Origin of the sequence: Pseudothauera lacus (assembly GCF_003034845.1) — a bacterium.
In the GTDB taxonomy this organism is placed as follows: domain Bacteria; phylum Pseudomonadota; class Gammaproteobacteria; order Burkholderiales; family Rhodocyclaceae; genus Pseudothauera; species Pseudothauera lacus.
This window is the reverse complement of sequence record NZ_PZKC01000001.1, coordinates 381500-439170: the sequence shown is the minus strand read 5'-3', so window position 1 is coordinate 439170 and position 57671 is coordinate 381500. Positions and strand designations below refer to the sequence as shown.

Genomic DNA, 57671 nt, shown 5'->3' with positions numbered 1-57671 from the left:
CGTCCTTGTCCCAGGCCGAGATGTTCACCAGATCGTCGGCGTCGCCAATGATCGCGTTCCTGCGCGGCAGGTGATCGAGCACGCCGGGCACGACTTCCGGCGCGAGCACCAGACGCTTGCCATCGCGCTCGATCACCACCGCTTCACCGGTGGCGAGCACGCGGTCGGCGATCTGGAAGATGTTTTGCCTGAGCGCAGTCAGGGTGATCTGTTCCATGAAAACCTCGCTGAACGAAGCATGTACGCACTTCATTCTAGTGCGTACATGCAGGCGTTCAAACCCCTTGCTTCAGACTCGCCGCGATGAAGTCGTCCAGGTCGCCGTCGAGCACGCCCTGGGTGTTGCCGACTTCGTAACTGGTGCGCAGGTCCTTGATGCGCGACTGGTCGAGCACGTAGCTGCGGATCTGGTGGCCCCAGCCGATGTCGCTCTTGCTGTCTTCCAGCTTCTGCTGCTCGGACTGGCGCTTGCGCAGTTCGGCCTCGTACAGACGCGCCTTCAGCATGGACATGGCCTCGGCCTTGTTCTTGTGCTGCGAACGGTCGTTCTGGCACTGCACGACGATGCCGCTGGGCTCGTGGGTGATGCGCACCGCGGAGTCGGTCTTGTTGATGTGCTGACCACCGGCGCCGGAGGCGCGGTAAGTGTCGATGCGCAGGTCCGCCGGGTTGATCTCCACTTCGATCGACTCGTCCACCTCCGGATATACGAACACCGAGGTGAAGCTGGTGTGGCGGCGGGCGTTGGAGTCGAACGGGCTCTTGCGCACCAGGCGGTGGATGCCGGTTTCGGTGCGCAGGAAGCCGTAGGCGTAATCTCCATTGACCTTGATGGTGGCGCCCTTGATGCCGGCCACTTCGCCTTCGGACTCTTCCAGCAGTTCGGTGGCAAAGCCCTTGCGTTCGCAGTAGCGCAGATACATGCGCAGCAGCATCCCGGCCCAGTCCTGCGCCTCGGTGCCGCCGGCGCCGGCCTGGATCTCGATGAAGCAGGCGTTGGGGTCCATCGGGTTGGAGAACATGCGGCGGAATTCGAGCTTGTGCACGCTCGCTTCCAGCTCGCCCAGATCGGCCTCGACCGCCACCAGGGTGTCCTCGTCGTCCTCGGCCTCGGCCAGGTCGTAGAGATCCTTCAGGTCGGTGGACTGCTGGTCGATGTGCTGCAGGGTCAGCACCACGTCTTCCAGCGTGCGCTTCTCCTTGCCGAGCTCCTGCGCGCGCTCGGCGTTGTTCCACACCGCCGGATCTTCCAGCGCGCGGTTTACCTCTTCGAGCTTCGATGCCTTGGCATCGTAGTCAAAGATACCTCCGCAGTTCGCGGCCGCGCGCGGCGAGGTCGGCCAGTTTTTCGGCAATGGCGTTGAGGCGTTCGGCTTCCATGGTGCTGCTCCGGGCGAATTTCGGAAAACCGGGGATTATACCGGGGATGGACGGTGCGCTCGCGGATTGGAGATCAGGCGGGTCTGGCACATGGCGCGGAAGCGGATCACTGGCCGGTTCTTGGTCGAACCGGAAAGCCGTATCGCGGCCAAGGCTGCTCCTACACGGGCACGGCGCTGGCGCAGGCGCGGCCTTGGCCGCGATGCGTTCAGGCTCAAACCGCCTCGAAATGCTCCAGCATCAACTGCACGCTGGACACGCCGTTGTACTCGTTGATGCCCAGGCGGAAGGCGGCGCGCAGGTCGGGCGGGGCGCCGTCGGCGTGGTTGAAGCGGATGGCTTCATAGCGCGTGCTGCCCTTGGTGAGCTGCAGCTTGAGGTGGCGTTCCTTGAGCAGGCGCTGGTTTTCGACGCGGAAGACGTCTTCGAAGAGCGGCGCCGGGAAGCCCTGGCCCCAGATGTCCTGTTCGATCAGGCGGGCGCCCTCCAGGCTCATCCAGCCGGATTCGAGTGCGCCGTCGGTGTCCATGCGGCGGGTGAGGTCGGCGGGGTCGACCAGGCTGCTCACCACCTCGTCGAACACCTGGCGGAAGCGGTCGTAGTCCGCCTCGCGGATCGCCAGGCCGGCGGCCATGGCGTGACCGCCGAAGCGCAGGATGAGGTCGGGCTCGCGCTTGCTCACCAGATCCAGCGCGTCGCGCAGGTGGAGGCCGGGAATCGAGCGCCCGGAGCCCTTGATCTCGCCGTCCATGCCGGGGGCGAAGGCGATGGTGGGGCGGTGCAGGCGCTCCTTGATGCGCCCGGCGACGATGCCGATCACGCCCTGGTGCCAGTCCGGCTGGTAGAGGCTGATGCTGGCCGATTCGGCGGCGTCGAAATCTTCGAGGCGGGCCAGTGCGTCGTCCTGCATGCCGGCTTCGATGCTGCGCCGTTCGCGGTTGAGGCGGTCGAGTTCCTGGGCGATGTTGAGCGCACGGCCGGCGTCGTCGGTGATCAGGCATTCGATGCCCAGACTCATGTCGGAGAGCCGCCCGGCGGCGTTCAGGCGCGGGCCGATGAGGAAGCCGAGGTCGGTGCTGGCGGCGCGCGCCGGGTCGCGCCCGGCGGCGGCGAAGAGCGCGCGCACGCCCGGCTGCAGGCGTCCGGCGCGCATGCGCTGCAGACCCTGCGAGACCAGGATGCGGTTGTTGTGGTCGAGCTGCACCACGTCGGCCACGGTGCCGAGCGCGACCAGATCGAGCAGGTTGGCGAGGTTGGGTTCGGCCTGGCCGGCGAAGGCGCCGCGCTCGCGCAGTTCGGCGCGCAGCGCGAGCATGACGTAGAACATCACCCCGACCCCGGCCAGTGCCTTGCTGGGAAAGTCGCAGCCGGGCTGGTTGGGGTTCACGATCACGTCGGCTTCGGGCAGCACCTCGCCGGGCAGGTGGTGGTCGGTGATCAGCGTGGCCATGCCGTGGGCGCGCGCCGCGGCGACGCCTTCGACGCTGGCGATGCCGTTGTCCACGGTGATCAGCAGGTCCGGCTCCATGCGCGCGGCGAGTTCGACCATCGCCGGGGTGAGGCCGTAGCCCATGGTGATGCGGTCGGGCACCAGGTAATGCACGTCGGCGCCAAAGGCGCGCAGTGCGCGCACGCCCACCGCGCAGGCGGTGGCGCCGTCGCAGTCGTAGTCGGCGACGATGACCATGCGCGCGCCGGCCTCGATGGCGTCGGCGAGCAGTTGCGCGGCTTCATGGGTGCCACTGAGCGCGGCCGGCGGCAGCAGGGCGCCCAGCGAATAGTCGAGATCGGCGCGGCTGGCGACGCCGCGTGCGGCATAGAGGCGGGCAAGCAGGGGATGGATGCCGGCGTCGATGAGCCCCTGCACGGTGCGTGCGGGGACAGGGCGTGGGGTGATTCGGGTCATGCCTCGTGGGTCAGGATGTGTTCGAGCGGGCGCGGCCGGCGCCAGATCTTCAGCAGGTCGAGCGGCCGGATGGTGAGGTCGAGCGTAGCACGGTCGCCGGCGGCGGTGATGTGCAGGCTGGACAATTGCCGCTTCTTGAGTGCCGCGAGCAGCGGCTGCAGGCACTTGGCGTCGAGTTTGCGCAGGCCGTCGTGCCAGCCGTGGACATCGACGCGCAGCGCCGGGCGCAGCAGGCGGGTGTCTACGATCAGGGTGGCGCGGCTGGGCGTACGGCTGCTCAGCCCTTCGCAGCGCATGCCGGCCAGACGCCCGCAGCCGAGGGCGAGGCGGTCGTCGGTGCGCAGTACCGGCGCCGGAGCGTGCAGGGTCTCGGGCAGGGTGCCGCTGCCCCAGAACCACAGGCTGTTGACGAGAGGTTTGCCGGCGGCTTCGCGGGCCTGATTGACCGGGTGGTTGTGCATCAGCACCTGGGCTTCGTTGATCAGCCGGCGCCAGCGTGCGGCCTCCTCGCCGCTGGGCAGGAAGCCTTCGACAGGGCGGCCGAGCACTGCCCCAAGGGGCGCCAGATCGACCTGCGGGCGGCTCTTGAGGCGCAGGTACCAGCGCCGTGCGGAGCGCGCCTCGAAGCGCACGAAGTCCTTTTCGATGGCGAGAAAATGGTTGTTGAGGGCCTCCAGCAGAGCGGCGGCCTCGGTCGCCGACAGCCCGCTGTCGTCGGCGTCGTCGAGCAGCAGGTGTTCGCGATTGAAGCGCAGGGTCACCGGGTCGGCACACAGCCAGCAGCCATCCACGGCCGCTTCGTCGCGTTCGCCGAGGCGGCGCAGGGCGGCGACGGGAATGTCGTCGGCCGGCAGGCCGAAGCACTCGGCAAGTACCTTTTCGTGGCTGCTGCCCGCGTGCCAGTCCAGCCGTCCCTGGCGCAGCAGGGTTTCCAGTGCCGGCAGGGCGGGGCGGTCGGCGAGCTTGCGGGTCGGTGACAGCAGGCCGGGGAGCAGGACTCTTGCGTGCATGACATCGGGGTTGTGGTGAAGGTCTGCGAGTCTAGCATGCCGCCTTGAGTACCGCGGCGGGCAGGGCGCGATTGGAGAGGGTACTGGCAAAGTGTCAGTGATATGACGATAATTGCGCACCTAGTCCATTGGCATCGCTTCATGTCATCCATCTACCGGCTCAAGCCGGCCTTTCAGGCGCTGCTGCGTCCGCTCGTGCGCCGCCTCGCCGTGGCGGGCGTTACCGCCAACGCGGTGACTGTCGCGGCGCTGCTGATCTCCGTCGTGCTCGGCGTCGTGCTGTTCGCCTTCCCGCAGCCGCTGCTGTTCCTGCTGCTGCCGCTGTGGATGTTCCTGCGCATGGCCTTCAATGCCGTCGATGGCATGCTGGCGCGGGAGTTCGGCCAGCAGTCGGTGCTCGGCGCCTACCTCAACGAACTCGCCGATGTCGTCTCTGATGCCGCGCTGTATCTGCCCTTTGCGCTCATTGCGCCATTTGGCTGGCAATGGGTCGGGCTGGTGATCCTGCTTGCGGTGGTCTCGGAGATGGCCGGCGCGCTGGGGCCGATGGTGGGCGCCTCGCGGCGTTACGACGGCCCCATGGGCAAGAGCGACCGCGCCTTCGTCTTCGGCGCCCTCGGCCTGTGGCTGGGGATCGCGGGCAGCCTGCCGGCCTGGCTCGAATGGCTGATGCCGGCGCTGGCACTGGCCATTGCAGTAAACATATTCAACCGCGTGCGCAACGGCGTGCGCGAGGTCAGCACCTCCGCCAGCAAGGAGTAGAGGCATGCATCGTCATTGTGAACAGCACTATTTCGCCACCCACGACGGTCAACAACTGTTCTACCGGCGCTGGCCCGCGGTCGAGCCACGGCGCGGTTGCGTGGTGATGTTCCATCGCGGGCACGAGCACTCCGGGCGCATGGCCCATCTGGTCGACGAGCTTGATCTGGCGGCCTTCGACTTCTATGCCTGGGATGCCCGCGGCCATGGCCTGTCGCCGGGGGCGCGGGGCGATTCGCCCAGCCTTGGCACCTCGGTGCGCGACGTGCAGACCTTTGTCGAACACATCGAACGCCAGTGGGGCATCCCGCGCGAGGACATGGCCGTGCTCGCGCAGAGCGTGGGGGCGGTGCTGATCTCCACCTGGGCGCACGACTACGCGCCCCGCGTGCGTTGCCTGGTGCTTGCCTCGCCGGCTTTCAAGGTCAAGCTCTACGTGCCCTTTGCGCGCGCTGGCCTGGCGCTGATGCGGCGCTGGCGCGGCAATTTCTTCGTCAACAGCTACGTCAAGGCCAAGTTCCTTACCCACGATGCCGAGCGCCAGGCCTCCTACGACAGCGACCCGCTGATCGCGCGCGCCATCTCGGTGAACATCCTGCTGGCGCTCTACGAGGCCGGCGAGCGTGTGGTTGCCGACGCGCAGGCGATCACCCTGCCGACGCAGTTGCTGATCTCCGGGGCCGACTGGGTGGTGCACAAGAAGCCCCAGCGCGACTTCTTTGCCCGCCTTGGCGCGCGCGACAAGGAGGTGCACGAACTCCCCGGTTTCTATCACGACACCCTGGGCGAGCGTGACCGTGCCGTCGCACTGGAGAAGGTGCGTGGCTTTGTGCTGCGCCAGTTCGAGCGCGCCGGCGAGCGCGTCGATCTGCGCGATGCCCACCGTGCCGGCGCCACCTGGGAGGAGGCGCAGGCGCTGGCCGCACCCTTGGCCGCGCTGTCGCCGCGGGGTATGTACTGGTCGTTCTACCGCTTCGGCCTGAAGCTGGGTGGCCTGGTGTCCGCCGGCGTTCGCCTCGGCCATCAGACCGGTTTCGATTCCGGCAGCACCCTGGACTACGTCTATCGCGACACCGCCACCGGATCGGGGCCGCTGGGCCGCATGGTGGACCGCCAGTATCTCGATGCGGTCGGCTGGCGCGGCATCCGCCAGCGCAAGCTGCACGTCGAGGAGTTGCTGCGCCATGCCCTGGAGCGGCTGCAGGGCGAGGGCAGGGCGCTGCACCTGGTCGATGTTGCCGCCGGCCACGGGCGCTACGTGCTCGACGGCGTCGCACGCTCGGGCCATCAGCCGGACAGTATCGTGCTGCGCGACTTCAGCGACATCAACGTGCGCGACGGCGCCGCGCTGATCAGCAGCCGCGGGCTGGACGGCATCGCCCGTTTCGAGAAAGGCGATGCCTTCGATGCCGGGCAGCTTGCGGCCTTGTCGCCGCGGCCGACGCTGGGCATCGTCTCCGGGCTGTACGAGCTCTTCGCCGACAACGACATGGTGGCCCGTTCGCTGGCGGGGCTGGCCGCCGCGGTCGAGGAGGGCGGCTATCTGATCTATACCGGCCAGCCCTGGCACCCGCAGCTCGAGATGATCGCCCGCGCGCTGACCAGCCATCGCGGCGGCGAGGCCTGGGTGATGCGCCGGCGTACCCAGGCGGAGATGGATCAGCTGGTCGAGGAAGCTGGCTTCGAAAAGCTCGACCAGCGCATTGACGAGTGGGGCATCTTCACCGTTTCTCTGGCACGGCGCCGGCCTGCATGAGCGCGCTGCCCGGAGTGGCGATCAGCTTCCCGGCCGACTGCGCCGAGCGCAGCGGCCCGGTGCTGTGGTGGCGCAGCGTCTGCTGGCTGCTGCTGCTCGCCCCCTTCTTCTTTCTCAGCTATGGCTACGCCAACGCGCTTGCCGCCAGCCGCGAGGTGAGCACGGCGGTGGTGTTTGCCTGGGAGCGGCACATGCCGTTCTGGGCATGGACCATCGTGCCCTACTGGTCCATCGATCTGCTCTACGGTCTGTCCTTCCTGTTCTGCCGCGACCGCCAGACCGTTGACCGGCACGCCCTGCGCCTGCTCAGCGCGCAGGTGCTGGCGGTGGCCTGCTTCATCGCCTTTCCCTTGCGTTTCTCCTTCGAACGACCCGCAACCGAAGGCGTGTTCGGCACTCTTTTCGACCTGCTGACTGGCTTCGACCTGCCCTACAACCAGGCTCCTTCGCTGCACATTGCGCTGCTGGTGGTGATCTGGCTGCGCTTTGCACTGGGCACGCGGGGGGTGGTGCGCGTCGTCGTCCATCTCTGGGCGGCGCTGATCGCCCTGTCGGTGCTGACGACCTACCAGCACCACTTCATCGATGTGCCCACCGGTGCGCTCGCCGGGCTGTTGTGCGTTTGGCTGTGGCCGGACCGCGGCCCCTCGCCGCTGCGCGGCTGGCGCTGGCCGTGCCCGCCGCAGCGTGTGCGGCTGGCCGGCCTGTATTGTGCCGGCGCGCTGCTCGTGGCCTTGCCGGCGGCGGTGTTCGGTGGTGCGGCGCTGTGGTTGCTGTGGCCGGCCGTCGCCCTCGGGATGGTGGCGCTGATCTACCTGGGCCCGGGCGCCCGCGGATTCCAGAAGCACGACGGCCGCATGGGGCTGGCCGCGCGCTGGCTGCTGGCACCCTATACCCTGGGCGCCTGGCTCAACTCGCGGTGGTGGACGCGCGCCTGCCGTCGCGCCGACCGGGTTGCCGACGAGGTCTGGCTGGGCCGCATGCCGTCGGCGGCGGACATGGGCGAGGGCCGTTTTGCGGCCTTGCTCGACCTCACCGCAGAGCTGCCCGCGCCACGCCCCCATGGCGCCTACGCCGGTTTGCCCTGGCTGGATCTGATTGTCCCGGATGCCGGGGCGCTGCGCGAAGCCGCCGAACGCATCGAGGCCCTGCGTGGCCATGGGCCGGTGCTGGTCTGTTGCGCGCTGGGCTACTCGCGCAGCGCCAGCGCGGTAGCGGCGTGGTTGCTGCTCAGTGGCCGGGCGGCGGATGTGGGCCAGGCGGTGGCGCAAGTCGCGCGAGCGCGGCCGGGTGTGGTGCTCGGTGCCGGGCACCGCGCCGCCCTGGGCGCCTTGCTGGCCGCGGGCGGGGCATTGCGGTGAGCGCAGAGGCTCAGGTGGATGACGCCGCCGTGCGTGCAGCGCTTTGTGCCGATCTGCTCGAATTGGGGCGCCCCCTCGATGCGTGGTTGCGGGTGTCGATGGCCCTGGCGCTGGCGGCGCTGATCTTCGGTGTGGGGCATCGGGGCTTCTTGCTGGTCAGTCTGCCCGCCGCTGCCGTCGCGTTCTACTACGGTCTGCGCGTACGTTTCGATGCGGTTGTGTTCGGGCGCTGGGCGCGCGACTGGCGGGGTGGCGATGATGTGCAGGTAGCCGGTACGCTATCCGCCTTCGACGCGGCGCGGGGAAGCCGCGCCGCGCCGCGAAGCGTGGCGCAACGCTGTGCCGGGGCGCGCGCGCTGCTCGTCCGCCAGGCTGTTGCGGTGGCGGTGCACAGCGTGCTGGTGCTCGCCGCGGCACTGATGCAATGAGGATGTGTTGATGCTGAATGCTGTCATCGGCGCTGCGCTGTGCAGCTTCGCCAAGCTGATCACCGGCGTGCGCCCGGTGTGGCAGGCGCAACCACCTGAAGGGCAGTGCGTGTTCTTCGCCAATCATCGCAGTCACGGCGATTTCCTGCTCATCTGGGCGGCTCTGCCGGCGGTGCGGCGCGTGCATACGCGCCCGGTGGCCGGCGCCGACTACTGGCTGCGCGGCGCCTTGCGGCGCTATGTGGCGCAGGACGTCTTCCGTGCCGTGCTCATCGAGCGCAACGGGCGTGCCGCGAGCAGCGATCCGGTGGGGCAGATGGCCGCGGCGCTGAGCGGGGGCGATTCCTTGATCGTCTTTCCGGAAGGTACGCGCAATCTTGGCGACGGTCTGCTGCCGTTCAAGAGCGGCATCTACCACCTTGCCGCGGCAAACCCGCAGGTGGAGTTCGTCCCGGTGTGGATCGAGAACCTCGGCCGCGTGATGCCCAAGGGCGCACTGATACCGGTGCCGCTGCTGTGCACGCTGAGTTTCGGCCCCGCACTGCGCCTCGCCGACGGCGAAGGCAAACGCGAATTCCTCGACCGTGCGCAGGCGGCGCTTGCTGCGCTGGCGCCACCGGAGGGTTGATCATGAGTACCCTGGAACATACCCTGACGCTGGTCTTCGGCGGCATCTTCGCGGTGCTGGCGCTGGCCAGCACGATCGGTGCGGTGCTCAAGTGGCGGCTTGCCGGCGGTGCGCCGCACGGCGTCATCGACAATCTCAACGCCCGGCTCAAGGCGTGGTGGGTGATGATCCTGCTCATCGGCGCGGCGATCTGGGTCGGCGACGGCGGGGTGATCGCGCTGTTCGCCTTCATCTCCTTCCAGTGCCTGCGCGAGTTCGTCTCGCTCACCCACACCCGCCGCGGCGATCATCGTGTGCTGATCTGGAGCTTCTTCGTCTTCCTGCCGCTGCAGTACTACCTCATCGCCATCTCGTGGTACGGGCTGTTCTCCATCCTCATTCCGGTTTACGCCTTTCTGCTGCTGCCGATCTCCGCGGCGCTGGGGGCCGATACCATGCGCTTTCTCGAACGCGCGGCGAAGGTGCAGTGGGGCCTGATGATCTGCGTCTATTGCCTGTCCCATGTTCCTGCGTTGCTGATCCTCGACATTCCCGGCTATGCCGGCAGCAATGCACTGCTGATCGTCTTCCTCATCCTTACCGTGCAGTCCAGCGACGTCTTCCAGTACGTCTGGGGCAAGCTCTTCGGCAAGCGCCTGCTGGCGCCGGCGATTTCGCCGTCGAAGACGCTCGAGGGGTTGGTCGGCGGCGTGCTCAGCGCCACCCTGGTGGGGGCGGCGATGTGGTGGATCACCCCGTTCACGCCGCTGCAGGCGGCGGCGATTGCGCTGGTCATCAATGTGCTGGGTTTCTTCGGCGGTTTCGTGCTGTCGGCGATCAAGCGCGACCGCGGCGTCAAGGACTGGGGCAGCATGATCGAGGGCCACGGCGGCATGCTCGACCGCGTCGATTCGCTCAGCTTCTCCGCCCCCATCCTCTTCCACATCGTGCGCTACTGGTGGGTGCCCTGAGGCAGCACCCGCCACGCCGTCGGGCGCTGCCTCAGGGGCGCAGGTAGGCGTGCCCCTCGCGGACCTGCAGGCGTGATACCTCGGCAACGCCGCTGTCGACGATGCTTGCTTCCATGACCAGACGGCCGGCCTCGATGCTGCGGCTGCGCAGGGTGTTGTTGCAGACGCGGAAGTGCACGCCGCGGTTGGCCAGTTCGCCGACCGCGCCGGCAAAGGGACGGCCCTGGGCGTCTTCGGCGCCGTCGATGAGAAAGTCGATGCCGGGGCCGTGGGTGACGACGACGATGCGTGCCTGGGGGTCGGCGTTGAGGTGGTTGCGGATGTTGCCGATGGCGCGGCTGGCTTGCTGGACGCCTTCGCCGATGTGGTAGACCACCCTGATCGGCTCTTCGGCGGCGAACGCGGGGGTGCCGGCGGTCGTGGCGGTGGTCAGGGCGAGGGCAAGGAAGAGGCGGCGGGAGAGGGCAGGGGACATGATCGTGCTCCGGGGACGATGGGAGGGGATGCTGCAGGCATCGACGGTGGCTCAGCATATCGGCACTACCGCGACTGCGCTATTGCGGTGAACACGCCTGCTTACGCATCGGGGTGATGCGGCGCACCCCTTCTGGCGCGCGCTTGCGGCACAATGCGGGTCTTGTTTACCGAGGGTGCTGGCCCCCGATGCGATACGAAATCCTCGTTGGTGTCCGATATACGCGCTCGCGCCGTCGCGCGCAGGGGCGCAACCGCTTCATTTCCTTCATCTCTGCGGCCTCCATGCTGGGCACTGCGCTGGGGGTGATGGCGCTGATCGTGGTGCTGTCGGTGATGAACGGCTTCCAGGAGGAGTTGCGCACGCGCATTCTCGGCGTCGCCTCGCACGTGCAGGTGAGCACCTTCGACGGCGAACTGCCCGCATGGCAGCGGGTCGCCGGCCAGGCCGCGCAGCACCCCGACGTGGTTGCCGCAGCGCCCTACGTGCAGGAGCAGGGCATGCTCTCCTTCGACCAGGTCGTGCGTGGCACGCTGGTGCGCGGGGTGCTGCCCGCGGACGAGGAGCGCGTTGCCGACTTTGCCCGCTACATGCGCGCCGGCAGTCTCGATGCACTGGTCGGCGGGCGCTTCGGCATCGTGCTGGGGCGCGATCTGGCGCTGGCGCTGCGCGTGCATCTGGGCGACAAGGTGACCCTGATCGCCCCCCAGGGGCTGGTGACGCCGGCGGCGGTGCTGCCGCGGGTGCGCCAGTTCGAGGTCGTCGGCATCTTCGAGGCCGGCATGTACGAATACGATTCCGGGCTGGCGCTGATCCATCTGCGTGACGCCCAGGTGCTGTACCGCCTCGATGACGCGGTGAGCGGCGTGCGCCTGAAGCTCCACGATCTCTTCGCCGCACCGCGGGTGGCGCGCGAACTGCCGGGCTACATCGACGAACGCGTGATGGTCAGCGACTGGACGCGCAGCCACGCCAATTTCTTCCGCGCGGTGGCGCTGGAGAAGACCATGATGACCATCATCCTCTTCCTCATCGTCGCCGTGGCGGCCTTCAACATCGTCTCCACGCTGGTCATGGCGGTGCAGGAGAAGCAGGCCGACATTGCCATCCTGCGCACCCTCGGCGCCAGTCCGGGGTCGATCATGGCGGTGTTCGTGCTGCAGGGGGCGATCATAGGCCTGGTCGGGCTGGCCGGCGGTACGGTGGCCGGGCTGCTGCTGGCGAGCAACCTCGATGTGGTCATCCCCTTCCTCGAAACGCTCACCGGTGCGACGCTGTGGAACAAGGAGATCTACTACATCAGCGAACTGCCCTCGAAGGTGCTGGCCAGCGACGTGCTGACCATCGTTTCGGTGTCCTTCGTGCTCACCCTGGTGGCCACGCTGTATCCGAGCTGGCGGGCGTCGCGGGTCAATCCGGCGGAGGCGCTGCGTTATGAGTGAGAGGGAGGCGGAGGTGGCGACGGACGTGCCGGTGCTGGCGTGCGCCGGGCTGGTGAAGAGTTTCCGCGAGGGCGAGGACGCCGTGGAGGTGCTGCGCGGCGTTGATCTGGCGGTGGCGCGCGGCGAGCGCATCGCCATCGTCGGCGCCTCGGGTTCGGGCAAGAGCACCCTGCTGCATCTGCTCGGCGGCCTCGATGTGCCGGCAGCCGGCACGGTCAGCCTGCAGGGGCGCGACTTCTCGCGCATGTCGGATGCCGAGCGCGGACGCGCGCGCAATCGCGCCCTCGGCTTCGTATATCAGTTCCACCACCTGCTGGCGGAGTTCTCCGCGCTGGAAAACGTCGCCATGCCGCTCTACATCCGCCGCATGGCGCGCGCCGAGGCCGATGAGCGTGCTGCGGCGATGCTGCGCGAGGTCGGCCTCGGGCATCGCCTCGACCACGCTCCGGGAGAGCTCTCCGGCGGCGAGCGCCAGCGCGCGGCGATTGCCCGCGCCCTGGTCACCGAGCCGGCCTGCGTGCTCGCCGACGAGCCCACCGGCAACCTCGACCGGCGTACCGCGGAGGCGGTCTTCGACCTCATGCTGTCGCTCAACGAACGGCTGGCGACGAGCTTCATCATCGTCACCCACGACGAGTCCCTGGCGGCGCGTGCACAGCGCACGCTGCGCCTGCAGGACGGCCGTTTCGGCTGAGCGCAGGGCGCTGTTGTGGTTATCCGCAACGTTTCGCGCTAAAGAATATGGGCTAAAGTTCGTTGAAAGGGGGGGACTCACCCCTTCAGACATCAACCAGAGCCGGCGCCTGCGTGGGGTGCGGAGCGAAACCGGCCGGGCGAGGAGAACTTCATGTCGTTCATCTTTTCTCCGGCAGCGATGCTGCTGGACAGGCTGCGCTTTCGCTGGAAATTCGTGCTGCTCGGGCTGATCTCGGCGGCGACCATCGCGTACCTGCTGACTGCCCTGGTGCTGGCCCTGCGTACCGACATCAGGGTGGTGGACAGCGAACTGCACGGCCTGCAGGCCGTCGTGCCGCTGCTGCGGGTGGTGGAGGCGGCGCAACTGCGTCGCGGTCTGGCCACCGGGGCGCTCAACAATACCGATGCCGCCATGCAGAGCCGCCTGCCTGATGCCACGGCGAAGCTCGAACAGGCGTGGGCGGAAGCCGAGCGTGCCTTGCAGCAGGCCGCTGGCGCACTCGGCGGCGAGACGCGCTGGCAGGAGCGCTGGGGTGAGGCAGCGCAGATGTGGGCAACGCTGCAGGCGCCCAATCCCAGTGCCTCGCCACAATGGGTGTTCGATGGCCACACCGTGGTTGTCAACAACGTCGTCCAGGTGCTGCACGACGTCGCCGAGGAGAGCCGCCTCGCGCTCGACCCGGAGGCCGCCTCGCAGTACCTGATCTCGCTGGTCACCCACACCGTGCCCGATGCCACCGAGCGCATCGGACGCCTGCGCGGGCAGGGTGCCTCCATCCTCGCTTCGCGCTACCTCAGCTCGGGGCAGCGTCTGCGCCTGTCGCTGCAGATCGGCGAGCTCGATCACGCCATGCTGGCCGCGGAGGAAATCCTCGAACGTGCCGCGCATGCCAACCCGGAGCGCCAGGAGGCGCTCGACGATCTCAAGGTGGAACTGGCGCTGGCGGTCGAGTCGATCCGCGGACGGGTCATCGACGACATTCTCGACGAACGTTTCGAACTCGCCCCGGTGGAGTTCTTCGATGCCGGTACGCGGGCCCTCGATGTGGCCTTCCAGCAGTCCGCCGAGGTGATCGTGCCGACCATCGAGGCCCTCCTCAAGGAGCGCCGTGCGGGGCTGGTGCGGACCTTCACCGTGGTGGTGGCGATTTCTGTGCTGGCGGTGGCCTTGCTGGCCTACTTTCTCGGTGCGCTCTACATCGCCGTGGCGCGCTCGGTGGCGGAGCTGGGGGCCGGCGCCGGGCGTTTGGGCGAAGGTGATCTGAGCACCCGCATTCACCTGTCGTCGAACGACGAGCTGCGGGATGCCGCCGAGCGTTTCAACGCCATGGCCGAGGCGATGGCCGCAGTGATGCAGCGTGTGCGCCGCAGCGCCGACGAGGTCGGCGAGGCGGCCGCAGCGATGGCCACGGCGTCGTCCGAAGTCAGCCGCAGCTCCGCACATCAGAGCGAAGCGGCGGCGAGCATGGCCGCGGCGGTGGAGGAGATGACCGTCGGCATTGACGAGATCGGCCGCCATGCCGGTGAGGCGGAGAACATCTCCAGCCGTTCGGGCGAGATCTCCGACAATGGCGCGCAGGTGGTGCAGCGCACCGCTGCGGAGATGGAGTTGATTGCCCGTGAGGTCGGTGCCACCGCGACCACCATCGAGACCCTGGGACGCAAGTCGGAGGAGATCTCCAGCATCGTCAATGTGATCCGCGAGATTGCCGATCAGACCAACTTGCTTGCTCTCAACGCTGCCATCGAGGCGGCGCGTGCCGGCGAGACCGGGCGCGGCTTTGCCGTGGTGGCCGATGAGGTGCGCAAGCTCGCCGAGCGCACCAGCGGCGCCACGCAGGAGATTTCGACCATGGTCGACGCCATTCAGCACGGTACCGACGAGGCGGTGAAGTCGATGAACCGTGGAGTGGAGCGCGTCCGCGACGGGGTGGAGCTGACCCGCCGCGCGGGTGAGGCGATGGACGAGATCCGCAACGGGGCACAAGGCGTGGTGCAGTCGGTGAGCGACATCTCCAGTGCGTTGCGCGAGCAGAGCGCGGCAAGCAACGACATCTCGCGCAACGTCGAGCAGATCGCGCAGATGGCCGAAGAGAACAACGCCACGGTGGCCGAGGCGGAGGGTACCGCCCAGCACCTGGAGGCGCTGGCCCGTACCCTGCGCGCCGAAGTCGGCCACTTCCGGCTCTGAGAGGGGACGGATGGCCCTGAGGAACGCGGTCCAACTCATCGCCTATCCGGACCGCATCGGCGGCGGGCTGGCCGATCTGGCAGCTTTCATCGACCACCACCTCGGCGATGCGGTGGGCGGCGTGCATGTGCTGCCGCCCTTTCCGTCGAACGCCGATGGTGGTTTCTCGCCGCTCACCCACCAGGCCATCGATCCCGCATTCGGCAGCTGGGCGGATCTGGAAGGGCTGGCGCAGCGCTACGACGTCTGTCTCGACCTGGTGCTCAACCACCTCGCCGACGATGCGCCGGAGTTCCGCGACTACCTCCTGCACGGTCCGGAATCGCCCTCCGCGGGGCTGTTCGTCGATGTCGATGCGCTCGGCGAGATCGGCCCCGACGATCTGGCAAAGATCCATATCCGCAAGGAAAAGGAGCCCTTCCGTGAAGTGCTCTTCGCCGACGGCAGGCGCGGGCGGGTGTGGTGCACCTTCACCGAGCGTCAGATCGACCTCGATTACCGCAGCCCGCAGACCTACCGCCTGATGGCGGACAACATCGCCTGTCTGGCCGCACGCGGGGTGAAGCTGTTGCGCCTGGACGCCTTCGGCTACACCACCAAGCAGATCGGCACCAGCTGCTTTCTGGTCGAGCCCGAGGTGTGGCGCATCCTCGAGTGGTTCCGTACCACTGCCGCGGCGCATGGTGTGGACATCCTCCCGGAGGTGCACGACCATCCCAGCTGGCAGTACGCCATCGCCCGGCGCGGCATGTGGTGCTACGGCTTCGCGCTGCCGCCGTTGCTGCTGTATTCGCTGTTCGACGCCAACAGCCACTACCTCAAGGCCTGGCTGCGCATGTGCCCGCACAACCAGGTCACCGTGCTCGACACTCATGACGGCATCTGCATCCCCGACGTCGAGGACATCCTGCCGCGCTATCACATCGAGGCGGTGATCAACAATGTCTCCGAGCGCAGCGCCGACCCCATCCTGCGCCGGCTGGCCGCCAACGTGCATAGCGTGGGGGCGATCTACCAGCTCACCTGTACCTTCTTCGATGCCCTGCAGCGCAACGAGGATGCCTACATCGCCGCGCGCGCGGTGCAGTTCTTCGCTCCCGGCATTCCGCAGGTTTATTACGTCGGCCTGCTCGCTGGCGGCAACGACGCAGAACTGCCGGCACAGAGCGGCGAGGCGCGCGACATCAACCGCCACCGCTACACGCTTGCCGAAGCGGAAGAGGCAGTGAGCGCTGCCGTGGTGCAGCGCCTGCTGGCGCTGATGCGGCTGCGCTCCACGCATCCGGCCTTCGGCGGCAGCTTCGAACTGCACTACTCCAACGATTCCAGCGTGGACATGGGCTGGCGCGAGGGCGAGCACTACTGCCGCCTGTTCGTGGATCTCAACTTCCGCACCGCCACAGTGACCTGCAGCGACGCGCTGGCCGGCGAGCGCTGCTACCGCCTCTGAGCACGCCGCCGCCAGGCGCGGATCAGCCATAGCCGCCACAGCCCCTTGACGGCCAGATAGCCGCCCAGTGACAGCCCGCCGGCGAGCAGCAGCAGCCCTACCGCCAGCGGTCGCCCCAGGCCCACCACCCAATCGGCGAGGGCGCCGATCCATGCTCCCAGCCCCAGCCCCGCCATTTCCGGCGGATGGGTGAAGGCGTCCACGCTGCCGCCTACGGCGAAGGTGCCGAGGGCATAGGCGAGCAGATACAGCGGCACGATGGTGAACGGGTTGGTGTACAGCGTGGTGAGCAGGGCGAGGGGCAGATTGACCCGCAGCACGGTGCAGGCGATGGCTGCGCCGAGCATCTGCAGGGGGCCGGGGATGAGGCCGCAGAACAGCCCCACGGCCACCGCGCCGGCCGCGGAGTGGCGATTCAGGTGCCACAACCGCGGGTGCAGCAGCGAGCCGGCAAACGGGCGTAGCCAGCGATTGCCGCGAATGCTTTGACGGTCGGGGAGCCAGGCCTGCAGCTTCTTGCGCATCGATGGACGGAGAGCGGTGCCTCAGGCCTGCGCACGCAGCGGCGCGCACAGCGGCAGATGCACGGTGAAGCGGGCGCCTGCGCCGGGTGTGCTGTGGACCTCGATGCGGCCGCCGAGGAGATCGCTGACCAGGGTGTAGGTGATGTGCAGGCCGAGCCCCGAGCCGCCTTTGCCGAGGCGGGTGGTGAAGAAGGGGTCGAAGATGCGTTTGAGGTTCTCGGCCGGCACGCCGCAGCCGTCGTCGCTGACGCTCACCGCCAGCCAGTCCTCCGCCGCCAGTTCGGCGGTGAGCGTGATGGTGCCGTGGTCGCGACCTTCGAAGGCATGGATGAGGGCATTGTTGATGAGGTTCATCAGTACCTGGCCGAGCGGTCCCGGGTAGCTGTCGAGCCGGAAGCCTTCGGGGACCTCGTCGACAAGCCGGAAGGGCGTGCGCCGGATGGTCGGCTTCATCGCCAGGGTGATTTCCTGCACCACTTCGCGCAGATCGAAGACGCGGCGCTGATAGCTGGTCTGGTCGACGGCAAGCTGCTTGAAACTGCCGATCAGCTCGGCGGCGCGGGCGAGATTGCGTTCGATGATGGAACCTGCCTCATTGACGCTGGCGAGGAAATCCTCGAAGGCGCTGCGGGTGAGCCCCGCGGCGGTGCGCTCCTTGAAGCGGCGCTGTTCGTCGAGCAGGGTGGTCGACACCGTCACCGCGTTGCCGATCGGGGTGTTGAGCTCATGGGCGACGCCAGCGACCAGCGCGCCGAGCGAGGCCAGTTTCTCGCTGTGCAGCAGTTCGCCCTGGGTGCGGCGCAGGTTGTCGAGCGCGCTCGCGAGCTCGCTGGTGCGTTCGGCGACGCGGGCTTCGAGGGTGGTGTTGAGTTCGAGGACCTCGCGCTCGCGCTGCTTGCGCACGCTGATGTCGCGGACGACCCCGATCACCAACTGTTCGTCGTTCTCCTCGAAGCTGCTGAGCGCCACCTCGGCATCGAAGGGCGTGCCGTCTCCACGCCAGTGCAGCCATTCGAAGCGCTGCGGTTGACCTTGCAGTGCCGCTGCGAGGTAGGCGACGGAGCGTTGTGCGGAAGAACTGCCGTCGCCCTGCAGCGGTGGCGACAGTACCTCCGGCGTACTGCCGGTGATGCCTTCGCGGGGGCGCCCGAACATCGCCACGGTCGCATCGTTGCAGTCGATGATGCGGCCGTCGCGGACGAGGAACATGGCATCGTTGGAGTGCCGCACCATGTAGGCCAGCCGGCGTACGCGCTGGGCGGCCTGGTCGCGCTCGATGGCCGCCGAGATCCAGCGCGCGAGCAGTTCGACGAAGTACTTCTCGCCGGCGCTGAACGGCGTTGTGCGTGCTGCGTGCGCGGCCAGGCCGAGGCAGCCATGGAGTTCGCCGCCGACTTCGAGACGGGTGCCGATGTAGCTTTCCAGCCCGAGAGTCCGGTAGCACGGATGGTCGCGGAAGGGCGAGGCGCCCATGGCCTCGACTGCCAGCAGGCCGCCGGCGCTCACCGCCAGGTCACAGTAGCTGGTCGCCAGGTCGAGCTCGGTGCCGATGTCCAGCGCGCCGTCGGGGGGGGCGTGGATGGCGGTGACGCGGCAGCGCTGGGCCTCGATGCGGCAGACCACGGCCATCTCCAGGCTGAGGAAGTCGGCCCCCAGGCGCAGGGCGATGGCGAGTTGCTCGGCGAGGGTGAGGGCGCTGCGCGCGGCGATGTCGTTGAGGACCGAGAACGCCTGCACTTGGCGCTCGACCTCCATGGCGGCTTCCTTCTGGGCGGTGATGTCGAGGATGAAGCCGTCCAGATAGGCCGGACGGCCCAGTCCGTCACGCACGGTGGTGCCGTATTCCACCACCCAACGGATGCCGCCGTCGCGGTGGAGGATGCGGTACTCGAGCTCCCAGCGGCCGTTGCCTGCTGCTGCCTGCTGCATGACTGCCGCAATCCGGGCGTGGTCCGCGGGGTGGACCAGACTGGCCATTGAGCGGGCGGCGTTGTCGATGAACTCAGCGGTGGGGTAGCCGGCATGATGCCCGTCCTTGCTGCTCATGAACAGCGCCGTCCAGTGGTCGTCGTAGAGACAGCGGAACACCGTGCCGGGGAAGTTCTCGATCAGTGTGCGCAGCTTGCCCTCGCTGTCCTGCAAGGCGCGTTCGGCGGTGCGGCGCTCGGCGTTCTCGCGGCGCAGGGCGTCGACCACCCTGCGGCGCTGGCGCAGGCTGTAGCTCAACCACATGATCAGCGCCAGCAGGATCACGATGAAGGTCGACAGGGCGGCCATGAAGACGCGCGTGCGCTGCGCGAGATGGGCCTCGGCCTGCTTGCGGTCGCTGATGTCGAAGACCGCGAACACCACTCCCGCGGAGATGTCGTCGGGGCGCAGCGGGGTGGCGATCAGGGTGACGTCGACGAGGCTGCCGTCGCGGCGGCGCCATTGTGTCTCCAGCGGCACGAGATCGCCATCCGGCCGCATCTCGTACTTGCTGCGCACGACGCGCTCGAAGGCCTCGTCGGAGGGATAGAGCATGCGGATGTTGCGCCCCAGCAATTCGTCGCGCGAATAGCCGAGCATGTGCGTGATGTAGGCGTTGACCGCCTGGATGACGTGGTAGCGCTCGACACCGACGCCGCTCGGCGCCCCCTGGACGATGCGCGGAAGGAGGGCGAGTACTTCGGGGTCGTCGCTGATGTCGTCGACGGCGGCGTGGGTGCTTCCCGCCGCGAGGAACATGACGGCACAGCCGAGGAGGATGCGCAGGGCAGGCAGCAGCTGCATGGTTCAGTATCCCATGTCGACCATGTGCAGAAAGGTGGCGACGTAGTCGTTGCCTGCATAGGCGTTGATGCGCGCGTGGGCCAGGCGTGCGGCGGGGAGGAAGTCCTCGGCAGGCGGCCGGGTGACCTGCATGCCGGCGGCCTGCATCTGTTCCAGCAGGCTCTCCTCCTCGGCACGGATCGCCGCGCGCATCGTCTGCCCCGCACGCCGGCTCTCTTCACGCAGCATTGCGCGCTCGGCCGGGGTGAGGCGGGCCCAGGTCCGCGTGCTGATGACATGGACCATCGAACTGTAGACGTGACGGGTGAGGGCGAGGTGGCGCTGGACTTCGTAGAGACGGTTGTGGTGGATCACCGAGAGGGGGTTTTCCTGGCCGTCCACCTCGCCCGCGGCGAGCGCTGCGTAGAGGCGTGGGAAGGAAATGGTGACGACCTCCGCGCCGAGGGATTCGACGGTGGCCTGGAGCTGGATCTCCGGCGGGGTGCGGATGCGCAGGCCGGCGAGGTCGCTGGCGTGTTCGATGCGACGGCGGTTGTTGGTGAGATGGCGGAAGCCCCATTCCCAGTTAGCCAGATAGACCAGTCCGTGAGCTTCGAGGTCGCTGCCTGCCCAGTTCATGAAGGGACCATCGAGTACCGCGTGGGCGTGGTCGTGGTCGCGGAAGATGAAGGGCAGCATCACCACGGCGAACTTGCGCGAGTACTTGTCGAGGATGCCCTGGGTGGGCAGGCTCATGTCGATCATCCCGGCGATGTTCTGCTCGAGCAGTTCGGGCGGGTTGCCGAGCTGGTTGTCCGGGAAGACCTCGACGCGGATGCGCCCCGCCGAGCGCTCTTCGACGGCGGCGGCGAACTGCATGGCCGCGGTGTGGGCGGGGTGGTCGGCGCTGGCGTAGTGCCCGAGGCGCAGGACGACCGTTTCCGGTGCGGGCGTGCGCATGGTGGTGGCGAGGGCGATGAGCCCGAGCACTGCCAGCGCGCCGGCAAGGACGCCGCGGCGGCGCATGCTGTTGAACGGGGAGGGCAGGGGCATGGTCGTTCAGCGGTGGCGGAAACGCCCGTCGACCGCGTCCGCAAGCAGGCGGCCGAAGTCCTCCTCGGCCAGCGGGCGGGCGAACAGGTAGCCCTGGCCTTCCTCACAGCCGGCATCGAGCAGGGCCTGGCGCTGCTCCTCGCTTTCGATGCCCTCGGCGATGGTATGCAAGCGCAGCTGCGCGGCCAGCTTGATGATGGTGCGGGTGATGCCGAAAGGCTCGTGGGTGTCGTTGCCGTCGCTGATGAAGCTGCGATCGATCTTCAGGCGGTCGAGGCGCAGGCGCTGCAGAATGCTCAGCGAGGAGTAGCCGGTGCCGAAGTCGTCCATGGCCACCGAAATGCCCTGGGCACGCAGTTCGCCGAGCTTGTCCACGATGCGGCTGGTGTTCTCGGCAGCGACCGATTCGGTGAGCTCGATCTCCATCTGGTACCCGGCAACGCCGGTTTCGGCGAGCATGCGCAGCACGCCGGCGACGAAATCGGGTTCGCTGAACTGCACGTGGGAGACGTTGATGGCGACGCGGAAGCGTTCGTCGACCGTGCCCTTGAGGCCGGCACGCCACTTCAGCGCGGTGCGCATCACCCACTCGCCGATGGCCACCATCAGCCCGGACTGCTCGGCCAGCGGAATGAAGCGGTCGGGGGGAATGAAAGTGCCGTCCTCGGTGCGCCAGCGCAGCAGGCTTTCGGCGCCGACGATGCGCCCGTCGCGCAGGTCGACCAGGGGCTGGTAGTGCAGGAACAGACGGTCGGCCGAGAAGGATTCGCGCAGGCGGCTGAGCATGTGCATGCGGTCACGGGCGGCCGCGGCGATCACCGGTTCGAAATACAGCGCCTTGCCGCGCTGGAAGCTCTTCGCCTGCTTGAGCGCGGCGCCGGCATTGCGCAGGATCTCGACCGCCGGCTGGGCCGCATCGTCGATGCGCACCAGACCGCTGGTGGCCGACAGGCGCAGCGGCTCGCCGGACTGGCAGACGAAGGGGGTGGCGAAGACGGCGCCGATGTTGACCGGGGTGATGTCCGCCGCCGGCCCGTGGAGGCCGAACAGATCGCCGCCCAGGCGGGCTACCCGGGTGCTGGCGGGGAAGGATTCGCGCAGGCGGCGAGCCACCACCTGCAGCACGGCATCGCCGAAGCTGTCATCGAGAATGCTGTTGATGTCGGAAAAGCCGTCCAGGTCGACCAGCGCAACGGTGTCCTGCTCTGCCTCCCGGGCGGCGATGGAGGCGATGAAGGCGTTGCGGTTGGGCAGTTCGACCAGGGCGTCGGCATAGGCCAGGTCGTTGATGATGAGATAGAGCTGGACGTTCTCGAAGGCCACCGAGATGTTGCTGCAGAACACTTCCAGCAGGCCGCGCTCGATGTCGCTGAGCGGGCGGCGGACGTCGACGAAGGCGGCCAGCGCCTGCTGGCGGGAGTTGCTGAAGAACAGGCAGGCGCCGTCGTCGAAGCTGTGACGCTGGCTGCGCAGGGTGCGTTCCAGCCCTTCGCGCACCCGTGGTTCGGGTATCTCGCTCAGCGCAACCCCTATCCACGTGGTGAAGCTGCCGGCGGCAGCGAGCACGAAGGGCGGTCTGTCAGCCTCCCCCATCGCGGCGCACACCAGACCTTCCTCGCCGACGCCGAGCAGGGCGCACAGCTGGGTGACGACGCCGGCGGCGAACTTGTTCATGCCCGCCGGCTTGCCCAGTTCGGTGGTGGCGGCGAGGATGAGTTCGAGCCCGTGGCGCCCCGCTTCGAGCTGCTGGATCTGCGCGTAGGAGCGGATGGCGATGGTGACGCTGGTGAACAGGCGGACGCGGGTCAGCTCGGCCTTGGTCTTGTAGTCGTTGATGTCGTACAGGCGGATGGTGTCGATCTCCGGCGCATAGCCGGGCTGGCCGGTGCGCAGGATGATGCGCAACGCACGGTTGCGCAGCTGTTCGCGGATGTGGCGGACCAGCTGCAGGCCGGCGTCGTCGCTCTCCATCACCACGTCGATGATGGCGACGGCAAAACCGTCATCGGCACCCAGCATGCGGCGCGCTTCGGCGGCCGAGTAGGCGTGCTCGAAGGCCACTTCACGGCCTTCGATCTGCAGTCCCTTGAGCGCCAGGCGGGTGGCCGCATGGACGTCGGGCTCGTCGTCCACCAGCAGCACCCGCCAGCATTCGCGGCTGCTGCCTGGGGGCGGCAGGTCCTCGTCGACAAAAGTCAGTAGATCGTCGTTGCTGTCGCTCACCCCGGTCTCCTTCCTCGCGGCCTTGTCACGGCAGATGCGATCCGCCTTTCCCCTCCCGGCGCCGGCTGCAACGCTCGCACTGCGGCCTTGTGCAAAGGGGGATGTTATCGCGCAACTTTGCCACAGCCAGGTTTTCCGGCATAGCGGGACAGCGCATCTTGCCGCCAGCGGCGCTGCGGGGCTTGCCCGTGGCGGCCTGCGGGGGGATGATCGGTTTATGCATTTTGCAATTATCGCCTTCGCCCTGGGGATCTGGCTGCAGCAGCAGGCGCCGTCCCTGCTGCCCTTGTCCTGGCTGGCCCTTGCCGCCCTGCCGGCTGCCGCCGTGCAGTTTCTGGGCGTGCGCCGGGGCAGCGCTGGCGGGTACTGGCGGCGCGCATCCTGGCTGATGCTGGCCTTGCTTGCCGGTGCGGCGTGGACCGGAGTGCGCGCCGAGTGGCGCCTTGCGGACAGCCTGCCGGCGGCGCTGGAGGGGCGCGATGTGACGGTTCACGGCATCGTCGACGGACTGCCGCAGACCTTGCCCAACGGCGTGCGCTTCGTTTTCCGCGTCGATGCCGGCGAGGCGGCGGCGCCGCGGCGCATCCAGCTTTCATGGTACGGCGGTGCCGAGCTGCCGGCCTTGCGCCCTGGGCAGCGCTGGACTCTTACGGTGCGCCTGCGCCGCCCGCACGGTTTCAGCAATCCGCACGGCTTCGACTACGAAGCCTGGCTGCTGGAGCGCGGTGTGCGCGCCACCGGCTATGTGCGCCGCGGTGACAACCGCCTCCTCGGCGAGGGCGAAGGCGGTATGCTGGCGCGCGTGCACGGCTGGCGCCATGACATCCGCGCCCGCTTCGCCCACACCTTGGGCGAAGCGCCCTATGCGGGCATGCTGATCGCGCTCGCGGTGGGCGATCAGCGCGCCATCCCGCGTGCGCAGTGGGAGGTCTTCCGCCGTGTCGGGGTCAATCACCTGGTGGCCATTTCCGGTCTCCATGTCTCCCTCGTCGCGCTCTTTGCCGGCGGCCTGGTTGCCGCACTGTGGCGCCGCCTGCCGACCCTGGCGCTGCGCCTGGCAACACCGCGGGCGGCAGCGCTGGCGGCGCTGCTGGCCGCCTTCGCGTATGCCTTGCTGGCGGGTATGGGGGTTCCGGTGCAGCGTGCCTTGTGCATGCTGGCGGTGGTGGCGCTGGCGCTCCTCGGCGGCTGGCAGCTGCGCCCCGCAGTGGTGCTTGCGCTGGCCTTGCTGGTGGTTCTGGTCATCGATCCGTGGGCGGTGCTGGGGGCCGGCTTCTGGCTCTCCTTCGGGGCCGTGGCGGTGATCCTGATGGTGCTTTCCGGACGCACCGGGGTGCTTTCCGGCTGGCGCGCGGCGCTGCGCGTGCAACTGGCCATCACCGTCGCACTGGTGCCGGCGCTGCTGGTGCTCTTTCAGGCCTTCTCGCTGGTATCGCCGCTGGCCAACGCGCTTGCCATCCCGCTGGTCAGCTTTGCGATCGCGCCGCTGGCCCTGGTTGCCGCGGTGCTGCCGGTGGAGGCCTTGCTGCACCTTGCCCATGCGCTGACCGCTGTGATGATGATGGCGCTGGAGTGGCTTGCCGGGCTGCCCTTTGCGTTTCATCGCCAGGCTGCACCGCCGCCCTGGCTGACCGCGGCGGCCCTCGCCGGTGTGGCCTGGCTGTTGCTGCCGCGCGGCACGCCCGCGCGCCTGGCCGGCGTGCTGGCACTGCTGCCGCTGCTGTGGTGGGCACCGCCGCGCCCGCCGCCGGGCGCCTTTGTCGCCACCGTGCTCGACGTCGGGCAGGGGCAGGCCATCCATGTGCAGACCGCCACCCACGACCTGCTGCTCGACGCTGGCCCGCCCTATGGGGAGGGGGCCGATGCCGGCGAGCGTGTGGTGCTGCCTTATCTCAACGCCATCGGCGTACGCGCGCTCGACCGCCTGCTGATCTCCCACGGCGATGCCGACCATGCCGGCGGTGTGGCGAGCGTGCTCGAAGAGTTGCCGGTTGCCGGGTTGCTCGGCAGCCTGCTCCCCGGTCATCCCCTTGCAGCGCACCCGGAGGTGGCGTTCACGCATTGCAGCAGCGGACAGCGCTGGCAGTGGGACGGGGTCAGCTTTGCGGTGCTGCATCCGGACATGGAGCGTCCGCGCATGCGCCGCGAGAACGACAATTCCTGCGTGCTGCAGGTTGCCGCCGGCGGGATGGCGCTGCTGGTGAGCAGCGACATCGAGCGCGCTGCCGAGCGCGAGATGCTCGCCCGTGAGGGCGAGGCGCTGCGCAGTACGGTGGTGGTGGCGCCGCATCACGGCAGCCGCAGTTCATCCCTGCCGGCGCTGGTGGACGCCATCGGCGCGCAGGCGGTGATCTACTCGGTGGGTTATCGCAACAGCTTCGGTCATCCGCATCCCGAGGTGCAGGCGCGCTGGCAGGCTGCCGCAGCACGCGACTGGCGCACCGACCGCGATGGCGCGCTGCGCCTGCGCATGGACGCCGGCGGCTGGCAGATCGAAGCCCAGCGCAGCGTGCGGCGGCGCTACTGGCATGGACGCTGATAGACTCTCCGGGTGTCCTTTGCCATGGCCCCAGCGATGAGCCTGCTTGCCGCACTGAAACGTCTTTTTGCCCCGCTGCCGGCACCCAGCCGGCCATTTCACGGCATGCGCGAAAAGTCCGTGCAATGCCTGGGCCCGCATGGCCTGCACCGCATGGCCTATACCGAGTGGGGCGATCCGCGCAATCCGCGGGTGGTGGTCTGCGTACACGGGCTGACCCGCAACGGGCGCGATTTCGATTATCTCGCCCGTGCGCTGGCCGACGAGTACCGGGTGGTATGCCCGGATGTGGTCGGGCGCGGACGCAGCGACTGGCTGGGCGTGAAGGGCGATTATGGTTTTCCGCTCTATGTCGGCGACATGATCACCTTGCTGGCCCGCCTGGAGGTGGACAGCGTGAACTGGGTGGGTACATCGATGGGCGGCATCATCGGCATGCTGATCGCCAGCCAGCCGCACACGCCGATCACCCGTCTGGTGCTCAACGACGTCGGTCCGCTGATCACCGCCACTGCGCTGCGCCGTATCGGCGAGTACGTCGGGCGGGCGCCGCTGTTCCCGTCCATGGAGGCCGCGGAAGCCTATATCCGCGAGGTCAGCGCACCTTTCGGGCCGCTCACCGACGAGCAGTGGAAGCACCTCACGGCCTATTCGGTGCGCCCGCAGCAAGGCGGCTTCGCGATGATCTACGATCCCGGCATCGGCGATGCCTTCCGCCAGGCGCCGGTGCTGCTCGATGTCGACCTGTGGCCGGTGTACGAGCGCATTGCCTGCCCCACGCTGGCCATCCGCGGCGCGCACTCCGATCTCCTCGAACGCAGTACCCATCAGGCCATGGGCGCGCGCGGCGCGTGTGCGCAACTGGCCGAGATCGACGATGTCGGACACGCGCCGATGCTGATGGACGATGCGCAGATCGAACTGGTGCGCAGCTTCCTCGCCGCGGACGGGGGCGAGCACTGATGCGCCCGACGCTGTTGCCGGAGGACGGTCTGGCGCTGCCCCAGGCGCTGCGTTTCGTCACCGTCGGCACGCATCGCCTGGAGACGCGCTGGATTGCGCCATTGCGCGATGACGCGCCGGTGCTGGTGTTCCTCCACGAGGGCCTGGGCTGCATCGACATGTGGCGGGATTTTCCTGCCCGTGTGGCGGCTGCCACCGGTTGTGCGGCGCTGCTTTACTCGCGCTACGGCTATGGCCGCTCCACGGTGCGCCAGGGCGAGGCGCGCGGTACCGATTACCTGCATGTCGAGGCCCTCGATGCACTGCCGGCGCTGCTCGATGCGCTGGGGATCCACGATCCGGTGCTGATCGGCCATTCGGATGGCGGTTCGATTGCCCTCATCCACGCTGCCCGGGCGCGCCGGCGGGTGCGCGGGGTGGTGGCGATGGCACCGCACGAGTTCGTCGAGGACATCACCCTCGCCGGCATCCGCAAGGCCCGCGAGATGTGGGAGCTGACCGACCTGCGCGCCCGCCTGGGGCGTTTTCACGACGATCCCGACGGGGTCTTCCTGTCGTGGAACGATACCTGGCAGATGCCGGCGTTCCGCACCTGGAACATTGTCGACGAACTTGCCGCAATTGCCTGCCCGGTGCTCGCCATCCAGGGCGAGGACGATGAATACGCCACCCTGCGGCAGATCGAGGTGATTGCCGAGCACGTTGCCGATACCGAGCTGCTGGCGCTGGCCGACTGTCGCCACTCCCCGCACCGCGATCAGCCGCAGGCGGTGATCGAGGCGATCGCGCGCTTTGTCGTCCGCGTGCAGGGGCCAGGCAAGGGTTATTAACCCGGCAATCAAATACCGTTCGGGCCTGTCGAAGCCCAGTCGGCACGAACGCCCTTCGACAAGGCTCTCCTGAGCGTAGCCGAAGGGCTCAGGGCGAACGGAATAGCGTATTTCGTTGCCGGGTTAAGCGTCCTTGCCCTCCGGGGCGTGGCGCAGCGCTGCCGAGTTGATGCAGTAGCGCAGCCCGGTGGGCGGCGGGCCGTCGTCGAAGACGTGGCCGAGATGGGCGCCACAGCGCCGGCACAGCACTTCGGTGCGCACCATGAAATGGCTGCGGTCCTCGCGCTCCTCGATAGCCGTGGCCGCGGTGGTGGCCGAAAAGCTCGGCCAGCCGCAACCTGCATCGAACTTGTCGGCGGCATCGAAGAGCTCGGCGCCGCAGCATACGCACTGGTAGCGGCCGGCCTCCCAGCGGTTCCAGTAGGCACCGGTGAACGGGCGTTCGGTACCGCGTTCGCGGGTCACGTGATACTGCTCGGGGCTCAGCAGGGCGCGCCATTCGGCGTCCGGCCTGTCGATCTCGCGGCTCATCGGAGGCTCCCTCAGTGCAGGTGGCGGGGGATGTGCTCGGTGTCGTCCTCGGGCATCTCCGCATGTACGACTTCGCCTTCCGGCGACGGGTACATCGGCACGCCGCAGTCGTCGCAGTATTCGAGCGGGAAGCGGTGGTCGAGGAAGATCACCTCGTTCACGCCGCATTCGCGCAGCACGCCCTCGATCTGCGCCACGCAGTCGGTGGTTTCGTCCTCGGCGCCGAGCAGCGGCCAGACCACGCCATGGACGACCTGGTCCTGACCCTGGCGGGTGAAGCCGATGCGGTACTCCTCCAGATGCTGGTCGTGGAAGGGGGCGATCACCGCCCGCAGTCCGGCGGCCGGGGTGCCCAGCGCGGTACCCAGGAAGGCCACCGAGGCGCGGATCGAGTATGGCCGGCTGTCGCGGTCGGCGTTGCGGCTGGCGGCAAAGTAGGTTTCCGGCAGCACCACCTCCAGCGCGCAGCCGGGCAGCAGCGGGGTCAGGCAGGCGCCGCCCTGGGCGCGCCACTGCGCATGGGCCTGGTCGCGGCTGGCGCCGGGTTCCTGCCAGCGGAAGATGGCGGCGCCGCGCGGCGCCGCGACAGCGGCGAGGAGGTAGCGGGTGTCGGAGAGGAAATGGGTGGTCTCCGGCATTTCCTCGCTCGGCACATGCACGTCCTGGCCGGCCAGGGCGGCGCGTCCGAGGACGCCGGCGAGCTCGGCAGTGGCGCAGTAGCCCTGCGGCAGCTGGTCCGGGCTGAAGAGGAAGTCGGCGACGGCGACGCGCACGCGGTCGGCGAGGACGTGGGCCTGCAGGTGGACCTTGAGGTTGGCGAGGATGGCCGGCGCAATGGTCGCCGCGGGGATGCTGTAGCGCGACCACGCCAGCACCGGCGCGGCGATCAGCAGGATGTCGTGGGCGTCGTCGCCGGTCTGCGCGGTTTCGGCGCGCGATTCGATGAAGTCGGCGAGTTCGTCGTAGGCGCGCGGATCGCTGCCGTAGAGGTGGTCGAGGGCAGCGCCGAGGGTGTCCTCGTCGCTGTCGGCAAGCAGCTCGTCGATGGCCGTGGCGAGCCCGTTCTCCCAGTAGCGATCCTCCGCGCGGCTGCCCGACTGGGCGAGTCCGCCGGCCAGACGGATCAGTTCTTCGGTGTCGCGGCCGAGGCCGCCACGGCGCTTGAGGCGCGTTCTTTTCATGGCTGTGGTGTTCCGTTGCGTTGGCGTTGTGTCAGTAGCCGGGCTTGTTGAGGCGCACGGCTTGCAGGATGGTGGCGGAGATTTCCTCGATCGACTTGGCGGTCGACTCCAGCCAGCGGATGTTCTCGCGGCGCATCAGTTTCTGCGCCGCGTCGATCTCGTAGCGGCAGTTCTCCAGTGAGGCGTAGCGGCTGTCCGGTCGGCGTTCCTGGCGGATCTGCGCGAGGCGCTCGGGCGCTATGGTGAGCCCGAACAGCTTGCTGCGGTAGCGGTGCAGTTCGCCGGGCAGCTTGTTGCGCTCGAAATCCTCCGGGATCAGCGGGTAGTTGGCGGCCTTGACGCCGAACTGCACCGCCAGATAGAGGCTGGTGGGGGTCTTGCCCGAGCGCGACACGCCGACCAGGATGACGTCGGCCTCGGCGAGCTCGCCGTCGGAGGAGATGCCGTCGTCGTGGGCCATGGCGAAGTTGATCGCTTCGATGCGCGCCATGTAGCCGTTGCTGTCGGCAATGCCGTGGAAGCGGCCGACAGCGTGGGTGGAGCGCTGGCCGAGCTCGGTTTCCAGGGGGCCGATGAACTGCTCGAAGAGATCGATGAACAGCGCGTCGGCCTGGCGCAGGCCGGCCACCGTCTCCGGATTTACCAGGGTGCTGAAGACGATGGGGCGCACGCCGTCCTGGCGGGCGGCCTCGCGGACCTGGCTGGCGCAGTCGATGGCCTTGTCGAGATCGTCCACGAAGGGAATCCGCACCTGGCGGCAATTGGCCTCGGGGAACTGGGCGAGCAGGCTGTGGCCGAGCGTTTCGGCAGTGATGCCGGTGCCGTCGGAGATGAAGAATACGGTGCGGGGCGGGGTGTCGGGCATGGTCGCGGGTGGTGCGTGAGCACCACTTTGGGGATTGGGGCAAACCCGCTGATGCGGCAGGGCAGCAAAATTGGTTAAACTTCCACCTCTATTTTGCTTTCTCCCCAACAATTTCGGAAGGCCAATCAATGACCCGCTACGTCATCCCCTTCACTGAGCTGCGCATGACCGACGTCGAAGAAGTCGGCGGCAAGAACGCAAGCCTGGGTGAAATGATCAGCCAGCTGCCGGCCAGCGTGCGCGTGCCGGGAGGCTTTGCCACCACCGCCGCCGCTTACCGCGAGTTCCTCGCCCACGGCGGCCTGGCGCAGCGCATCGAGGCCGCACTGGCCGCGCTGGATGTGGATGACGTCGATGCGCTGGCCCGCACCGGCGCGCAGATCCGCCAGTGGATCGTCGATACCCCCTTCCCGGCACAGCTCGAACACGAGATCCGTGCGGCCTACGACAGGATCACCGCCGAAGGCGAAGGCAGCTTCGCGGTGCGCTCCTCGGCCACCGCGGAAGATCTCCCGGATGCCTCCTTCGCCGGCCAGCAGGAGACCTTCCTCAACATCCACGGCTACGACAACATCCTTCACGCGATGAAGGAAGTGTTCGCCTCGCTGTACAACGACCGCGCCATCTCCTACCGCGTGCACAAGGGCTTCGCCCACGCCGAGGTGGCACTGTCGGCCGGCGTGCAGCGCATGGTGCGCTCGGATACCGGGGCCTCGGGGGTGATGTTCACCATCGACACCGAATCCGGCTTCTCCGACGTGGTGTTCATCACCGCCTCCTACGGTCTCGGCGAGACCGTCGTCCAGGGCGCGGTAAACCCGGACGAGTTCTACGTGCACAAGCCCACCCTGGCACAGGGGCGCCCGGCCGTGGTGCGCCGCAACCTGGGTTCCAAGCTGATCAAGATGGTGTTCGCCGAGCAGGCCGAGGCCGGCAAGTCGGTGCGCACCGTGGATGTGGCGGAAGCCGACCGCACCCGTTTCTCGCTCACCGACGAGGACGTGCTGGAGCTGGCCCGCTACGCGGTGATCATCGAGCAGCACTACGGCCGCCCGATGGACATCGAATGGGGCAAGGACGGCGGCGACGGCAAGCTCTACATCCTGCAGGCGCGCCCGGAAACGGTGAAGAGCCAGTCCGCCGGTCATGTGATGCAGAAGTACCGCCTCAAGCAGTACGGCAAGGCGCTCACCCACGGCCGCGCGATCGGCCAGAAGATCGGGGCCGGCACCGTGCGCGTGGTCAAGGACGCCTCCGAGATGAACCGCGTGCTGGCCGGCGACATCCTCGTTACCGACATGACCGACCCCAACTGGGAGCCGGTGATGAAGCGTGCGTCGGCCATCGTCACCAACCGCGGCGGGCGCACCTGCCACGCGGCGATCATCGCCCGTGAGCTCGGCATCCCCGCCATCGTCGGCTGCGGCAACGCCACCGAGGTGCTGGAAGAGGGCGACGCGGTCACCGTGTCATGCGCCGAAGGTGATACCGGCTACGTCTACCGCGGCAAGCTGGAGTTTGAGGTCATCACCACCGACATGGGCAACCTGCCCGACATCCCGGTGAAGATCATGATGAACGTGGGCAATCCGGAACTCGCCTTCGAGTTCGCGCAGATCCCCAACGGCGGTGTCGGCCTGGCGCGCCTGGAGTTCGTCATCAACAACATGATCGGCATCCACCCGAAGGCCATCCTCGACCTCGGTCAGGTGCCGGCCAGCCTGCGCGACGAGATCAAGCGCCGCTCGCGCGGCTACGCCACGCCCAAGCAGTTCTTCATCGAGAAGCTGGTCGAAGGCGTGGCCACCATCGCCGCGGCCTTCTATCCGAAGCCGGTGATCGTGCGCATGTCCGACTTCAAGTCCAACGAGTACCGCAAGCTGCTCGGCGGCGAGATCTACGAGCCCGAGGAAGAGAACCCGATGCTGGGCTTCCGCGGCGCCTCGCGCTACATCGCTCACAGCTTCCGCGACTGCTTCGAGATGGAAGTGGCGGCGATGAAGAAGGTGCGCAACGAGCTTGGCCTGACCAACGTGCAGATCATGATCCCCTTCGTGCGCAACCTCGAAGAGGCTGCCGGCGTGGTCGATCTGCTTGCCGAGCATGGCCTGAAGCGCGGCGAGAACGATCTCAAGCTGATCATGATGTGCGAGATCCCCTCCAACGCCATCCTCGCCGACCGTTTCCTGGAGTACTTCGATGGTTTCTCCATCGGCTCCAACGACCTGACCCAGCTCACCCTCGGCCTGGACCGCGACTCGGGTCTGGTGGCGCACGCCTTCGACGAGCGCGATCCGGCGGTCAAGCAGTTGCTGTCGATGGCCATCCAGAGCGCCAACAGGTTGGGCAAGTACGTCGGCATCTGCGGCCAGGGGCCGTCGGACCATGCCGATTTTGCCGAATGGCTGATGGACGAGGGCATTCAGACCATCTCGCTGAACCCGGATACGGTTGTCGATACCTGGCTCAAGCTGGCGGCGCACGGCAAGTCCTGATTGTGCGATGCATCAATGAACGGCGGCCCTGGCCGCCGTTCTGCATTCCAGCCTCAAGTCTGTTTTGATCAATACCGTTAGTAATAAATAGTGTTACACTCGGCGCGTTTTTGTGTTCGAGCAAATGAAATGCGGCCAATACCGCTATTCCGGATGACATCCGGGCGGTAGCGCGGTACGCATGTCATGCTCCCCGAAAGGCTTCCGGCCTGCTTCTTGCAGGAGGGGTGGGGAGACATCAAGGAGGTTAGGGAATGGCGTTTGTCATTCTTTCCACGGGTGGTCTGACACGTTCCAGAACGCATACGCTCAGTGCGCGTATGCTGGGGCTGGCGCTGGGTGCCGTGCTGCTTGGCGTGCTGGGCGGCGGTATGGCAATCGGCTATCGCATGGCTGCCCCTGCGCCCGAGCTTGCCAGTGGCGGCGTCGAGGCCGTGCCGGTGACGCTGGATCATGCCGAGGGGCGGGTGCTGGTGGATCGCGTCGGCGAACTCGCCGGCCGCCTGATCCGCCTTGAGAGCGAGGCCTCCACGCTGGCCAAGCGCGTAGGCGTGTTGCAGGAGTTCGAAGAGCAGATCGCACCCGCGGCCACAGGCAAGGGCGCCGCCTCCACCGCGCGTGGCAGTGCCGCTCCGGCGCGTGCCGGAGCAGGCGGGCCGCTGGTGCCGGCCGTGGGCCTTACCGTTGATGAGGCCGCGCAAGCTGGCTCCGTTGGCGACTTCGGCATCGGTCTTGCCGCACTCGAAAACCAGCTTGATCGCATTGACCTGGCGTTCAGTCTTGTCGATCGTGCCGCCACCGAACGCAATCTTCAGCACATGGCCTTCCCCAGCCGGGTTCCGGTTGAGGGGCGTCCGATCACCTCGGGTTTCGGCAATCGCCTCGATCCCTTTACCCGCAGGCTGGCCCGCCATACCGGGGTGGACTTTCCGGCACCGACCGGTACACCCATCCTCGCCAGTGCCGGAGGACGGGTCAAGTTCGCTGCTTACAACCGTGATTACGGCAACATGGTGGAAATCGATCACGGCAACGGCCTGCTGACCCGCTATGCCCACGCTTCCAGGCTCTTCGTGCGCGTCGGCGACGTGGTCATGCCAGGACAGCGCATCGCCGCGGTGGGCTCGACGGGGCGGTCGACCGGCCCGCATCTGCATTTCGAAGTGATGCGCAACGGCAGCCATGTTGACCCCAAGCACTACCTCGTGCGGGCGGGCTCCTGAGCGCCGATGGCCTTCTTCAATGGCTTTTCCACCCGTCGCCTGACAGCAACCGCGTTTGAGTTGGCCCCTGGCCAGCGCCTGCGCAAGCTTGCGCTGCTGGGGCTGGTGTTCGCGGTGGTGGTCGCGCTCGCCGGGCTGGCGCTGCGTTACGTCGTCGACAGCGCTGCGCCGGCGGCCCGCCTGGCCGAGCTCGAACACGACAACGGCCAGTTGCGCATCGAACTCGATCAGTATCGTGTCCAGCTCGAAATGGAGCGCGCCACCCGCGGCGAGCTCGAACGTCAGGTCGGCGAGCTCAATGAGCAGGTCAGCCGCCTCAATCACGAACTGGGCTTCTATACTTCACATTCCGACGGCGCACGCAGGGCTCGCTGAAACCGTGCACCGCCATCTACCGGGAGAAGCGCATCATGTTCCGCAAGAAACCGCACGCCAAGTCCATCGAGGTCACCAAGCTCTCCAGTCTGATTGCCGACAACGTCGAGATCGTCGGTGACGTGGTCTTCTCCGGCGGCCTGCGTGTCGACGGGCGCATCGAAGGCAACGTGATCAACAAGGAAGGCGCCAACGGCCTGCTGGTGCTCAGTGACAAGGGCAGCATCAAGGGGCGGGTGAAGGTCTACGATGCGGTGGTCAACGGCGCGGTGTCCGGCGACATCGAAGTCGAGCACTTCCTCGAACTGCAGTCGAATGCCCGCGTCTCCGGCAACATCACCTACAGCCAGCTGCAGCTCGAATGCGGGGCCACCATCGAGGGGCGTCTGGAGCGCACCGGAGAGGGGCATATCGAGTCCGACGACGAGCGTGGCGGCGACGGCAAGATCGTCGATCTGGTCTCTTCTTCGGCGCAGGCTGCAGCGCGCTGAAGATCCGCGGCTGGGAGCGCTCCCGCGCTCGGGTATAATTCCGCTTCTGGCCTCCAGGGGTCAGAGCGAGCGCCGGCGAGCCGGCTCGTGCGTCCTTCCTCCCAGTCGATCAAATGACCGAAATCCTCAAGCTGCGTGGCGCTGCGGCGCTGTCCGATTCCCGCCTCCAACGTCTCCAGCGCTCGCTTGGCGAGGTGCTGCCCAAGTGCAAGGGCGTCAGCGCCGAACACTGGTACTTCGTCGAACTTGCCGATGCCCTCGATGCCGGTGAGCGCGCCCGCCTGATCGACCTGCTCGGCGCCCTGCCGGCCAGTGTGGAGGCGCCGGTCGGTGAACTGCTGGTGGTGGTGCCGCGCCTGGGCACCATCTCGCCGTGGTCGTCGAAGGCCACTGACATTGCCCGTCAGTGCGGTTTCGACAAGATCGTCCGCATCGAACGCGGCACCGCCTTCACGCTGGCGCACAAGCCGCTCGACGATGCCCAGCGCGCGGCAGTGCTCGCCCTGCTGCACGACCGCATGACCGAGTCGGTGCTGCCCGCCGTGGATGCGGCGGAGGCGCTCTTCCACCACTACGAACCGCAGCCGCTGACCACCGTGGACATCCTCGGCGGCGGCCGTGCGGCGCTGGAAGTGGCCAACGGCGAACTCGGCCTGGCGCTCTCCGAGGACGAGATCGACTACCTGGTGGACAACTTCGTGCGCATGGGGCGCAACCCCACCGACGTCGAGCTGATGATGTTCGCGCAGGCCAACTCCGAGCACTGCCGCCACAAGATCTTCAATGCCGACTGGGTGATCGACGCCCGGGCCATGGGGAAGAGCCTGTTCGGCATGATCAAGGACACCCACAAGGCCCATCCGCAGGGCACCGTGGTGGCCTATTCGGACAATGCCTCGGTGATCGAAGGCGCCACCGTCGACCGCTTCTACCCCGACGCCGACGGCCAGTGGCGCTTCCGCGAGGAGAGCACCCACATCCTCGCCAAGGTCGAAACCCACAACCACCCCACCGCGATCTCGCCCTTCCCGGGCGCGGCCACCGGTGCCGGTGGCGAGATCCGCGACGAAGGCGCCACCGGGCGCGGCTCCAAGCCCAAGGCCGGTCTGGCCGGCTTCTCGGTGTCGAACCTGGAGATCCCGGACTTTACCCAGCCCTGGGAGAAGCCCTACGGCAAGCCGGAGCGCATCGCCTCGGCGCTCGACATCATGATCGAAGGGCCGATCGGTGCGGCGGCCTTCAACAACGAATTCGGCCGCCCCAACCTTGCCGGCTACTTCCGCACCTTCCAGCAGGCAGTGCAGGGCGAGGTGCGCGGCTACCACAAGCCGATCATGATCGCCGGCGGGCTCGGCAACATCCAGGCGCAGCAATCCGAGAAGCCGACCTTCCCGCCGGGCACGCTGCTGATCCAGCTCGGTGGTCCGGGCATGCTGATCGGCCTCGGTGGCGGGGCCGCCTCGTCGATGGCCACCGGCACCAACGCGGCGGATCTGGACTTCGCCTCGGTGCAGCGCGGCAACCCTGAAATCCAGCGCCGCTGCCAGGAAGTCATCGACGCCTGCTGGCAGCAGGGCGACAAGAACCCGATCATCGCCATCCATGACGTGGGCGCCGGCGGCCTGTCGAATGCCATGCCGGAGCTGGCCGATCACGCCGGTCTGGGCGCGCATTTCGAACTGCGCGAGGTGCACATCGAGGAGCCGGGCATGAGCCCGCGCGAGATCTGGTCCAACGAATCGCAGGAGCGCTACGTGCTGGCGATCGCGCCGGAGTCGCTGGAGATGTTCCGCGCCTTCTGCGAACGCGAACGCTGCCCCTTCGCGGTGCTCGGCACCGCCACGGCCGACGGCCACCTCACCGTCAGCGACCGCCACTTCGGCAACAAGCCGGTCGACATGGACATGCAGGTGCTGCTCGGCAAGCCGCCGAAGATGACCCGCAACGTGTCGCGCCGCGCCGTGCATCTGCCGCCCTTCGACCTCACCGACATCGATGTCGGCGAGGCCTGCCGCCGCGTGTTGCGCATGCCGGCGGTGGCCAGCAAGAACTTCCTGATCACCATCGGCGACCGCTCGGTGGGCGGCATGACCGCGCGCGACCAGATGGTCGGCCCCTGGCAGGTGCCGGTCGCCGACGTCGCCGTCACCGCGATGAGCTTCCACGGCTTCAATGGCGAAGCCTTCGCGATGGGCGAGCGGACCCCGCTGGCCTGTGTCGATGCGCCGGCCTCCGGGCGCATGGCGATCGGCGAGGCGATCACCAACATCGCCGCCGCCGACATCGGCGAACTGGGTGACGTGAAGCTCTCCGCCAACTGGATGGCCGCCGCCGGCCACCGCGGCGAGGACGCCAGGCTCTACGACACCGTCAAGGCGGTGTCGGAATTCTGCATTGCCGCCGACCTGTCCATCCCGGTCGGCAAGGACTCGCTGTCGATGCGCACTGCCTGGCAGGATGATGGTGAGGACAAGCAGGTGGTCGCGCCGCTGTCGCTGATCGCCACCGCCTTCGCCCCGGTGCGCGACATCCGCAACACGCTTACCCCGCAGCTGCAGCTGCCCGAAGGCGTGGAAACCGAGTTGCTGCTGATCGATCTGGGCAATGGCAAGAACCGCCTCGGCGGCTCGGTGCTGGCGCAGGCCTGGAATTCGGTGGCCGAGCACGCCCCGGACGTCGATGCCGCCCAGCTCAAGGCTTTCTTCGGCGCCGTCCAGCAACTGCGGCGCGACGGCCTGCTGCTCGCCTACCACGACCGCTCCGACGGCGGTCTGTTCGCCACCGTCGCCGAGATGGCCTTCGCCGGGCGCTGCGGGGTGTCGCTGACCCTGGATACGGTGAGCTACGACGCGCACATGAACGACGTCGATGGCCTGGAAAAGAAACCCGATACCCTCAAGGGGCGCTTCACCGACAGCGCCCTGGCGGCCCTGTTCGCCGAGGAACTCGGCGCGGTGGTGCAGATCCGCCGCGACGAGCGCAGCCGCATCACCGAAACCTTGCGCGCCGCCGGCCTCAGCTACCACTTCATCGGCGAACCCAACGAGCGCGACGAGATCCGCCTGTGGCGCAACGGCAAGCTGCTCTTTGCCGCGCCGCGCGCCGAACTGCTGCAGACCTGGAGCGAGACCAGCTACCGCATCGCCCGCCTGCGCGACGACGCCGTTTGCGCGCAGGAGGAGTTCGACGCCCTGGCCGATGCCGCCAACCCGGGCCTGTCGGTGCACACCAGCTTCGACGTCACCGAGGACGTGGCCGCACCCTTCATCAATGCGGGTGCCCGCCCCAAGGTGGTGATCCTGCGCGAGCAGGGGGTGAACTCCCACGCCGAGATGGCCGCCGCCTTCGAGCGTGCCGGCTTCGCGCCCTTCGACGTGCACATGTCCGACCTGCAGGCCGGCCGTGTGCAGCTGGCCGACTTCCACGGTCTGGCCGCGTGCGGTGGCTTCTCCTACGGCGACGTGCTCGGAGCGGGGCAGGGCTGGGCGAAGTCCATCCTGTTCAACGACGCGCTGCGCAGCCAGTTCGAGACCTTCTTCGCGCGCACCGACACCTTCGCGCTGGGGGTGTGCAACGGCTGCCAGATGATGGCGCACCTCGCACCCATCATCCCGGGTGCGCAGCACTGGCCCACCTTCCACCGCAACCGCAGCGAACAGTTCGAAGCGCGCTTCGTGATGGTCGAGGTCACCGAGTCGCCCTCCATCCTGCTCGCCGGCATGGCCGGCAGCCGCATGCCCATCGTCGTCAGTCACGGCGAGGGCAGGGCGGTGTTCAGGGACGAGGCCGCCCGCCAGCAGGCGCTGGCGGCGCTGCGCTACGTGGATAACCTCGGCGCGCCGGCGGTGAGCTACCCGTTCAACCCCAACGGCTCGCCGGACGGGCTGACCGGCTTCACCACTGCCGACGGGCGCTTCACCATCATGATGCCGCACCCCGAGCGCACCGCGCGCACAGTGCAGATGTCGTGGGCGCCGCAGGCGCTGGTGAATGCCAGCCCGGACGCTTCGCCGTGGCAGCGCATGTTCCGCAATGCGCGGGTGTGGCTGGGCTGATGCCGGCGTTTTTTGATCTGGATCAATATTGATCTGGATCATGGCAGGGGGTGGGTGCGCTCCCTAGAATCCACTCCACGATGATGAGGTCGTGCCTGTCGCGGCCCTCGTCGCCCTCCCTGCCGATCACGGGTTTGCCGATGCCCTTCAGCTTGCGCCGCCTTCGTCTGACCGCCTGGCTGGCACTGTTCGCAGTGCTGCTCGGCGCGCTCACGCCGACGATCAGTCGTGCGCTGCTTGCCAGCGGACAGATCGACGGCTGGGTGGAGGTGTGTACTGCTGCGGGCATGAAGTACGTCAACCCGCTCACCGCGGCCGAAGTCGATCCGCAGACCGATCTGCAGGCTTTCGCCGAAGCCTGTCCCTATTGCGCCGCCCATGCCGGCAGCTTCGCGCTGGCCGCGGCGCTGCCCGCCGTCGATACCGCATCGCCCTCGCCGCAGCAGCAACTGCCGCTGAGCGGGGTGCCGCTGCGGATGGGCCCGACGGATGTCGTCCTGCCCGCGCCGCGGGCTCCGCCACGCCTGAGCTGACTCCGTCGTCGCCAGTGGCCTTGCCGCCGCGCTCCTTCAGGAGTGCGGGAGACGGCCCGCGACGGCCTGCAAGGCAGTGCCTGCCGCCTCGTGCGGACAGGCTCCAGCAGTCGGCAATCGACCTCAGGGCGGACAGTTTTCATGGACACAGTAGCGACAGGACCGGCGCTCCGGTCCCTTACCTCATGCGTGGACGGGCGCACCGCGGCGCAGACCTCCTGCATCCACGTCGGACGCGGGGAGACCGTCTTCTGCGCCGGCGATACTGGCCAGGCGTGGCGGGTGGTCTGCGGGGTGGTGCGTCTCGATCGCGAGTGCGATGGCGAGCGCGAGTTCGGTGGCCTGGCCAGGGTGGGCGACGTCATCGGCGCCGAAACCCTGCTGCTGGGCCGCTACACCTATACCGCGGTAGCCTTGATGCCCTCGGTGCTGGAGGCCTGGAGTCACGACCAGGCCCCAGCTGCCGAGCGCGAGCACAAGCTCCTGCAGGCCCTGGCGACGGCCGAGCGGCGCATGGCCGACGTGCTCGCGCTGCGCGGCGGCAAGGCAGCGGCGCGGGTGCGCAGGTTGCTCGGCTTCCTCGCCGGCAACGGACTCAGGCAGCCCGACCCCTGCGTGGTCATGCCCCGTCTGCGCGACATTGCCGAGATCACCGACCTCAAGGTGGAAACCGTATCGCGCACCATTTCCCAGCTCAGCCAGGATGGCGAGATCGCCGCGCTGCCGCGCCGCCAGGTCCGTCTGCACTATGCCGAGGCGCAGGCCGGGGTGCCCGATGTCACCGCGGGCGAGGCCGGACGCTGAACGGTCAAGACAAGGAGTTGTACATGCCGGCTTCATCGACCTTCTCTGCACTGCTTCGCGGCCTTGTCGCCGCGCTCGGCGCGATCCTGCTTGCCGCCTGTGGGCAGCAGGGCCCGAGCTTCAACGCCACCGACATCACCGGTGCGCGTTTCGGCAGCGATTTCTCCCTTACCGATCCGGACGGGCGCACCCGCACGCTGGCGGATTTCCGTGGCAAGGCAGTGATGGTGTTCTTCGGCTTTACCCAGTGTCCGGACATCTGCCCGTCGGCATTGATCCGCGCTGCCGAGGTCAGGCAGATGCTCGGGGCCGATGGCGAGCGCCTCCAGGTGATCTTCGTCAGTGTCGATCCCGAGCGCGACACGCCGGAGGTGCTGCGCGAGTACACCGCCGCCTTCGGCGCGGATTTCCTCGGTCTGTACACCGACGTCGAGGAAACCCGCAGGGTGGCCGACGAGTTCCGCATCTTCTACCGCAAGGTGCCCACTGGCGGCTCCTACACCATGGACCATACCGCCACCAGCTATGTGTACGACCCTGCCGGCAAGCTCAGGCTTGCCGTCGGCTACCAGCAGGATGCCGCCAGCGTGGCGGCAGACCTGAAGACGCTGTTGCAGTCCTTTCCCGCTCACTGAGGAGATACCGTAATGAAAAAGCTCGTCCTTGCCGCCATTCTGGCGATGTCCGCCGTTGCCCATGCCCAGGTCGAGGTGAGCGACGTCTGGGTGCGTGCCACTGTTCCCCAGCAGCGCGCCACCGGCGTGTTCATGAATCTCACCGCCAAGCAGGACGCCCGCCTGGTGGCCGCTGAATCGCCCGCGGCGGACGTTGTCGAAGTCCATGAAATGAAGATGGAAGGCGAGGTCATGAAGATGCGCGCCATCGACGCCCTGCCGCTGCCGGCCGGGCAGGCCGTGGCGCTGAAGCCCGGTGGTTACCACGTCATGCTCATCGACCTCAAGGCGCAGGTCAAGGAGGGCGACGTGGTGCCGGTGACCCTGGTCATCGAAAACGCCGCGGGGCAGCAGGAACGCATCGAACTGCAGGCCCCCGCCAGGCCGCTGGCAACGCCTGCCGGCGGCGGTGCCATGCAGCACCGCCACGGCCAGCGCTGAGAGCGCTCGCCTGGTTCGGTTCCCTGTGTGGCGCGCGTGCCGATGCCCCGCACAGGGGCTGTTCCTTCAATCACCCTGTTGAATTTTATTTGCATATGACATGATCTCGCTCCAGATGAGGAGGGGGGAGATCATGAGAGCGTTTTTCACGGCCATTCTGGCCAGCAGCCTGCTTGCCGGATGCGCCAGCAACTGCAGTATTCTGTCATCCAACGCCTCGCCCGCCTGTCAGGCGCAGCTGCTTGCCCTGATGGTGGTTGCCGCGCCGGTGGCCTTGCCCTACGCAATGATCAAGGACGCTGCGGAGGACCATGCCGCCAAGGTTTCCGCGCGCGATCTGCAGCGCGGTGTCGAGGCCGGTGATCTGGCTGCCAGCGAATACTGCGTCTTCATCTGCAGGAATGCCTACAGCATGGCGCAGGATGAGCGCTGGAGGCTGCTCCGCATGGCCGCAGAGCGCGTCGTCGCTGCCGGCGACGAAGAGCTGCGGGATGACCACCGCCGGCAGGCCGTGCGGCTTGCCGCCCATAAGGTGCTGGCCGACATGCTCTGGCGCGAGGCGCCGGCGCGTCGCGTCGAGCACCTGCATGAGGTGATCCGCCTCGGGCAGTCGGCGGAGCTGTGGGCCTACGTCAGGCTGAGCACCGACCAAGGCAACGATCTTCCGGTCAATGATGGCCATTTCCGCAGCGCGGCGGTGGGTGCGGTCGTCGACCTGCTGACGCTGCAGCGCGAGCTTGCGTGGCAGGCCGGCGAGCGTACGCCGCCAGACGAGGAGGCCTGCGATCTGCAACCCTTTGGCCGGCTGCCGATGCTGGCCGGTGCGGATGAGCGGCTGCTGTGCAGCCTCGCCGCGTCGGCATGGAAACGCCGCTACCCGCCGGCAGAGGGGTAATGAGCGGTAGCGGTTGTGCCGCAGCGCTCGGGCCTTCCGGGCCGTCGGGTCTGAGCGTATTGACAATGATCAAGGGGTTCGCGGTGTAGTACTTCGGACGCATAGCATGCCGGCTCTTGTGGGCTATGCGAGTCGGGGTGCCAGGTGCGCTGTTGTCTGTTGAGTCTGCTCGTACTGATGAGCAGTGCCGCATTTGCGGCGGTGGAGCGTGGAGGGCACGGTGGCGGCCACGGCGCTGCTGTGCACGCACGGGAGTCCGCGACGCCGTCGTGGACGCGCGCCCCGCTGTTGCTCGCCGGTGCCCGCATGGGGCGCACCGCGGTGTGGATCGAGGCGCACAACATTGCCGCCGAAGCGATCACCGTCATCGCGCCCGATACGCGCCTGAATGCTGAGCAGGTTGCCGTGATCGACGGGCGGGGGCGGGTCGAGCCGCTGCGCGAGGATGTCGGTGCGCATCACCTGCTGTTTGCCCGCGAGCAGGCCGACGGGCGCATCGTCAGCGCGGCGAGCTGGTGGAATTTTCCCACTCCCGGGACGTCGCCACGTGAAGTGCTGGGGCGTGTGCGCGGCGGTCTGGAGTTGATGCCGGTCGATCTGCCGGACCGTGGCCCCTACCGCGAAGGTACGCGCCACGGCTTTGTGCTGCGCATGGATGGTGCGCCGCTCGCCGGTGTGCGTGTCGTGCTCGAAAGCTCCCAGGGTTCCCGCGTGGTATTCCACAGCGATGCCGCGGGGGTGATCGATGTCCTGCTGCCGCGTGACTTCGACCCTGCACAGGTTGATCGCGAGGGCCGCCAGGCGCGTGCCGATTTTGTCCTCTTCGCACGCATCGAGCGCGATGGTGTCGAGCACCTGAGCGCCTTCAACGGCCCTTACGGGCCTGATCCGATGCGTCAGCGCGATCTCTCCGGCGGGGTGGCGTTCATGCTCCTCGGCATGGCGCTGGCAGTGCCCTTGCTGCGCAGCAGGAGAGGCTGAGATGGCCGCTACCCTGACACTCTCCCGCGTACGCACAGTGGTTCAGCTGGTCATGCTGTTCCTCACCGTCTGGGGCGCCAACATCCTCGGTCCCTATACCGCGGACAAGATCACCACCCGCCTGCCGGCGCTGTCCTGTGCCTACGATCAGCACAACGGCGGCTATTGCGTGCTGGTGCCCTTGCAGCACCAGATGAAACACCGCGTCGGCGAGGCCATCGTCAAGGCCCAGGCGGTGACCTTTCAGATCGTGCTGCCATTGGTGTTCACCATGGCGAGTTTTCTGCTGTTCTTCCTGATTCTGGGCAAGGCCTTCTGCGGCTGGGTGTGTCCGCTCGGTACCGTGCAGGAATGGATCAACCGCCTCGGCCGGCGTTTCGGCCTGCCCATGCACCGGCTCGCCAGCGACAAGGTGGGGAGGGTGCGGCCGCTGAAGTGGCTGATCCTTCTTGCGCTGGTGTTCCTGCTGCCCTTGCTGGCCGGCCTGGGTGTGGCGCCGCACGGGCTCGGCAATCCCTACTGCGACGTCTGTCCGTCGCGCATCGTCACCACCCTGCTTACTGCGAATACCGACGAGCTGGCCTTGCGCACCCATGACGGACTGGCGTTGGCGCTCGGTGCGCTGGCCAACACCCTGATGGGTTTCGTGATCATCGGTGCGCTGGCGATTCGTCAGCCGTTCTGCCGCATCTGCCCGATGCTGGCGCTCAACGGAGCCTTCAAGCACCTCTCCCTGACCCGTCTGGACAAGCGTGAACATTCCAAGTGCGAGAGCTGCGGGGTGTGCGCCAAGGCCTGTCCGATGGATATCCCGGAGATACACCTGCGCCATGGGCGGCAGGCCTATCACGATGACTGCACGCTGTGTGGGCGCTGCGCGGAGTTCTGTCCGGACGATGACGTGATCCGCATCCGCTTTGCGCCGCTGACACTGTTCCGTTCCTCGCGCGAGTACTACCGCCGGCGCATCGCCGCCGAGATGCCCGATGGCCAGGTCAAGCCTGTGCGCCTGGTGCGCAAGCCGGCCGGCGGGGATGCGTCGTGAGTTTCGAAGCGCTGATGCCGCTGGTCGGCACCGAGGGTGAGTCGCTCGGCGCTCTGGGGGCTTTTCTGCTCGGCATGTCGATGGGGCTGACCGCGTGCACGGTGACCTGTCTGCCCTTCATCGGTACCTGGGTGATGGGACGGGGGCGCGGCGGCAAGGCCGCGGCGGGTGATGCCACGGCCTTCCTGGCCGGGCGGGTGCTGGCCTACGGCCTGCTCGGGCTGCTCGCCGGCCTCTCGGGAGAACGGCTCGCCGGCTGGCTGACCGGGCCCGCCGGCAACCTTGCCATCGGCCTGGCGAGCTGTATGGCCGCTGTCTGGTTGCTGCATGGTGCGCTGCCGCGCCTGCGCCCGCTGCTGGCGCCGCAGGGCGTTGCGCTCAACTTTCATCCGCGTCGCCCGGCGGCCCGCGCTGCAGTCGCGGGGGCAGGGTGCGCGCCGGCGCGCCGCGCCGACGCCTTGCCACCCTTTTTCCTCGGCGCTGCGCTGAGCCTGACGCCGTGTGCGCCGCTGGGCTGGCTGCTCACCGTGTGTGCGCTGTCCGGCAGCGCCCTGAGCGGTCTGGGCAGTGGATTGTTGTTCGGCACCGGTGCAGCGCTCTCTCCGCTGCTGGTGCTGCTGCCTTTGTTCGGCAGTTTTGGCAGGACCCTGGTCGAAGAGCGCCGCTGGCTCGCCGGGTTCCTGAGTGCTGGCGCTGCCCTGGTGCTGCTGGGCCTGGGGGTGCGTCGTCTGCTTCTGATCTGAAGATCATTCAAGGTGGAGTCGGGATGTCGATGAAAAACCGCAAAACGAAGAAGGTATGGCTGTTGCTCCTGGGGGGACTGAATGCTGCTGCGGCATCCGCGCAGCAAGGCGATGCGGGCGGGTTGTCCTATCTCGACGAAGTGGTGGTGTCGGCTACACGCACCGCGCAGCGCCTGCAGGACGTGCCGGCGTCGACGACGGTGGTCGAGCGCGAGGCGATAGAGAAGTCTTCCGCCAGCACCGCCGACCAGTTGCTGCAGCGCGTGCCCGGTCTGTACGCCGCGCGCATGAGTGCGGCCTCGCCCAACCGTATTGCCCAGGTGTATACCCGCGGTCTGCCCGGCAATGGGCGCACCCTCGTGCTGGTCGATGGTGTGCCGATGAACGTGCTCTTCGACGGCCAGGTGGACTGGTCGCAGCTCAGCACTCAGGACATTGAGCGCATCGAGGTCGTGCGCGGTGCGGCGTCCGGACTGTATGGTTCAAACGCCATGGGCGGGGTGGTGAGCATCTCCTCGCGCCTGCCCGAGTCCGGCTTCAGTCCGCGTCTGAGCGTCGAGGCAGGCAGCAACAACACCCGCCGCGGTGCCGCAAGCGTCAGCGGCAAGGCGGGGACGACCGGCTACTTCCTCTCCTTCAGCCAGCTCAGCAGCGACGGCTACGACATGTGGACCGACGCCCAGCGCGCCCAGCATGGCGCCGCGGCCACGCAGATGACGGCGATGGGAACGCGCAAACGCAATGCCGTGGCCAAGCTGGTGCAGGAGATCGGCGAGCAGGGCCTGCTGGAGTTCCGTCTGTCGTCGCTCGACGACAAGTCGACCGACTTCTACGACATCCCGGGCTACGTGCCCAACCATCGCAAGCAACTGCTGACCTCCCTGCGTTATCAGCACCTCGGCGAAACCGCCGATTACTCGGTGCTTGCCTACCACCGCAAGGGGCGGCAGTTTGCCGACAACGCGGCCGCACCGCTGTACCGGAGCATCGCCTCCAAGGCGGACTACGATGACGTCTCGCGCGGGGTGAACGCGCAGTTCGGCATCGCGCTCGGTGATCACCACTGCCTCAGCGCCGGGGTCGAGTTCAGCGACGGTTACATGGGTGTGGTCACCGATCGCTACGTTGCCACGCCGACGCGGGTCATGCGGCGCTACGGTGAGGTGAGGCGCAGCGCCCTGTTCGTGCAGGACGAGATGCATCTGGGCGAGCGCTGGGTGGTGAATCTCAGTGGCCGTGTCGATCGCTGGGCGCATCGGGGTTGGCAGACCGACACCCTGCCTGCGCAGCCTGCGGGCAACTATCCGACCCGCAGCGGCAGTGAGTTCTCACCCCGCCTCGGGGTGCTCTATCGCGTCTCTCCGGAGGTGGTGCTGCGCGCCAATGCCGGGCGCGCCTTCAAGCTTCCCGAACTGTGGGAGCTCTACAGCTCGGCCCGTCGCGGCGCGGCCACCTACTGGGGTAATGCGGCGCTCGATCCCGAGCGCCTGACCTCCTACGATATTGGCGTTGACCGCTATTTCGGGCGTACTGGGTTCGTCAAGGTGACGGCCTACCGCAACGACGCGCGCGACTTCATCTACAACGTGCGCCGTGACGCCAGCAACTTCGACAAGGTCAACGTCGGAGGCGTGCGTACCCGCGGGGTGGAGATCGAAGCGCGCTACAGGCCGGCCGCGTGGATCGAGCTGATGTTCTCGCAGACCTGGAACCGCTCGACCATCACCCGTTTTGACCCTGACCCGGCGCTCGAAGGCAACACGCTGGTCAATGTGCCCAATGTACGCAGCTGGCTGCAGGCGGAGCTCACCCTGCCGCGGCAGAGTACGTTGACCCTTGTTGCGCAGAGGGTGGGCAGGCGCTATGCCGACGACCGCAACCTGACCTACCGCAAGGCCTACACCACCTTCGACGTGCAGCTGGCCCACCAGCTCACGCCGGCTGCGAGCGTGCGCCTGGGGGTCGAGAACGTCGCGGACCACCGTTATGAGGGGATCGGCTACATGGCGCCGGGCAGGCAGGTGACGCTGGCCCTCGATGCGCGCTTCTGATCCGCGGTGACGGTGGTGCCGCCCCTGTCTTCGCCTGTGCCTGAGCTTGGGCTCGCCGCGCTCATCCATCTTGCGCTGCTCGGTGCTCTTCTATGGGGAATGCCGGCGGCCGACAGGGCGCGGGAGACTGAACCGAGTCTCCCCGTCAGTGTGCGCTACCTTGAGCGCACGGCCGCAGCGCCTGTGCCGGCGGCCGCACCAAGCGCCGCGCCAGCGCTGGCGCGGGGGCCCGCGCCTCGCCCACACCGGCCTGTGCCTCGTGCACACCGGCCGACGCCGGCGCCATCGCCCGCCAGGGACTCGCCGCCTGCAAGCGTGGTGCCTGCAGCGCCGGCTGAGCTCGCGCAGGCCGTGGATACGCCGCCGACGGTCGACTCCGCCGTTGGCGAAGGCACGCCGTCCTCCGCTGCCGCCACCATGGCGGGCGGCAGCGCGGACGCCGACGCTGGCGGGGCTGTCGATCAGCCGGCCAGTTTCACGGCGGCTTACCTGAACAATCCGCCGCCGCCGTATCCGCCCATGTCGCGTCGCCTGGGGGAGGAGGGCAGGGTGATCGTACGGGTCGCGCTCGACGCCCTCGGCAAGGTGGTGGAGATCGGCCTGGAGCGTTCCAGCGGCCATCGCCGGCTCGACCGCGCTGCCGTCGATGCAGTGCGGGCGTGGCGCTTCGAGCCCGCGCGCAGCGGGGGCAGGGCCGTCGCCGCCAGTGTGCTGGTGCCGGTCGATTTTCGACTCGAACAGGAGTGAGGGATGGACGAAGGAAGGGGCTTGATGCATTTCTGGGCGCATGGCGATGCCGTGACCCATGGAACCGCCTGGGTGCTGCTGTGCATGTCGGTGATGAGCTGGGCGATCATCATCGGCAAGTTCTTCACGCTCTACCGCCTGCGCCGTCAGGCGCCGGTGGCGGTGCGCGCATTCTGGGCTGCGCCGGATCGTCGGGCCGCTCTCGGCATCATCGACGCTGCCGACCGCAGCGCGGTGTTCGCGGCTCTTGCCCGGCAGGCGATGGAGGCCGCGAAGGCCTTTGAGGATCATCGTGCCGGGGGCATCGGTGCCGGGGTCGATCTTGGCGAGTTCGTCGCCCGCAGTCTCCAGCAAGCCGTTGTCGAAGCGCAGGCGAAGGTCGAACAGGGCCTCGCCGTGCTTGCCTCGGTGGCCGCCACGGCGCCCTTTGTCGGCCTCTTCGGAACGGTCTGGGGCATCTTCAATGCGCTCATCGCGCTCTCCGGAGTCGCCCATGCGAGCATCGACAAGGTTGCCGGTCCGGTCGGCGAGGCGCTCATCATGACTGCCGCCGGATTGTTCGTGGCCATCCCCGCGGTGCTGGCCTACAACGCCTGCGCGCGCGCCAACCGCCTGGTCCTCGCCCAGCTCGATGGTTTTGCGCATGCGCTGCACGCCTATCTGGTCGGCGGCGTGAGAGTGCCCGCCTGGCATGGCGGCGGTCAGGGCCAGGGCTGGCACGCCGCAGAGGCAGGTGGCCAGCGGGCGGGGCTGCCCGGCCTCGTCCGGGATGGCGCACCAGGCGCATAGCCGCCAGCAGGAGGAGGACAAGCGATGGGATTCAACGTTTCCGCGCAGCGTATCGGTCATGCGCAGCCGATGGCCGAAATCAACATGATTCCGCTGATCGACGTGATGCTGGTGCTGGTGGTGATCTTCCTGGTCACCGCACCGCTGCTGAATCGTGCGGAGGACATCGACCTGCCGAGGGAGCACGCCGGCAGCGAACTTGAGGCCGATGCCGTGCATGTGGTGATCGACGCGCAGCAGCGGCTGCGGCTGAATGGCCGCGACCTTGCCTGGGAAGAGCTGGAGGATGCGCTGCGCCTGGCGGCAGGGGCCCAGGCGAGCCCGGAGCTGCAGCTGCAGGCCGACCGCCTGACGCCCTACGAGAGCATTGCCAGGTTGATCGCCGCGGCCCGCAGCGCCGGTCTCCGGCAGGTCGCCTTCGTCATGGATCCGCGGCCGCTGCGCTGAGGCGTGGCGGCCGCGGGCAGTCCTTACATGCCCTGGTAGATCGGCCCTTCGCCGCCTTGCGGGACTACCCAGTTGATGTTCTGGGTGGGGTCCTTGATGTCACAGGTCTTGCAGTGCACGCAGTTCTGCGCGTTGATCTGCAGGCGCGCGGCGCCACCCTCGCCGTCACGGACGATCTCGTACACGCCGGCCGGACAGTAGCGTTGCTCGGGGCTGTCGTACTGTTCGAGATTGATGCGGATGGCCGCAGCGGGATCCCTGAGCTGCAGATGGCAGGGCTGTTCTTCCTCGTGGTTGGTGTTGGAGAGGAAGACCGAGGACAGGCGGTCGAAGGTCAGCACGCCGTCCGGCTTGGGGTAGTCGATGGGCGTGCACTCCGCAGCCTTCTTCAGGTACTGATGGTCGGCGGTGTTGTGCAGGGTCCACGGCGCCTTGCCGCGGAAGACGATCTGGTCGATGCCGAAGAGCAGCGAGCCCATGTACAGACCCTTCTTCATCAGCGGCTTGAAATTGCGCGCGCGGTGGAGCTCTTCGTGCAGCCAGCTGCTGCGGAAGGCCTCCGGGTAGGCGCTCAGTTCGTCGCGCTGGCGCTCTGCGGCGACGGCCTCGAAGGCGGCTTCTGCGGCCAGCATGCCGGACTTGATCGCCGCGTGGATGCCCTTGATGCGCGAGGCGTTGAGATAGCCGGCGTCGTCGCCGATCAGCGCGCCGCCGGGGAAGGTGGTCTTCGGCAGCGACTGCAGGCCGCCGGCGGTGAGTGCGCGGGCGCCGTAGGAGAGGCGCTTGCCGCCGTCGAGGAAGCGGCGGATCTCCGGGTGGGTCTTGTAGCGCTGGAACTCTTCGTAGGGCGAGAGGTAGGGGTTGCTGTAGTTGAGGCCGACCACGAAACCGATCGCCACCAGATTGTCTTCGAGGTGGTACATGAAGGAGCCGCCATAGGTGGCCGCATCCAGCGGCCAGCCCGCGGTGTGCATGACCAGGCCGGGGACGTGCTGTTCGGGCTTGATCTCCCACAACTCCTTGATGCCGATGCCGTAGGTCTGCGGATCGGCGCCTTCGCGCAGATTGAAGCGTGCTTCGAGGATCTTGCCGAGATGGCCGCGACAGCCTTCGGCAAACAGGGTGTAACGCGCATGCAGCTCCATGCCCGGCTGGTGCTGGGGGCCGGGGGTGCCGTCACGGTTGAGGCCCATGTCGCCGGTGGCGACCCCCTTCACCGCACCGTTGTCGTCGTAGAGGATCTCCGCGGCGGCGAAACCGGGGTAGACCTCGATGCCGGCCGCTTCGCACTGCTCGCCCAGCCACTTGGTCAGATGGCCGAGGCGGATGATGTAGTTGCCGTGGTTGGTGAAGCACTCGGGAAGGAGGAAGTTGGGCGTGCGGTGGGCGCCGTCGGCGGTGAGGAAGAGGAAGCGGTCTTCGCTGACCTGGGTGGACAGCGGCGCGCCCTTTTCCTTCCAGTCGGGGATCAGTTCGTTCAGCGAGCGCGGGTCGAGCACTGCGCCCGACAGCGAGTGGGCGCCGATCTCGGCACCTTTCTCGATCAGGCAGATCGACAGTTCGCGGCCTTTCGCGTCGGCGAGCTGCTTGAGCCTGAGCGCGGCGGCCAGGCCGGCCGGACCGCCACCCACGATGAGGACATCGAACTCCATCGACTCGCGTTCCATCCTGTTCTCCTCGGTCTCCGGGCCCGTCTCGCGTCACGCTCGTGGCGGGCCCCGAATGTCTCAGTTTAGTATTTCCGTGCCGGCTGGCCGGGCTGCTTGAACATACGGTGGCGTATGTTACATTACCCGCACGACAACACCAATAGAGGAGACCCGCATGCACACCGACCGCAAACTGCTGCTCACCACCCGCATGGCGGTGCGCTGGGGCGACATGGACGCCTACGGTCACGTCAACAACACGGTGTATTTCCGCTACTTCGAGCAGGCGCGGGTAGAGTGGCTGGAGGCGATGGACTTTGCGGTCAGTCCGGCAGAACCGCAGGCGCCGGTGATCATCAATGCCAGCTGCACCTTCCTGATTCCGGTCAATTACCCGGCCACCGTGGAGATCCGCCTCTTCGCCGGCAACCCCGGGCGCAGCAGTGTCGACACCTGGTACGAACTGCGGGTCGAGGGCGATGAGCGCCTCTATGCCGAGGGCGCGGCGAAGGTGGTGTGGATGGACCCACGCACTGGCAAGTCGGTCCCCTTGCCGGATACACTGCGCAGCACACTGGCGGCCTGAGGTTCGGCGCCGGGCGAAGACAAAAATATCAGGAGACAAGCAATGAGCAGTGTACACCTGCCGCTGTGGCAGCCTTCCGGGCAGCGCATCGCCGAGGCCAACATCACCGCATTTGCCCGTGCCGCAGAGGCGCGCTGGGGCGTGGAACTGGGCGACTACGAAGCCCTCCATGCGTGGTCGGTGAATGCGCCGGAGCAATTCTGGACCAGTGTCTGGGACGATGGCGCGGTGATCGGCGAACGCGGCGCGACGGTGCTCGTCGATGCGCAGCGCATGCCCGGTGCGCGCTGGTTTCCAGAGGCCCGTCTGAACTTTGCGCAGAACCTGCTGCGCTCGCGCGACGAGCGCGATGCGCTGGTGTTCTGGGGTGAGGACAAGGTCAAGAACCGTCTTTCCCATGGCGAGCTCTATCGCCAGGTGGCGCGCTTTGCCGCGGCACTGCGCGAACAGGGGGTGGGCAAGGGCGACCGCGTTGCGGCCTACATGCCCAACATGCCCGAAACCGTGGTGGCGATGCTGGCGACGGCGAGCATCGGCGCCATCTTCACTTCGGCATCGCCGGATTTTGGTGTGCAGGGTGTGCTCGACCGCTTCGGCCAGACCGGGCCGAAGGTGCTGCTGGCCTGCGACGGTTATTACTACAACGGCAAGGTGGTCGATTGTCTCGACAAGCTGGCCGAGGTTGCCTCCCGCCTGCCGTCGCTGCGGCGCGTCGTCGTGGTGCCCTACGTGCATGCCCACCACGACCTCGGCCGTGTCGCGCATGCGCGCATGCTGGCCGATTTTCTCGCGCCCCATCACGCCGTCACCGAGATCGCCTTCGAGGCGCTGCCCTTCGATCACCCGCTGTACATCATGTACTCCTCCGGCACCACGGGCGTGCCCAAGTGCATCGTGCACTGTGCCGGTGGTGCGCTGCTGCAGCATCTCAAGGAGCACCGCCTGCATGCCGACGTGAAGCCCGGTGATCGCCTGTTCTATTTCACCACCTGCGGCTGGATGATGTGGAACTGGCTGGTTTCCGGGTTGGCCGCCGGCGCGACGCTGCTGCTCTACGACGGTTCGCCCTTCATCGGCAAGGGCGGCATCCTGTTCGATTACGCTGACGCCGAAGGCATGACCCATTTCGGCACCTCGGCAAAGTTCATCGACGCCATCGCCAAGATCGATCTGGCGCCCGCGCGCACGCACCGCCTCGACGCCCTGCGCAGCATCATGAGCACCGGCAGTCCGCTGGTGCCGGAGGGCTTCGACTACGTCTATCGGGCCATCAAGAGCGATGTCTGCCTGTCGTCGATCTCCGGCGGTACCGACATCATCTCCTGCTTCGTGCTCGGCAACCCGACCCTGCCGGTGTGGCGTGGCGAGATCCAGTGCCGCGGTCTGGGCATGGCCGTCGATGTGTGGGACGACGACGGCAGACCGGTGCGCGGCGAGAAGGGCGAGTTGGTGTGCACCAGGCCTTTCCCGGTGATGCCGGTCGGTTTCTGGAACGATGCCGACGGCGCGCGCTATCGCGCCGCCTACTTCGAGCGCTTTGCCAACGTCTGGTGTCATGGGGACTTCTGCGAGATCACCGCCCATGGCGGGCTGATCATCTACGGGCGTTCGGATGCCACCCTCAATCCGGGAGGCGTGCGCATCGGTACCGCGGAGATCTACCGCCAGGTGGAAAAGCTCGACGAGGTTGTCGAATCCCTGGTCATCGGGCAGGACTGGGAAGGCGATGTGCGCGTCGTGCTGTTCGTCAAGCTGCGCGACGGGCTTGCCCTCGACGACGAACTGGCGGCGCGCATCAAGCGCACCATCCGCGACAACACCACGCCGCGCCACGTCCCTGCCAAGGTCCTCCAGGTGGCCGACATCCCGCGCACCAAGAGCGGCAAGATCGTCGAACTGGCGGTGCGCAACGTGGTGCATGGGCAGGCGGTGAAGAACATCGAGGCGCTGGCCAATCCGGAGGCGCTCGAGCATTTCCGCGAACGCGTTGAACTGCAGGGCTGAGGAGGGCAGGGCATGCTGATGAGTGCGCAACACGCGACGCTGCTGATCGTCGATATCCAGAGCCGGCTGGCGCCGGCCATCCACGACAGTCAGCGCATCGTGGACAACTGCATCTGGCTGGCGCAGGTGGCTGCGCGCATGGACGTGCCGGTGGTGGTCACCGAGCATTGCCCGGACAAGATCGGCACGACGGTGGCGGCGCTCAAGGCCGTCACCGGTGCGGCGCACTATGTCGCCAAGCAGCACTTTTCCGCCCAGGCCGAAGGCTGTCTGGCGGGCACCGAGGTCGAGCGCCGCCGTCAGGTGATCGTCTGCGGCACCGAGGCGCACGTTTGCGTGCAGCAGACCGCGCTCGACCTGCGCTGGGCCGGCAAGGAGGTCTTCGTGGTCGCCGATGCGTCCGGCTCGCGCGATCCGCTCAATCGCGACCTCGCTTTCGAGCGCATGCGCCAGCACGGCATCGAGATCGTCGCGCGCGAGATGGTCGCCTTCGAGTGGCTGCGCCGCGGCGGCACAGCGCTGTTTTCGGCGGTCAATCGCGAGTTCATCCGCTGAGCTTGGTGCCGGATTGACGCGCTGACGCGCTCTGCATTGCCTGCAGGTGTGCAAACGGCTATAATTCGAAGGCTTTGACTGAACCGTCCCTTGAGGCGGTTCTGGCTGTTTCCGGTTGAGTTCAACAGGGATGGGCGTTTCGCCCATTTTTTATTTGTGGGCGTGCAGATGAATCTTGAAGGGCTGGTCGAGCAGGTCGTCAGCGGCCTGGGTTTCGAACTCGTTGATCTGGAGATGTCTCCCAAGGGACGTCTGCTGCGCGTGTTCATCGACATCGAGCGTGGTGTCACGGTGGACGACTGCGCTACCGTCAGCAACCAGCTGACCCGGGTGTTCGAGGTCGAGAATGTCGATTACGACCGCCTCGAGGTGTCGTCGCCGGGTCTCGATCGTCCGCTCAAGAAGCTCGCCGATTTCGAGCGCTTTGCCGGGCAGGAGGCCCAGGTCAGGCTGCAGATGCCCATCGGCAATCAACGTAATTTCATTGGCGTGCTGGCCGGCGTTAAGGACGGTGCAGTGATCCTGCAGACCGAAAAGGGCGAAACGGCCCTGGCCTTCGACGAGATCGAGAAAGCACGCCTTGTTCCCAAGTTTTGAGCATTCGGATGTGGAGGTTTTGAGGAAATGAGCCGCGAGATTCTGCTGCTTGTGGATGCCCTGGCCCGTGAGAAGAACGTCGCCAAGGACATCGTTTTTGCCGCGCTGGAGTCGGCGCTGGCCTCCGCGACCAAAAAGCGCATCCATGATGACGCCGACGTGGTGGTGACCATCGACCGTGAGACCGGCGACTACCACTCCGTGCGTCGCTGGGTGGTGATGCTCGACGAGGAAGTGAGCAACGACGAGGCCGAGATGGGCATCATCGATGCCCGTGAGGTGAAGGCCGATGTGCAGCTTGGCGACTTCATCGAGGAGCCCCTGGAGTCCATCGACTTCGGCCGTATCGGCGCCCAGGCCGCCAAGCAGGTGATCCTGCAGAAGATCCGCGATGCCGAGCGCGAGCAGGTGCTCAACGACTTCCTCGAACGCAAGGAATTCCTCGTCTCCGGCTCCATCAAGCGCATGGAGCGGGGCAACGCGATCATCGAGGTCGGCCGCATGGAAGCCGTGCTGCCGCGCGATCAGATGATCCCGCGCGAGAACCTGCGCGTCGGCGATCGCGTCAAGGCCTTCCTGCTGCGCATCGACCGCAGCGCGCGCGGCCCGCAGCTGGTGCTGTCGCGCACCGCGCCGGAATTCCTCATGAGGCTCTTCGAGCTCGAAGTGCCGGAGATCGAAGACGGTCTGCTGGAGATCAAGGCCTGCGCCCGCGACCCCGGTCTGCGCGCCAAGATCGCCGTCAAGTCGAACGATCCACGCATCGACCCGATCGGTACCTGCGTCGGCCTGCGCGGCTCGCGGGTCACCGCGGTGCGCAACGAAATCGGCGGCGAGCAGATCGACATCATCGTCTGGGCGCAGGATCCGGCGCAGTTCGTCATCGCCGCGCTGCAGCCGGCCGAGGTGGTCTCCATCGTCGTCGATGAGGAGACCCACGGCATGGACGTGGTGGTCGACGAAAACAACCTCGCCATCGCCATCGGGCGCAGCGGCCAGAACGTCAAGCTCGCTTCCGAGCTTACCGGCTGGACCATCAACCTGATGAGCGAGGCCGAATCGGCCGAGCGTTCCGAGCAGGAGCGCCAGGGGCTGCGCGCGCTGTTCATGTCCAAGCTCGATGTCGATGACGAAGTCGCCGACATCCTGATCGAAGAAGGCTTTTCCTCGCTGGAGGAGATTGCCTACGTTCCGCTGGCGGAGATGCTCGAGATCGAGGCCTTCGACGAGGAGACCGTGACCGAGTTGCGCAACCGCGCCCGTAACGTGCTGCTCACCGCGGCCATCGTCACCGAAGAGCAGCTCGAAAAGGTTTCCGACGACCTCCTCGGCCTTGAAGGCATGGACAAGTCGCTTGCCGCCACGCTTGCCCAGAAGGGCGTTCGTACCCGTGACGAGCTGGCCGATCTCGCTGTGGATGAGCTGGTCGAGCTTGCCGGGATTGACGAAGAACGGGCCACGGCGCTGATTTCCACAGCACGCGCCCACTGGTTCGAAGAATGATGGGAGGGCATGTATGGAACAGATGAGCGTAACCCAGTTTGCCGGCGAACTGAAAATGCCGGCCGCGGTGCTGCTCGAACAACTCAGCAAGGCGGGCGTGGTCAAGGGCGGCGCCGACGATCTGCTGAGCGAACAGGACAAGGCGCAGTTGCTCGACTACCTGCGCCGCTCCCATGGCGATACCGAGCCCAAGGGCAAGATCACCCTGACCCGCAAGCAGACCAGCGAGATCCGCGCTACCGACTCCACCGGGCGTGCCCGCACGGTGCAGGTAGAGGTGCGCAAGAAGCGCACCTTCGTGAAGCGCGATGACTTGCTTGCCGAAGCCGCCGCCGAGCAGGCCGCTGCCGTCGAGGAAACTCCTGTCGTCGAGGCTGTCGTTGAGGCGATTGTCGAGCCGGTGGTCGAAGTGCCGGTTGCAGCCGAGCCCGTCGTTGCCGAAGTGGCAGCGGTCGAAGAGCCCGCTGCTGCGCCCGAGGTCGAGGTGCCGGTTGCCGCGGTCGAGCCTGAAGCCGAAGCCGTCGTCGCGGTCGTCGATGAGAAGCCTGCCGAAGTTGCTGAAGTGGCCGCAGAGACGCCTGCCGAAACTGCGCCTGCCCGGCCGCTGACCATCAGCGAGCTGCTCAGTGATGAAGAGCGCGCCGCCCGCGAGGCCGAAGAGCGTCGTGCCCGCGCCCTCAAGGAACGCCAGCTCGCCGATCTGCGCGCCCGCCAGGAGCGCGAAGCCGCCACCCGTGCGGCCTCCGAGGCGCGTCGCCTCGAAGAAGAGGCCCGCCTGCGTGCGGAAGAGAAGAAGAAGGCCGAAGAGGCTGCACGCCCGGCTGCCAAGGGGCCCAGCGGCACCCTGCATCGCCCGGCGAAGAGCGACGACAAGGCGGGCAAGGATGTCAAGCGCGGGGCACCCGCGCGCGAAGCCGACAGCGCCAAGCGCCGCGGTGGTCTGAAGACCCGTGGTGAAGTGGGCGCGTCCGCCGGCTGGAAGGGCGCGCGCGGCGGTGGTCGCCACGGCGGCGGTCGCCACCAGCAGGACGACCGTTCCGGCTTCCAGGCGCCGTCCGAGCCCATCGTCCGCGAGGTCCATGTGCCGGAGACCATCACCGTCGCCGATCTCGCCCACAAGATGTCGGTGAAGGCCACCGAAGTCATCAAGACCCTGATGAAGATGGGCACCATGGTGACCATCAACCAGGTGCTCGATCAGGACACCGCGATGATCATCGTCGAGGAGATGGGTCACCAGGCCGTCGCTGCCAAGCTCGACGACCCCGATGCCTTCCTCGAAGACCACAACGAGCACAAGGATGCCGAGCTCAAGCCGCGCGCCCCGGTGGTGACGGTGATGGGTCACGTCGACCACGGCAAGACCTCGCTGCTCGACTACATCCGCCGCGCCAAGGTTGCCGAAGGCGAGCACGGCGGCATTACCCAGCACATCGGTGCCTACCACGTCGAAACCGAGCGTGGCATGGTCACCTTCCTCGATACGCCGGGTCACGAGGCCTTTACCGCGATGCGTGCGCGTGGCGCCAAGGCCACCGACATCGTCATTCTGGTGGTGGCCGCCGACGACGGCGTGATGCCGCAGACCCGCGAGGCCATCCACCACGCCCAGGCCGCCAATGTGCCCATCGTGGTGGCGATCACCAAGATCGACAAGCCCGAGGCCAATCCCGACCGCGTCAAGCAGGAGCTGGTTGCCGAGAGCGTGGTGCCGGAAGAATACGGTGGCGAAGTGATGTTCGTGCCGGTGTCGGCGAAGAGCGGGCTCGGTATCGACGACCTCCTCGAAGCCGTGCTGCTGCAGGCCGAAGTGCTCGAACTGCGCGCACCCGACGATACCCCGGCAAAGGGCATCATCGTCGAAGCCCGTCTCGACAAGGGGCGTGGTGCGGTGGCGTCACTGCTGGTGCAGTCCGGTACCCTGCGCAAGGGCGACGTGCTGCTGGTCGGCGCCACCTTCGGGCGCATCCGCGCCATGCTCGACGAGAACGGCAAGCCCATCGAGCAGGCCGGCCCGTCGATTCCGGTCGAAATCCTCGGTCTTTCCGATGTGCCTGCCGCCGGCGACGAGGCCATCGTCCTTGCCGACGAGA

General features: G+C 67.5%; 49 protein-coding genes (2 of these 49 running past the window's edge). 36 read left to right on the top strand and 13 right to left on the bottom strand.

All coding sequences use genetic code 11. The features are described from left to right. From C8261_RS01940 to C8261_RS01925, 4 genes are all read right to left on the bottom strand, one after another. On the bottom strand, nt 1-217 hold the 5' portion of the coding sequence (locus C8261_RS01940; protein WP_181358805.1) for a type II toxin-antitoxin system Phd/YefM family antitoxin. It extends 29 nt beyond the left edge of the window; the window shows 217 of its 246 coding nt (coding positions 1-217); the start codon lies at nt 215-217; the stop codon falls past the left edge of the window. Between the two features lie 58 nt (nt 218-275). Continuing rightward, nucleotides 276-1380 (bottom strand): peptide chain release factor 2 gene (prfB, locus tag C8261_RS01935; RefSeq protein ID WP_146161631.1). Its coding sequence is split into 2 segments (ribosomal slippage): nt 276-1298 and nt 1300-1380, totalling 1104 coding nucleotides; the frame shifts between segments, so codons are not numbered across the junction. 214 nt (nt 1381-1594) lie between these two features. After that, a complete protein-coding gene (gene recJ / locus C8261_RS01930) occupies nt 1595-3286 on the bottom strand; it encodes a single-stranded-DNA-specific exonuclease RecJ (RefSeq protein ID WP_107491953.1) in 1692 nt (563 codons plus the stop codon). Continuing rightward, on the bottom strand, nt 3283-4296 hold the full coding sequence (locus tag C8261_RS01925) for a hypothetical protein (protein ID WP_107491952.1): 1014 nt from the start codon (nt 4294-4296) through the stop codon (nt 3283-3285). The genes recJ and C8261_RS01925 overlap by 4 nt, the downstream gene beginning before the upstream one ends. 141 nt (nt 4297-4437) lie before the next feature. Between C8261_RS01925 and C8261_RS01920 the strand changes: the two genes are divergently transcribed. The 6 genes from C8261_RS01920 to C8261_RS01895 are packed head-to-tail and all read left to right on the top strand — an operon-like array spanning nt 4438 to nt 10181. Beyond that, nucleotides 4438-5058, top strand: coding sequence for a CDP-alcohol phosphatidyltransferase family protein (locus tag C8261_RS01920; protein WP_107491951.1), 621 nt, complete (start codon nt 4438-4440; stop codon nt 5056-5058). A gap of 4 nt (nt 5059-5062) precedes the next feature. Continuing rightward, nucleotides 5063-6814, top strand: coding sequence for a bifunctional alpha/beta hydrolase/class I SAM-dependent methyltransferase (locus C8261_RS01915; RefSeq protein ID WP_107491950.1), 1752 nt, complete (start codon nt 5063-5065; stop codon nt 6812-6814). Next, nucleotides 6811-8175, top strand: coding sequence for a phosphatase PAP2/dual specificity phosphatase family protein (locus tag C8261_RS01910; protein WP_107491949.1), 1365 nt, complete (start codon nt 6811-6813; stop codon nt 8173-8175). The genes C8261_RS01915 and C8261_RS01910 overlap by 4 nt, the downstream gene beginning before the upstream one ends. Then, complete coding sequence (locus C8261_RS01905; RefSeq protein WP_181358804.1) at nt 8172-8603, top strand: hypothetical protein; 432 nt, start codon at nt 8172-8174, stop codon at nt 8601-8603. The genes C8261_RS01910 and C8261_RS01905 overlap by 4 nt, the downstream gene beginning before the upstream one ends. A gap of 10 nt (nt 8604-8613) precedes the next feature. After that, the gene (locus tag C8261_RS01900) at nt 8614-9231 is read left to right on the top strand and encodes a lysophospholipid acyltransferase family protein (RefSeq protein WP_107491947.1); all 618 of its coding nucleotides are present in this window, start codon (nt 8614-8616) and stop codon (nt 9229-9231) included. Nucleotides 9232-9233: 2 nt separating this feature from the next. Then, nucleotides 9234-10181 (top strand): phosphatidate cytidylyltransferase, encoded by a 948-nt coding sequence (locus tag C8261_RS01895; protein WP_107491946.1) that lies wholly within the window; start codon nt 9234-9236, stop codon nt 10179-10181. A 31-nt stretch (nt 10182-10212) separates the two neighbouring features. Here C8261_RS01895 and C8261_RS01890 read toward each other — a convergent pair whose 3' ends face one another. Beyond that, a complete protein-coding gene (locus C8261_RS01890; RefSeq protein WP_107491945.1) occupies nt 10213-10656 on the bottom strand; it encodes a DsrE family protein in 444 nt (147 codons plus the stop codon). Nucleotides 10657-10844: 188 nt separating this feature from the next. Here C8261_RS01890 and C8261_RS01885 point away from each other — a divergent pair, with 188 nt between their 5' ends. The 4 genes from C8261_RS01885 (at nt 10845) to gtfA (ending at nt 16435) form a co-directional block, all read left to right on the top strand. Next, entirely contained in the window at nt 10845-12098 is a 1254-nt protein-coding gene (locus C8261_RS01885) for a lipoprotein-releasing ABC transporter permease subunit (RefSeq protein ID WP_107491944.1), read from the top strand. After that, the gene (gene lolD, locus C8261_RS01880) at nt 12091-12792 is read left to right on the top strand and encodes a lipoprotein-releasing ABC transporter ATP-binding protein LolD (RefSeq protein WP_107491943.1); all 702 of its coding nucleotides are present in this window, start codon (nt 12091-12093) and stop codon (nt 12790-12792) included. Before C8261_RS01885 ends, lolD begins: the two co-directional genes overlap by 8 nt. A 153-nt stretch (nt 12793-12945) precedes the next feature. Then, a complete protein-coding gene (locus tag C8261_RS01875; protein ID WP_107491942.1) occupies nt 12946-14985 on the top strand; it encodes a methyl-accepting chemotaxis protein in 2040 nt (679 codons plus the stop codon). A gap of 10 nt (nt 14986-14995) precedes the next feature. Then, complete coding sequence (gene gtfA / locus C8261_RS01870) at nt 14996-16435, top strand: sucrose phosphorylase (protein WP_107491941.1); 1440 nt, start codon at nt 14996-14998, stop codon at nt 16433-16435. Here the strand turns inward: gtfA and C8261_RS01865 are convergent. Genes C8261_RS01865 through C8261_RS01850 form a run of 4 tightly spaced genes read right to left on the bottom strand, consistent with a single transcriptional unit; the run spans nt 16423 to nt 22986 of the window. Further along, nucleotides 16423-16959: a DUF2062 domain-containing protein gene (locus C8261_RS01865; protein WP_107491940.1), complete on the bottom strand. Its 537-nt coding sequence runs from the start codon at nt 16957-16959 to the stop codon at nt 16423-16425. The genes gtfA and C8261_RS01865 overlap by 13 nt on opposite strands. 21 nt (nt 16960-16980) lie before the next feature. Beyond that, a complete protein-coding gene (locus tag C8261_RS01860; protein ID WP_107491939.1) occupies nt 16981-19731 on the bottom strand; it encodes a PAS domain S-box protein in 2751 nt (916 codons plus the stop codon). 3 nt (nt 19732-19734) lie between these two features. Then, entirely contained in the window at nt 19735-20763 is a 1029-nt protein-coding gene (locus C8261_RS01855) for a TRAP transporter substrate-binding protein (RefSeq protein ID WP_107491938.1), read from the bottom strand. A 6-nt stretch (nt 20764-20769) separates the two neighbouring features. After that, the gene (locus C8261_RS01850) at nt 20770-22986 is read right to left on the bottom strand and encodes a putative bifunctional diguanylate cyclase/phosphodiesterase (RefSeq protein ID WP_107491937.1); all 2217 of its coding nucleotides are present in this window, start codon (nt 22984-22986) and stop codon (nt 20770-20772) included. 217 nt (nt 22987-23203) lie between these two features. On the opposite strand from C8261_RS01850, the gene C8261_RS01845 reads away from it, so the two are divergent. The 3 genes from C8261_RS01845 to C8261_RS01835 are packed head-to-tail and all read left to right on the top strand — an operon-like array spanning nt 23204 to nt 27318. Next, nucleotides 23204-25525, top strand: a complete 2322-nt coding sequence (locus tag C8261_RS01845; RefSeq protein WP_107491936.1) for a DNA internalization-related competence protein ComEC/Rec2 — start codon at nt 23204-23206, stop codon at nt 25523-25525. Nucleotides 25526-25561: 36 nt separating this feature from the next. After that, a complete protein-coding gene (locus C8261_RS01840; protein WP_107491935.1) occupies nt 25562-26488 on the top strand; it encodes an alpha/beta fold hydrolase in 927 nt (308 codons plus the stop codon). Then, on the top strand, nt 26488-27318 hold the full coding sequence (locus C8261_RS01835) for an alpha/beta fold hydrolase (RefSeq protein WP_107491934.1): 831 nt from the start codon (nt 26488-26490) through the stop codon (nt 27316-27318). Before C8261_RS01840 ends, C8261_RS01835 begins: the two co-directional genes overlap by 1 nt. Before the next feature lie 123 nt (nt 27319-27441). Here C8261_RS01835 and msrB read toward each other — a convergent pair whose 3' ends face one another. Genes msrB through ppsR form a run of 3 tightly spaced genes read right to left on the bottom strand, consistent with a single transcriptional unit; the run spans nt 27442 to nt 29895 of the window. Next, the gene (gene msrB / locus C8261_RS01830; protein ID WP_107491933.1) at nt 27442-27849 is read right to left on the bottom strand and encodes a peptide-methionine (R)-S-oxide reductase MsrB; all 408 of its coding nucleotides are present in this window, start codon (nt 27847-27849) and stop codon (nt 27442-27444) included. An 11-nt stretch (nt 27850-27860) separates the two neighbouring features. Continuing rightward, on the bottom strand, nt 27861-29030 hold the full coding sequence (locus C8261_RS01825; RefSeq protein ID WP_107491932.1) for a DUF2863 family protein: 1170 nt from the start codon (nt 29028-29030) through the stop codon (nt 27861-27863). A 31-nt stretch (nt 29031-29061) separates the two neighbouring features. After that, complete coding sequence (gene ppsR, locus C8261_RS01820) at nt 29062-29895, bottom strand: posphoenolpyruvate synthetase regulatory kinase/phosphorylase PpsR (protein ID WP_107491931.1); 834 nt, start codon at nt 29893-29895, stop codon at nt 29062-29064. A gap of 128 nt (nt 29896-30023) precedes the next feature. On the opposite strand from ppsR, the gene ppsA reads away from it, so the two are divergent. The 17 genes from ppsA to C8261_RS01735 all read left to right on the top strand — a co-directional run bounded on the left by ppsA (nt 30024) and on the right by C8261_RS01735 (nt 48684). Continuing rightward, entirely contained in the window at nt 30024-32390 is a 2367-nt protein-coding gene (ppsA, locus tag C8261_RS01815) for a phosphoenolpyruvate synthase (protein ID WP_107491930.1), read from the top strand. A 254-nt stretch (nt 32391-32644) separates the two neighbouring features. Further along, entirely contained in the window at nt 32645-33613 is a 969-nt protein-coding gene (locus C8261_RS01810; RefSeq protein WP_107491929.1) for a M23 family metallopeptidase, read from the top strand. 60 nt (nt 33614-33673) lie between these two features. Further along, entirely contained in the window at nt 33674-33988 is a 315-nt protein-coding gene (locus tag C8261_RS01805) for a hypothetical protein (RefSeq protein ID WP_146161630.1), read from the top strand. A 35-nt stretch (nt 33989-34023) separates the two neighbouring features. Beyond that, nucleotides 34024-34479, top strand: coding sequence for a bactofilin family protein (locus C8261_RS01800; protein ID WP_107491927.1), 456 nt, complete (start codon nt 34024-34026; stop codon nt 34477-34479). A gap of 113 nt (nt 34480-34592) precedes the next feature. Next, a complete protein-coding gene (gene purL, locus C8261_RS01795; protein ID WP_107491926.1) occupies nt 34593-38534 on the top strand; it encodes a phosphoribosylformylglycinamidine synthase in 3942 nt (1313 codons plus the stop codon). A 140-nt stretch (nt 38535-38674) separates the two neighbouring features. Beyond that, nucleotides 38675-39067, top strand: a complete 393-nt coding sequence (locus C8261_RS01790; RefSeq protein ID WP_181358803.1) for a DUF2946 domain-containing protein — start codon at nt 38675-38677, stop codon at nt 39065-39067. Nucleotides 39068-39256: 189 nt separating this feature from the next. After that, the gene (locus tag C8261_RS01785) at nt 39257-39871 is read left to right on the top strand and encodes a Crp/Fnr family transcriptional regulator (RefSeq protein WP_235864800.1); all 615 of its coding nucleotides are present in this window, start codon (nt 39257-39259) and stop codon (nt 39869-39871) included. Between the two features lie 23 nt (nt 39872-39894). Next, nucleotides 39895-40506, top strand: coding sequence for an SCO family protein (locus C8261_RS01780; RefSeq protein ID WP_107491923.1), 612 nt, complete (start codon nt 39895-39897; stop codon nt 40504-40506). A 12-nt stretch (nt 40507-40518) separates the two neighbouring features. Next, complete coding sequence (locus C8261_RS01775) at nt 40519-40986, top strand: copper chaperone PCu(A)C (protein ID WP_107491922.1); 468 nt, start codon at nt 40519-40521, stop codon at nt 40984-40986. A 100-nt stretch (nt 40987-41086) separates the two neighbouring features. After that, a complete protein-coding gene (locus C8261_RS01770; protein WP_146161629.1) occupies nt 41087-41881 on the top strand; it encodes a hypothetical protein in 795 nt (264 codons plus the stop codon). Nucleotides 41882-42058: 177 nt separating this feature from the next. Further along, on the top strand, nt 42059-42862 hold the full coding sequence (locus C8261_RS01765) for a hypothetical protein (protein WP_181358802.1): 804 nt from the start codon (nt 42059-42061) through the stop codon (nt 42860-42862). A gap of 1 nt (nt 42863) precedes the next feature. Further along, nucleotides 42864-43907, top strand: coding sequence for a 4Fe-4S binding protein (locus C8261_RS01760; RefSeq protein ID WP_107491919.1), 1044 nt, complete (start codon nt 42864-42866; stop codon nt 43905-43907). Next, complete coding sequence (locus C8261_RS01755; RefSeq protein WP_235864799.1) at nt 43904-44650, top strand: urease accessory protein UreH domain-containing protein; 747 nt, start codon at nt 43904-43906, stop codon at nt 44648-44650. Before C8261_RS01760 ends, C8261_RS01755 begins: the two co-directional genes overlap by 4 nt. A gap of 29 nt (nt 44651-44679) precedes the next feature. After that, nucleotides 44680-46701, top strand: coding sequence for a TonB-dependent receptor (locus C8261_RS01750; RefSeq protein WP_181358801.1), 2022 nt, complete (start codon nt 44680-44682; stop codon nt 46699-46701). A gap of 99 nt (nt 46702-46800) precedes the next feature. Further along, complete coding sequence (locus C8261_RS17785) at nt 46801-47448, top strand: energy transducer TonB (RefSeq protein ID WP_107491917.1); 648 nt, start codon at nt 46801-46803, stop codon at nt 47446-47448. A 3-nt stretch (nt 47449-47451) separates the two neighbouring features. Then, nucleotides 47452-48237, top strand: coding sequence for a MotA/TolQ/ExbB proton channel family protein (locus C8261_RS01740; RefSeq protein ID WP_107491916.1), 786 nt, complete (start codon nt 47452-47454; stop codon nt 48235-48237). Between the two features lie 24 nt (nt 48238-48261). Further along, nucleotides 48262-48684, top strand: coding sequence for an ExbD/TolR family protein (locus C8261_RS01735; RefSeq protein WP_107491915.1), 423 nt, complete (start codon nt 48262-48264; stop codon nt 48682-48684). Between the two features lie 23 nt (nt 48685-48707). On the opposite strand, the gene C8261_RS01730 is transcribed toward C8261_RS01735, so the two are convergent. After that, a complete protein-coding gene (locus C8261_RS01730) occupies nt 48708-50351 on the bottom strand; it encodes an electron transfer flavoprotein-ubiquinone oxidoreductase (RefSeq protein ID WP_107491914.1) in 1644 nt (547 codons plus the stop codon). Between the two features lie 157 nt (nt 50352-50508). Between C8261_RS01730 and C8261_RS01725 the strand changes: the two genes are divergently transcribed. The 6 genes from C8261_RS01725 to infB form a co-directional block, all read left to right on the top strand. Further along, the gene (locus C8261_RS01725; RefSeq protein WP_107491913.1) at nt 50509-50919 is read left to right on the top strand and encodes an acyl-CoA thioesterase; all 411 of its coding nucleotides are present in this window, start codon (nt 50509-50511) and stop codon (nt 50917-50919) included. Between the two features lie 42 nt (nt 50920-50961). Beyond that, a complete protein-coding gene (locus C8261_RS01720) occupies nt 50962-52923 on the top strand; it encodes an acetoacetate--CoA ligase (RefSeq protein WP_107491912.1) in 1962 nt (653 codons plus the stop codon). Between the two features lie 12 nt (nt 52924-52935). After that, on the top strand, nt 52936-53478 hold the full coding sequence (locus tag C8261_RS01715; protein WP_107491911.1) for a hydrolase: 543 nt from the start codon (nt 52936-52938) through the stop codon (nt 53476-53478). 168 nt (nt 53479-53646) lie between these two features. Continuing rightward, a complete protein-coding gene (gene rimP, locus C8261_RS01710) occupies nt 53647-54075 on the top strand; it encodes a ribosome maturation factor RimP (RefSeq protein WP_181358815.1) in 429 nt (142 codons plus the stop codon). Between the two features lie 27 nt (nt 54076-54102). Continuing rightward, on the top strand, nt 54103-55578 hold the full coding sequence (gene nusA / locus C8261_RS01705; RefSeq protein WP_107491910.1) for a transcription termination factor NusA: 1476 nt from the start codon (nt 54103-54105) through the stop codon (nt 55576-55578). Nucleotides 55579-55591: 13 nt separating this feature from the next. Further along, nucleotides 55592-57671: the 5' portion of a translation initiation factor IF-2 gene (infB, locus tag C8261_RS01700; protein ID WP_107491909.1), read on the top strand. Its footprint extends 728 nt past the window's final position; the window shows 2080 of its 2808 coding nt (coding positions 1-2080); its start codon is at nt 55592-55594; the stop codon falls past the right edge of the window.

Excerpts from the sequence above, each read along its gene's own strand:
- recJ (WP_107491953.1), bottom strand. The coding sequence starts at position 3,286 with ATGACCCGAATCACCCCACGCCCTGTCCCCGCACGCACCGTGCAGGGG.
- C8261_RS01925 (WP_107491952.1), bottom strand. The coding sequence starts at position 4,296 with ATGCACGCAAGAGTCCTGCTCCCCGGCCTGCTGTCACCGACCCGCAAG.
- C8261_RS01920 (WP_107491951.1), top strand. The coding sequence starts at position 4,438 with ATGTCATCCATCTACCGGCTCAAGCCGGCCTTTCAGGCGCTGCTGCGT.
- C8261_RS01915 (WP_107491950.1), top strand. The coding sequence starts at position 5,063 with ATGCATCGTCATTGTGAACAGCACTATTTCGCCACCCACGACGGTCAA.
- C8261_RS01910 (WP_107491949.1), top strand. The coding sequence starts at position 6,811 with ATGAGCGCGCTGCCCGGAGTGGCGATCAGCTTCCCGGCCGACTGCGCC.
- C8261_RS01900 (WP_107491947.1), top strand. The coding sequence starts at position 8,614 with ATGCTGAATGCTGTCATCGGCGCTGCGCTGTGCAGCTTCGCCAAGCTG.
- C8261_RS01895 (WP_107491946.1), top strand. The coding sequence starts at position 9,234 with ATGAGTACCCTGGAACATACCCTGACGCTGGTCTTCGGCGGCATCTTC.
- C8261_RS01890 (WP_107491945.1), bottom strand. The coding sequence starts at position 10,656 with ATGTCCCCTGCCCTCTCCCGCCGCCTCTTCCTTGCCCTCGCCCTGACC.
- C8261_RS01885 (WP_107491944.1), top strand. The coding sequence starts at position 10,845 with ATGCGATACGAAATCCTCGTTGGTGTCCGATATACGCGCTCGCGCCGT.
- lolD (WP_107491943.1), top strand. The coding sequence starts at position 12,091 with ATGAGTGAGAGGGAGGCGGAGGTGGCGACGGACGTGCCGGTGCTGGCG.
- C8261_RS01875 (WP_107491942.1), top strand. The coding sequence starts at position 12,946 with ATGTCGTTCATCTTTTCTCCGGCAGCGATGCTGCTGGACAGGCTGCGC.
- gtfA (WP_107491941.1), top strand. The coding sequence starts at position 14,996 with ATGGCCCTGAGGAACGCGGTCCAACTCATCGCCTATCCGGACCGCATC.
- C8261_RS01865 (WP_107491940.1), bottom strand. The coding sequence starts at position 16,959 with ATGCGCAAGAAGCTGCAGGCCTGGCTCCCCGACCGTCAAAGCATTCGC.
- C8261_RS01860 (WP_107491939.1), bottom strand. The coding sequence starts at position 19,731 with ATGCAGCTGCTGCCTGCCCTGCGCATCCTCCTCGGCTGTGCCGTCATG.
- C8261_RS01855 (WP_107491938.1), bottom strand. The coding sequence starts at position 20,763 with ATGCCCCTGCCCTCCCCGTTCAACAGCATGCGCCGCCGCGGCGTCCTT.
- C8261_RS01845 (WP_107491936.1), top strand. The coding sequence starts at position 23,204 with ATGCATTTTGCAATTATCGCCTTCGCCCTGGGGATCTGGCTGCAGCAG.
- C8261_RS01840 (WP_107491935.1), top strand. The coding sequence starts at position 25,562 with ATGAGCCTGCTTGCCGCACTGAAACGTCTTTTTGCCCCGCTGCCGGCA.
- C8261_RS01835 (WP_107491934.1), top strand. The coding sequence starts at position 26,488 with ATGCGCCCGACGCTGTTGCCGGAGGACGGTCTGGCGCTGCCCCAGGCG.
- msrB (WP_107491933.1), bottom strand. The coding sequence starts at position 27,849 with ATGAGCCGCGAGATCGACAGGCCGGACGCCGAATGGCGCGCCCTGCTG.
- C8261_RS01825 (WP_107491932.1), bottom strand. The coding sequence starts at position 29,030 with ATGAAAAGAACGCGCCTCAAGCGCCGTGGCGGCCTCGGCCGCGACACC.
- ppsR (WP_107491931.1), bottom strand. The coding sequence starts at position 29,895 with ATGCCCGACACCCCGCCCCGCACCGTATTCTTCATCTCCGACGGCACC.
- ppsA (WP_107491930.1), top strand. The coding sequence starts at position 30,024 with ATGACCCGCTACGTCATCCCCTTCACTGAGCTGCGCATGACCGACGTC.
- C8261_RS01810 (WP_107491929.1), top strand. The coding sequence starts at position 32,645 with ATGGCGTTTGTCATTCTTTCCACGGGTGGTCTGACACGTTCCAGAACG.
- C8261_RS01800 (WP_107491927.1), top strand. The coding sequence starts at position 34,024 with ATGTTCCGCAAGAAACCGCACGCCAAGTCCATCGAGGTCACCAAGCTC.
- purL (WP_107491926.1), top strand. The coding sequence starts at position 34,593 with ATGACCGAAATCCTCAAGCTGCGTGGCGCTGCGGCGCTGTCCGATTCC.
- C8261_RS01790 (WP_181358803.1), top strand. The coding sequence starts at position 38,675 with ATGCCCTTCAGCTTGCGCCGCCTTCGTCTGACCGCCTGGCTGGCACTG.
- C8261_RS01780 (WP_107491923.1), top strand. The coding sequence starts at position 39,895 with ATGCCGGCTTCATCGACCTTCTCTGCACTGCTTCGCGGCCTTGTCGCC.
- C8261_RS01775 (WP_107491922.1), top strand. The coding sequence starts at position 40,519 with ATGAAAAAGCTCGTCCTTGCCGCCATTCTGGCGATGTCCGCCGTTGCC.
- C8261_RS01770 (WP_146161629.1), top strand. The coding sequence starts at position 41,087 with ATGATCTCGCTCCAGATGAGGAGGGGGGAGATCATGAGAGCGTTTTTC.
- C8261_RS01765 (WP_181358802.1), top strand. The coding sequence starts at position 42,059 with ATGAGCAGTGCCGCATTTGCGGCGGTGGAGCGTGGAGGGCACGGTGGC.
- C8261_RS01760 (WP_107491919.1), top strand. The coding sequence starts at position 42,864 with ATGGCCGCTACCCTGACACTCTCCCGCGTACGCACAGTGGTTCAGCTG.
- C8261_RS01750 (WP_181358801.1), top strand. The coding sequence starts at position 44,680 with ATGAAAAACCGCAAAACGAAGAAGGTATGGCTGTTGCTCCTGGGGGGA.
- C8261_RS17785 (WP_107491917.1), top strand. The coding sequence starts at position 46,801 with ATGCCGGCGGCCGACAGGGCGCGGGAGACTGAACCGAGTCTCCCCGTC.
- C8261_RS01740 (WP_107491916.1), top strand. The coding sequence starts at position 47,452 with ATGGACGAAGGAAGGGGCTTGATGCATTTCTGGGCGCATGGCGATGCC.
- C8261_RS01735 (WP_107491915.1), top strand. The coding sequence starts at position 48,262 with ATGGGATTCAACGTTTCCGCGCAGCGTATCGGTCATGCGCAGCCGATG.
- C8261_RS01730 (WP_107491914.1), bottom strand. The coding sequence starts at position 50,351 with ATGGAACGCGAGTCGATGGAGTTCGATGTCCTCATCGTGGGTGGCGGT.
- C8261_RS01725 (WP_107491913.1), top strand. The coding sequence starts at position 50,509 with ATGCACACCGACCGCAAACTGCTGCTCACCACCCGCATGGCGGTGCGC.
- C8261_RS01720 (WP_107491912.1), top strand. The coding sequence starts at position 50,962 with ATGAGCAGTGTACACCTGCCGCTGTGGCAGCCTTCCGGGCAGCGCATC.
- C8261_RS01715 (WP_107491911.1), top strand. The coding sequence starts at position 52,936 with ATGCTGATGAGTGCGCAACACGCGACGCTGCTGATCGTCGATATCCAG.
- rimP (WP_181358815.1), top strand. The coding sequence starts at position 53,647 with ATGAATCTTGAAGGGCTGGTCGAGCAGGTCGTCAGCGGCCTGGGTTTC.
- nusA (WP_107491910.1), top strand. The coding sequence starts at position 54,103 with ATGAGCCGCGAGATTCTGCTGCTTGTGGATGCCCTGGCCCGTGAGAAG.